This window comes from Serratia sp. 2880STDY5682894, from assembly GCF_001537385.1.
Classification (GTDB): domain Bacteria; phylum Pseudomonadota; class Gammaproteobacteria; order Enterobacterales; family Enterobacteriaceae; genus Serratia; species Serratia nevei.
Genome location: NZ_FCJA01000002.1, coordinates 313,318 through 370,988, shown reverse-complemented (window position 1 = coordinate 370,988; position 57,671 = coordinate 313,318). Strand labels below are relative to the sequence as shown.

At 59.2% G+C, this 57,671-nt stretch carries 51 protein-coding genes (1 of these 51 running past the window's edge); 27 read left to right on the top strand and 24 right to left on the bottom strand.

All coding sequences use genetic code 11. The features are described 5' to 3' along the window. Positions 1-609: 609 nt before the first annotated feature. Genes AWX27_RS06530 through AWX27_RS06515 form a run of 4 tightly spaced genes read left to right on the top strand, consistent with a single transcriptional unit; the run spans position 610 to position 4,711 of the window. Positions 610-2,349, top strand: a complete 1,740-nt coding sequence (locus AWX27_RS06530; protein WP_172906261.1) for a fatty acyl-AMP ligase — start codon at positions 610-612, stop codon at positions 2,347-2,349. Beyond that, a complete protein-coding gene (locus AWX27_RS06525) occupies positions 2,346-3,260 on the top strand; it encodes an NAD-dependent epimerase/dehydratase family protein (protein WP_060420304.1) in 915 nt (304 codons plus the stop codon). Before AWX27_RS06530 ends, AWX27_RS06525 begins: the two co-directional genes overlap by 4 nt. A 31-nt stretch (positions 3,261-3,291) precedes the next feature. Then, a complete protein-coding gene (locus AWX27_RS06520; RefSeq protein WP_019453571.1) occupies positions 3,292-3,552 on the top strand; it encodes an acyl carrier protein in 261 nt (86 codons plus the stop codon). Then, positions 3,539-4,711 (top strand): serine palmitoyltransferase, encoded by a 1,173-nt coding sequence (locus tag AWX27_RS06515; RefSeq protein WP_060420302.1) that lies wholly within the window; start codon positions 3,539-3,541, stop codon positions 4,709-4,711. Before AWX27_RS06520 ends, AWX27_RS06515 begins: the two co-directional genes overlap by 14 nt. A gap of 70 nt (positions 4,712-4,781) precedes the next feature. Here the strand turns inward: AWX27_RS06515 and AWX27_RS06510 are convergent, their stop codons facing one another. Continuing rightward, positions 4,782-5,513: a nucleoside/nucleotide kinase family protein gene (locus AWX27_RS06510; RefSeq protein ID WP_060420300.1), complete on the bottom strand. Its 732-nt coding sequence runs from the start codon at positions 5,511-5,513 to the stop codon at positions 4,782-4,784. A gap of 370 nt (positions 5,514-5,883) precedes the next feature. Here AWX27_RS06510 and AWX27_RS06505 point away from each other — a divergent pair, with 370 nt between their 5' ends. The 7 genes from AWX27_RS06505 to lptG all read left to right on the top strand — a co-directional run bounded on the left by AWX27_RS06505 (position 5,884) and on the right by lptG (position 12,472). Next, positions 5,884-6,609 carry a nucleoside/nucleotide kinase family protein gene (locus tag AWX27_RS06505; RefSeq protein WP_060420298.1) on the top strand — a complete coding sequence of 242 codons (726 nt, stop codon included), beginning with the start codon at positions 5,884-5,886 and terminating at the stop codon, positions 6,607-6,609. Positions 6,610-6,639: 30 nt separating this feature from the next. Further along, complete coding sequence (locus AWX27_RS06500) at positions 6,640-7,434, top strand: nucleoside/nucleotide kinase family protein (protein ID WP_060420296.1); 795 nt, start codon at positions 6,640-6,642, stop codon at positions 7,432-7,434. A 72-nt stretch (positions 7,435-7,506) separates the two neighbouring features. Further along, on the top strand, positions 7,507-8,841 hold the full coding sequence (locus tag AWX27_RS06495; protein WP_060420294.1) for a lipopolysaccharide biosynthesis protein: 1,335 nt from the start codon (positions 7,507-7,509) through the stop codon (positions 8,839-8,841). Beyond that, a complete protein-coding gene (locus AWX27_RS06490) occupies positions 8,841-9,710 on the top strand; it encodes a hypothetical protein (protein WP_060420292.1) in 870 nt (289 codons plus the stop codon). The genes AWX27_RS06495 and AWX27_RS06490 overlap by 1 nt, the downstream gene beginning before the upstream one ends. A 20-nt stretch (positions 9,711-9,730) precedes the next feature. Then, positions 9,731-10,297 (top strand): YtfJ family protein, encoded by a 567-nt coding sequence (locus AWX27_RS06485; RefSeq protein ID WP_060420291.1) that lies wholly within the window; start codon positions 9,731-9,733, stop codon positions 10,295-10,297. A gap of 28 nt (positions 10,298-10,325) precedes the next feature. Continuing rightward, positions 10,326-11,396: an LPS export ABC transporter permease LptF gene (gene lptF, locus AWX27_RS06480; protein ID WP_060420289.1), complete on the top strand. Its 1,071-nt coding sequence runs from the start codon at positions 10,326-10,328 to the stop codon at positions 11,394-11,396. Then, positions 11,393-12,472 carry an LPS export ABC transporter permease LptG gene (gene lptG / locus AWX27_RS06475; protein WP_060420287.1) on the top strand — a complete coding sequence of 360 codons (1,080 nt, stop codon included), beginning with the start codon at positions 11,393-11,395 and terminating at the stop codon, positions 12,470-12,472. The genes lptF and lptG overlap by 4 nt, the downstream gene beginning before the upstream one ends. A gap of 139 nt (positions 12,473-12,611) precedes the next feature. On the opposite strand, the gene AWX27_RS06470 is transcribed toward lptG, so the two are convergent. The 3 genes from AWX27_RS06470 to AWX27_RS06460 all read right to left on the bottom strand — a co-directional run bounded on the left by AWX27_RS06470 (position 12,612) and on the right by AWX27_RS06460 (position 15,728). Continuing rightward, complete coding sequence (locus AWX27_RS06470; RefSeq protein ID WP_060420285.1) at positions 12,612-13,598, bottom strand: PDDEXK family nuclease; 987 nt, start codon at positions 13,596-13,598, stop codon at positions 12,612-12,614. A gap of 405 nt (positions 13,599-14,003) precedes the next feature. After that, complete coding sequence (locus tag AWX27_RS06465) at positions 14,004-14,210, bottom strand: DUF6434 domain-containing protein (RefSeq protein ID WP_060420857.1); 207 nt, start codon at positions 14,208-14,210, stop codon at positions 14,004-14,006. A 210-nt stretch (positions 14,211-14,420) separates the two neighbouring features. Then, positions 14,421-15,728: a serine hydrolase domain-containing protein gene (locus AWX27_RS06460; protein ID WP_060420283.1), complete on the bottom strand. Its 1,308-nt coding sequence runs from the start codon at positions 15,726-15,728 to the stop codon at positions 14,421-14,423. Positions 15,729-15,835: 107 nt separating this feature from the next. On the opposite strand from AWX27_RS06460, the gene AWX27_RS06455 reads away from it, so the two are divergent. Further along, a complete protein-coding gene (locus AWX27_RS06455; RefSeq protein ID WP_060420281.1) occupies positions 15,836-16,747 on the top strand; it encodes a LysR family transcriptional regulator in 912 nt (303 codons plus the stop codon). Positions 16,748-17,266: 519 nt separating this feature from the next. Here the strand turns inward: AWX27_RS06455 and AWX27_RS06450 are convergent. After that, positions 17,267-20,350 carry a TrlF family AAA-like ATPase gene (locus AWX27_RS06450; RefSeq protein ID WP_060420279.1) on the bottom strand — a complete coding sequence of 1,028 codons (3,084 nt, stop codon included), beginning with the start codon at positions 20,348-20,350 and terminating at the stop codon, positions 17,267-17,269. 690 nt (positions 20,351-21,040) lie between these two features. Here AWX27_RS06450 and AWX27_RS06445 point away from each other — a divergent pair. Then, on the top strand, positions 21,041-22,045 hold the full coding sequence (locus AWX27_RS06445; RefSeq protein WP_060420277.1) for a LacI family DNA-binding transcriptional regulator: 1,005 nt from the start codon (positions 21,041-21,043) through the stop codon (positions 22,043-22,045). Between the two features lie 6 nt (positions 22,046-22,051). Here the strand turns inward: AWX27_RS06445 and araD are convergent, their stop codons facing one another. From araD to AWX27_RS06405, 8 genes are all read right to left on the bottom strand, one after another. After that, positions 22,052-22,744 (bottom strand): L-ribulose-5-phosphate 4-epimerase, encoded by a 693-nt coding sequence (gene araD / locus AWX27_RS06440; RefSeq protein WP_049213219.1) that lies wholly within the window; start codon positions 22,742-22,744, stop codon positions 22,052-22,054. Further along, the gene (locus tag AWX27_RS06435; RefSeq protein ID WP_060420275.1) at positions 22,738-23,607 is read right to left on the bottom strand and encodes an L-ribulose-5-phosphate 3-epimerase; all 870 of its coding nucleotides are present in this window, start codon (positions 23,605-23,607) and stop codon (positions 22,738-22,740) included. The genes araD and AWX27_RS06435 overlap by 7 nt, the downstream gene beginning before the upstream one ends. Continuing rightward, positions 23,594-25,081, bottom strand: coding sequence for an FGGY-family carbohydrate kinase (locus tag AWX27_RS06430; protein WP_060420273.1), 1,488 nt, complete (start codon positions 25,079-25,081; stop codon positions 23,594-23,596). Before AWX27_RS06430 ends, AWX27_RS06435 begins: the two co-directional genes overlap by 14 nt. 8 nt (positions 25,082-25,089) lie before the next feature. Beyond that, on the bottom strand, positions 25,090-26,079 hold the full coding sequence (locus tag AWX27_RS06425; RefSeq protein ID WP_038877882.1) for an ABC transporter permease: 990 nt from the start codon (positions 26,077-26,079) through the stop codon (positions 25,090-25,092). Next, positions 26,076-27,566, bottom strand: coding sequence for a sugar ABC transporter ATP-binding protein (locus AWX27_RS06420; protein ID WP_060420271.1), 1,491 nt, complete (start codon positions 27,564-27,566; stop codon positions 26,076-26,078). The genes AWX27_RS06425 and AWX27_RS06420 overlap by 4 nt, the downstream gene beginning before the upstream one ends. A gap of 54 nt (positions 27,567-27,620) precedes the next feature. Further along, the gene (locus tag AWX27_RS06415; RefSeq protein WP_060420268.1) at positions 27,621-28,538 is read right to left on the bottom strand and encodes an ABC transporter substrate-binding protein; all 918 of its coding nucleotides are present in this window, start codon (positions 28,536-28,538) and stop codon (positions 27,621-27,623) included. A 135-nt stretch (positions 28,539-28,673) separates the two neighbouring features. Further along, positions 28,674-29,741 carry a zinc-binding dehydrogenase gene (locus AWX27_RS06410; protein ID WP_060420265.1) on the bottom strand — a complete coding sequence of 356 codons (1,068 nt, stop codon included), beginning with the start codon at positions 29,739-29,741 and terminating at the stop codon, positions 28,674-28,676. Between the two features lie 285 nt (positions 29,742-30,026). Next, positions 30,027-30,980, bottom strand: coding sequence for a LysR family transcriptional regulator (locus AWX27_RS06405; protein ID WP_060420262.1), 954 nt, complete (start codon positions 30,978-30,980; stop codon positions 30,027-30,029). 139 nt (positions 30,981-31,119) lie between these two features. Between AWX27_RS06405 and AWX27_RS06400 the strand changes: the two genes are divergently transcribed. Next, positions 31,120-32,301 (top strand): M20 aminoacylase family protein, encoded by a 1,182-nt coding sequence (locus AWX27_RS06400; RefSeq protein ID WP_060420259.1) that lies wholly within the window; start codon positions 31,120-31,122, stop codon positions 32,299-32,301. A gap of 22 nt (positions 32,302-32,323) precedes the next feature. After that, positions 32,324-33,112 carry an ABC transporter substrate-binding protein gene (locus tag AWX27_RS06395; RefSeq protein ID WP_038877877.1) on the top strand — a complete coding sequence of 263 codons (789 nt, stop codon included), beginning with the start codon at positions 32,324-32,326 and terminating at the stop codon, positions 33,110-33,112. Positions 33,113-33,270: 158 nt separating this feature from the next. On the opposite strand, the gene tmaR is transcribed toward AWX27_RS06395, so the two are convergent. From tmaR to AWX27_RS06380, 3 genes are all read right to left on the bottom strand, one after another. Next, the gene (gene tmaR, locus AWX27_RS06390; RefSeq protein ID WP_004935612.1) at positions 33,271-33,588 is read right to left on the bottom strand and encodes a PTS system regulator TmaR; all 318 of its coding nucleotides are present in this window, start codon (positions 33,586-33,588) and stop codon (positions 33,271-33,273) included. 160 nt (positions 33,589-33,748) lie between these two features. Beyond that, a complete protein-coding gene (locus AWX27_RS06385; RefSeq protein WP_060420256.1) occupies positions 33,749-34,816 on the bottom strand; it encodes an FUSC family protein in 1,068 nt (355 codons plus the stop codon). Between the two features lie 94 nt (positions 34,817-34,910). After that, positions 34,911-35,678 carry an N-acetylmuramoyl-L-alanine amidase gene (locus AWX27_RS06380; protein ID WP_060420253.1) on the bottom strand — a complete coding sequence of 256 codons (768 nt, stop codon included), beginning with the start codon at positions 35,676-35,678 and terminating at the stop codon, positions 34,911-34,913. A 175-nt stretch (positions 35,679-35,853) separates the two neighbouring features. On the opposite strand from AWX27_RS06380, the gene AWX27_RS06375 reads away from it, so the two are divergent. Continuing rightward, on the top strand, positions 35,854-36,600 hold the full coding sequence (locus tag AWX27_RS06375; RefSeq protein ID WP_019453597.1) for a S24 family peptidase: 747 nt from the start codon (positions 35,854-35,856) through the stop codon (positions 36,598-36,600). Between the two features lie 25 nt (positions 36,601-36,625). Here the strand turns inward: AWX27_RS06375 and AWX27_RS06370 are convergent, their stop codons facing one another. Continuing rightward, positions 36,626-37,735, bottom strand: coding sequence for an SDR family oxidoreductase (locus tag AWX27_RS06370; protein WP_049200545.1), 1,110 nt, complete (start codon positions 37,733-37,735; stop codon positions 36,626-36,628). Positions 37,736-37,993: 258 nt separating this feature from the next. On the opposite strand from AWX27_RS06370, the gene AWX27_RS06365 reads away from it, so the two are divergent. The 3 genes from AWX27_RS06365 (at position 37,994) to sbcB (ending at position 39,961) form a co-directional block, all read left to right on the top strand. Then, entirely contained in the window at positions 37,994-38,200 is a 207-nt protein-coding gene (locus AWX27_RS06365; RefSeq protein WP_060420250.1) for a hypothetical protein, read from the top strand. A 54-nt stretch (positions 38,201-38,254) separates the two neighbouring features. After that, entirely contained in the window at positions 38,255-38,443 is a 189-nt protein-coding gene (locus AWX27_RS06360) for a DNA polymerase III subunit theta (RefSeq protein WP_049200522.1), read from the top strand. Positions 38,444-38,533: 90 nt separating this feature from the next. Next, the gene (gene sbcB, locus AWX27_RS06355) at positions 38,534-39,961 is read left to right on the top strand and encodes an exodeoxyribonuclease I (protein ID WP_033635248.1); all 1,428 of its coding nucleotides are present in this window, start codon (positions 38,534-38,536) and stop codon (positions 39,959-39,961) included. A gap of 71 nt (positions 39,962-40,032) precedes the next feature. Here the strand turns inward: sbcB and AWX27_RS06350 are convergent, their stop codons facing one another. Continuing rightward, entirely contained in the window at positions 40,033-41,400 is a 1,368-nt protein-coding gene (locus AWX27_RS06350) for an APC family permease (protein WP_038877871.1), read from the bottom strand. A gap of 534 nt (positions 41,401-41,934) precedes the next feature. Further along, entirely contained in the window at positions 41,935-43,353 is a 1,419-nt protein-coding gene (locus AWX27_RS06345) for a glutamine synthetase family protein (RefSeq protein WP_060420247.1), read from the bottom strand. On the opposite strand from AWX27_RS06345, the gene AWX27_RS25275 reads away from it, so the two are divergent. The 6 genes from AWX27_RS25275 to AWX27_RS06320 all read left to right on the top strand — a co-directional run bounded on the left by AWX27_RS25275 (position 43,267) and on the right by AWX27_RS06320 (position 50,203). Continuing rightward, positions 43,267-43,551 (top strand): hypothetical protein, encoded by a 285-nt coding sequence (locus tag AWX27_RS25275; RefSeq protein ID WP_162215439.1) that lies wholly within the window; start codon positions 43,267-43,269, stop codon positions 43,549-43,551. The genes AWX27_RS06345 and AWX27_RS25275 overlap by 87 nt on opposite strands. A 197-nt stretch (positions 43,552-43,748) precedes the next feature. After that, positions 43,749-44,306 (top strand): HTH-type transcriptional regulator PuuR, encoded by a 558-nt coding sequence (gene puuR, locus AWX27_RS06340; RefSeq protein WP_038877865.1) that lies wholly within the window; start codon positions 43,749-43,751, stop codon positions 44,304-44,306. A gap of 157 nt (positions 44,307-44,463) precedes the next feature. Continuing rightward, on the top strand, positions 44,464-45,975 hold the full coding sequence (locus tag AWX27_RS06335) for a sugar ABC transporter ATP-binding protein (RefSeq protein WP_060420244.1): 1,512 nt from the start codon (positions 44,464-44,466) through the stop codon (positions 45,973-45,975). Further along, complete coding sequence (locus tag AWX27_RS06330; protein WP_060420241.1) at positions 45,972-46,967, top strand: ABC transporter permease; 996 nt, start codon at positions 45,972-45,974, stop codon at positions 46,965-46,967. Before AWX27_RS06335 ends, AWX27_RS06330 begins: the two co-directional genes overlap by 4 nt. Before the next feature lie 244 nt (positions 46,968-47,211). Beyond that, the gene (locus tag AWX27_RS06325) at positions 47,212-49,200 is read left to right on the top strand and encodes a ligand-gated channel protein (protein WP_060420232.1); all 1,989 of its coding nucleotides are present in this window, start codon (positions 47,212-47,214) and stop codon (positions 49,198-49,200) included. A 55-nt stretch (positions 49,201-49,255) separates the two neighbouring features. Then, positions 49,256-50,203: a siderophore ABC transporter substrate-binding protein gene (locus AWX27_RS06320; RefSeq protein WP_060420230.1), complete on the top strand. Its 948-nt coding sequence runs from the start codon at positions 49,256-49,258 to the stop codon at positions 50,201-50,203. A 33-nt stretch (positions 50,204-50,236) separates the two neighbouring features. Here the strand turns inward: AWX27_RS06320 and AWX27_RS06315 are convergent, their stop codons facing one another. Together AWX27_RS06315 and AWX27_RS06310 are read right to left on the bottom strand one after the other, a co-directional pair. Continuing rightward, the gene (locus AWX27_RS06315) at positions 50,237-51,025 is read right to left on the bottom strand and encodes an ABC transporter ATP-binding protein (RefSeq protein ID WP_038877856.1); all 789 of its coding nucleotides are present in this window, start codon (positions 51,023-51,025) and stop codon (positions 50,237-50,239) included. Further along, complete coding sequence (locus AWX27_RS06310) at positions 51,022-52,104, bottom strand: FecCD family ABC transporter permease (protein WP_060420227.1); 1,083 nt, start codon at positions 52,102-52,104, stop codon at positions 51,022-51,024. The genes AWX27_RS06315 and AWX27_RS06310 overlap by 4 nt, the downstream gene beginning before the upstream one ends. Positions 52,105-52,468: 364 nt before the next feature. Between AWX27_RS06310 and AWX27_RS06305 the strand changes: the two genes are divergently transcribed. After that, positions 52,469-53,569 (top strand): GGDEF domain-containing protein, encoded by a 1,101-nt coding sequence (locus AWX27_RS06305; protein ID WP_060420225.1) that lies wholly within the window; start codon positions 52,469-52,471, stop codon positions 53,567-53,569. Positions 53,570-53,614: 45 nt separating this feature from the next. Here AWX27_RS06305 and AWX27_RS06300 read toward each other — a convergent pair whose 3' ends face one another. The 3 genes from AWX27_RS06300 to AWX27_RS06290 all read right to left on the bottom strand — a co-directional run bounded on the left by AWX27_RS06300 (position 53,615) and on the right by AWX27_RS06290 (position 56,481). Further along, the gene (locus tag AWX27_RS06300; RefSeq protein WP_025160186.1) at positions 53,615-55,093 is read right to left on the bottom strand and encodes an amino acid permease; all 1,479 of its coding nucleotides are present in this window, start codon (positions 55,091-55,093) and stop codon (positions 53,615-53,617) included. Between the two features lie 217 nt (positions 55,094-55,310). Beyond that, positions 55,311-56,177, bottom strand: a complete 867-nt coding sequence (gene yieE, locus AWX27_RS06295) for a DNA-binding transcriptional regulator YeiE (RefSeq protein ID WP_025303536.1) — start codon at positions 56,175-56,177, stop codon at positions 55,311-55,313. Positions 56,178-56,283: 106 nt separating this feature from the next. After that, complete coding sequence (locus AWX27_RS06290; RefSeq protein ID WP_038877849.1) at positions 56,284-56,481, bottom strand: hypothetical protein; 198 nt, start codon at positions 56,479-56,481, stop codon at positions 56,284-56,286. A 193-nt stretch (positions 56,482-56,674) separates the two neighbouring features. Here AWX27_RS06290 and AWX27_RS06285 point away from each other — a divergent pair, with 193 nt between their 5' ends. Next, positions 56,675-57,671 carry the 5' portion of a YeiH family protein gene (locus AWX27_RS06285; RefSeq protein ID WP_060420222.1) on the top strand. The gene runs 77 nt beyond the window's last position, so 997 of the gene's 1,074 nt are visible here — the first part of the coding sequence; its start codon is at positions 56,675-56,677; its stop codon lies off the right edge, out of view.

Sequence of the window (57,671 nt, the reverse complement as noted above, 5' to 3'; positions counted from 1 at the left end):
CCCGGTGAATCAGCGTGCTCATTGCCCGATATTCGCCCTGAGGTTTCCGTGATTGTTCGAAAAAAGGGAAACAAAAAGCGGCGCTGACATGCTACGCTAATGATGCTCTTTTATTATTTCGTGCTGTTTGGGCAAAAGAAATCTGCCGCATTTAGTGTACCGACTTTAATCAGGAGCGGGATCGCCATTTTTACCACTTAATGCTCTTTTTAAGATTCAACTTAAATGAGCCATTCACTTTTTGATTTCTTGCGGCATACTGTTTAGGAAGTGTTTAAGTTCTAAGATAGCCATGCACGAGGTCAAAACCTATGAGTCGACAGTTATTTCCTGCCCGACACATTCAGGCTAAAGAACGGCGAAACCCGGAGCTTACAATAGCCCCCTGTATATCGCCAGGGTGCCGTACAAGGCTGATAAAACGGGCAATTCACACTCTGCCCGGGTAATAACCGGCGTACCGTTCAAGCACGGTAATATACGCTGTTCGTGGAATGAAGATGGTTGAATAACAAACTTATTCAAAACCTATTCATAGTAAAATATCAATTACCTCGCCAAGAGTCTTTTATCTCTTTTGGTGATTTTTAATCTATGGCTAGTTTGTCTATGTCTGAAACAAGTTCCGTTCATTCTCTTCCCATGCGCTATGCGGACTTCCCCACTTTAGTGGACGCGTTGGATTACGCGGCGCTGGGCAATACGGGAATGAATTTTTACGATCGGCGCAATCAACTTGTGACCGTGCTCGAATACCGCACGCTGCAGCAAAAAGCGATCTCGGGCGCGCGGCGTTTATTGTCGCTGAAACTCAAGAAAGGCGATCGCGTGGCGCTGATCGCCGAAACCAGCGCGGGATTCGTCGAAGCCTTTTTCGCCTGCCAATATGCCGGCCTGGTGGCGGTGCCGCTGGCGATCCCGATGGGCGTCGGCCAACGCGACTCCTACACCGCCAAGCTGAAGGGGCTGATCGCCAGCTGTAACCCCGCGGCAATCATCAGCAGCGAAGAGTGGACGCCGCTGATCGCCTCGGCCACGGAAAAGGCGCCGTCGCTGCACATCCTCAGCGACGAGGATTTTAACGCCTTGCCGGAGCCGGAAATCGCGTTGCCGGCGCCCTCGCCCGACGACATCGCCTATCTCCAATACACCTCGGGCAGCACCCGCTTTCCGCGCGGCGTGATCATTACCCAGCGGGCGGCCATGGCGAACCTGAACGCGATCAGCCGCGACGGGATCAAGCTGCGCGCGGGCGACCGCTGCGTCTCCTGGCTGCCCTTCTATCACGATATGGGCCTGGTCGGTTTCCTGCTGACCCCGGTGGCGACCCAGCTGTCCGTCGATTACCTGCGCACGCAAGATTTCGCCATGCGCCCGATGCAGTGGCTGAAACTGATCGCCAAGAATCGCGGCACGGTGTCCGTCGCCCCGCCGTTCGGCTACGACCTGTGCCTGCGCCGCAGCAACGCCAAAGAGCTGGCCGATCTGGATCTCTCCAGCTGGCGAGTCGCGGGCGTGGGCGCCGAGCCGATCCCGGCCGAGCTGCTCGGCCAGTTCGGCGAACACTTCAGCAGCATCAACTTCGACAGCAAAGCCTTCATGCCGTGCTACGGCCTGGCCGAGAACACCCTGGCGGTAAGCTTTTCCGACCCTTGCTCCGGCCCGCAAACCAACGCGGTCGACCGCGATATTTTGGAGTACGAGGGTAAGGCGGTCGCGCCCGGCAAGAAGACCCGCGCCGTCTCGACCTTCGTCAACTGCGGCCGAGCGTTGCCCGGCCACCGCATCGAGATCCGCAGCGAAACCGGGCAGCCGCTGCCGGAACGCCAGGTCGGCCACATCACGATTTCCGGCCCCAGCCTGATGAACGGCTATTTCTGCGACGACGAATCCCAGCAACAGATCCAGGTGACCGGCTGGATGGACACCGGCGATCTGGGCTATCTGCTGGACGGCTATCTGTACGTCACCGGCCGCAAGAAAGATCTGATCATCATTCGCGGCCGCAATATCTGGCCGCAGGATATCGAGTACGTCGCGGAATCTGAACCAGAAATCCGTTCCGGCGATGCGATTGCCTTCGTGACCGAAGAACACGACGAGGCGGCCAGGATCATTTTGCAAATCCAGTGCCGAGTCAGCTCGGAAGAACGCCGGGAGCAAATCGTGCATTCGCTGAGCGCGCGCATTCAAAGCGAGTTCGGCATCGCGGTGGACATCGAACTGCTGCCGCCGCACAGCATTCCCCGCACGTCGTCGGGCAAACCCGCCCGCGCCGAGGCCAAAAAACGCTGGCTGAGCGCCTCGCTCTACCCGCAAATGCCGCAGCTGGCCGGTTTCGCGCAATGAGCGGCACCGTGGCGGTGACGGGCGCGACCGGCTTTATCGGCCGGCACATCGTCCAGGAACTGCTGGCGCAAGGGTTTAGCGTGCGCGCCCTGACGCGGCAAGCCGGAAAAGCCGCCATCGACAACCTGCAGTGGATCCCCGGCGCGCTGGAAGATCGGCCTTCGCTCACCGAGCTGGTGCGCGGCGCAGAGTGCGTGGTGCACTGTGCGGGCCAGGTGCGCGGGCATGCGGAAGCGGTGTTCACCCGCTGCAACGTGACCGGCAGCCTGAATTTGATGCAGGCCGCCAGGCAGAACGGCCGCTGTCATCGCTTCCTGTTCATGTCGTCGCTGGCGGCCCGCCATCCGACGCTGTCCTGGTACGCTCATTCAAAACAGGCCGCCGAACAGCAACTCATCGCCGCCAGCGGCGATGTCGCGCTGGGGATTTTCCGCCCGACGGCGGTTTACGGGCCCGGCGATAAAGAGCTGAAGCCGCTGTTCAACGGCCTGCTACGCGGCGTGTTGCCCCGGCTGGGCGCGCCTGACGCCAGGCTCTCTTTTCTGCACGTGAGCGATTTGGCCAAGGCGGTCAGCCAATGGGTGCAGGCCGAACCCGCGCAGCCAAATATTTACGAACTGTGCGACGGCGTGGCCGAAGGCTATAACTGGCTGCGCCTGCGGGACATCGGCGCCGCCGTGCGGCACGGGCCGGTGCGTCTGGTAGGCATTCCGCTGCCGCTGCTGAAAGCCCTGGCGGATATCAGCGTGGTGTGGAACCGCCTGGTCAAACAGGAACCGATGCTGACGCGCAGCAAAATACGCGAATTAACCCATCATGACTGGTCCGCCAGCAATCACGCGCTGTCGCAACAGATTAATTGGTTTCCACAGGTAAGTTTGGAGCGCGCGCTGCGTGAAGGGCTGTTTTAATTATTCCAAATAGAGGTGTGTCAACGTTCTTATGCTAAATCGCGATGCTGTAATGGATTATATCCTGACGTGTTTGCAAGGTATCGTCGAAGGCGGAGTGGAAATAAAACCTGATAGCGATCTCGTCAATGATCTTGGCCTGGAATCCATCAGAGTCCTGGATCTGCTGATGATGCTGGAAGATGAATTAGATATCTCCATTCCTATCAATATATTGCTTGATGTCAGAACGCCTGAGCAACTGCTTGACGCGCTGCGCCCTTATCTGGAGAAAAGCCATGGGACTGTATGATAAGTTTGCGCGGCTCGCCAATGACCGTGAACAATTTCAAACGTCCGGTCTGAACCCGTTCGGCACCTGTATCGACGAAGTGTATTCCGCCACCCAGGGCCGCATCGGCGATCAAAAGATTGTCCTCGCCGGCACCAATAATTATCTCGGCCTGACGTTTGATGCGCAGGCGATCGCCGCCGGCCAATCGGCCCTGGCCGCACTCGGCACCGGCACCACCGGCTCGCGCATGGCGAACGGCAGCTACGGATCGCACCTGACGCTGGAACGGGAGCTGGCGGAATTCTTCGATCGCCCGAGCGCCATCGTGTTCTCCACCGGCTATACCGCCAACCTGGGCGTCATCAGCACCCTGGCGGGGCCGGGCTCCGTGGTGTTGATCGACGCGGACAGCCACGCGAGCATTTACGACGCCTGCGCCCTCGGCGGCGCGGAGATTATTCGCTTCCGCCACAACGACGCCGCCGATCTGGAGCGCCGCATGGTGCGCCTGGGCGAACGGGCCCGCGAGGCGATCATTATCGTGGAAGGCATCTACAGCATGCTGGGCGACGTCGCCCCGCTGGTGGAAATCGTCGACATCAAGCGGCGGCTCGGCGGCTATCTGCTGGTGGACGAAGCACACTCCTTCGGCGTGATGGGCGAGCACGGCCGCGGCCTGGCCGAAGCGCTGGGCGTCGAGCAAGACGTGGATATCATCCTGGGCACCTTCAGCAAAAGCCTGGCTTCGATCGGCGGTTTCGCCGTCGGCGGCAAGGGGATGGACGTGCTGCGCTACAGCAGCCGGCCGTATATCTTTACCGCGTCGCCGTCGCCTTCCAGCATCGCGTCGGTGCGCACGGCGCTGCAAAAAATCGCGCGCCATCCCGAGCTGCGGGAAAAACTGTGGAGCAATGCGCGCCGCCTGTACCACGGCCTCGCCGAGCTAGGGTATACCCTGGGGCCGCGCATCAGCCCGGTGGTGCCGGTGATGATCGGTTCGAAGGAAGAAGGGCTGCGTTTCTGGCGCGAGCTGATCGCCCACGGCGTGTATGTGAATCTGGTGCTGCCACCGGCCGCGCCGGCGGGCGTTACCCTGCTGCGCTGCAGCGTCAATGCTGCGCACAGCGATGAAGAGATCGACACCATCGTGCGCGCCTTTGCGGCGCTGAAAAAATAAAGCCTTTTCCTCTCGGCCGCGGCGGCGGTGCCGAAAATGGCATCGCCGCCCTGCCGAACCGATGCGCACCTCAGTGCGCAGCCGTTGATACCTCATCAGTCGAATAGCGATACCCCTGCGCCGCCATAAATTCCGCGATGGCTTTTTCCGCCGCAGAAAGCACCTCCTCGATCGGCCGATCGGCATCAAGATCCACGATGTCTGCGCCTTCAAACGTCAATAACGGCGTGGCGGCGATCTTCTTCTCCAGCGCCGCTTTGCGGTGATCGGGTTTGCGCGCGCAGGCCACCGCCAGACTGACATTCAGCTTGAGCACCAGATCCGGTTTTTGCCCCGCCATCCATTGGAACGCCGCCCGTTCGCGCGCCGCCAGCCAACGGACGAAACGGCTCCCTTCAACGTCGACGGGAAATACCGTGCCGTCGTAAGCGCCGGGGATTTGCGCCTGCGGAAAACGGTCGGTCAACACGATGAACCCTTGCCGACGAAACGCCAACATGCGGCGAAAACGCAGCAGCCGCCGCCCCACGAACGCGATGATCACCGCCGACGGCAACAGACCAATCCGGGATTTTTTCGTTTTGACTTTTTTGGTATTGCTCTCGATAGCCTTGCCCACCGAGCGGCCGAGCAACGGTAATTTCGCCGCCGCGCGCCCGACGTTGCCCGCCTGTTTGCCCAGATGCACCTGTACCGCCGGGCCATAATGTTTCACATATTCGATCAGATGTTCACAAACGGTGGACTTACCCGATCCGTCGCTGCCAATAACCGCAATCAACGGCGGAAATTTTGCACTCATAATAAGACTCTCTTTCAATACACCAGAAACGGCGTGCCATGTTTGAAGCGAAATCACGCTTAACCTTGCTCGGCAGCCGCGCAAAATAAATTGCCTCAGCGCAGTGCCAAACAGCACAAAAGATTAAGCGAAAATTAAAAACCCCTGCTCTTTTTCCTCTGCGGGTCAGGCCGGAAATTAACATAAAAAGCGAAACTGACCTGCGCGCGAACAATTAGCACAAAATAACAAGAACGAACGCCATGAATATCAATTCAAATAACGAACCAAAATACCCATCTCATTATTTTATCGTGGCAAAGCACAATAAATATCTTGAACCCAAGGCGTATTGGAATACAATAGTTTTTTTCGCATTGGATCAATTATTGTGAGTCAGCAGATAAGACCTTCATCTGATCGCTCGCCCGTGCGCGTAATAGCGATAACCGGCTGTGACGGCTCGGGAAAATCCACCTTGGCCGCCAGTCTGGTCAACGCCTTATCGGCAAAAGAACCTGCCGAACTGCTTTATCTCGGCCAGTCTTCCGGGCGTATCGGCGAATGGATCAGTTCACTGCCGATTATTGGCGCGCCCTTCGGGCGTTATTTGCTGAAGAAGTCGCAGCGCGTGCACGATCGCCCTTCCGCACCGCCGGATAATGCCACGGCGCTGGTGATTTTTTTACTTTCCTATTGGCGCGTCTATAAATTCCGCCGCATGCTGAAGAAAAGTCGCCGCGGCGCATTGCTGATTACCGATCGTTATCCGCAGGCCGAAGTGGCAGGGTTTCGTTTCGATGGCCCGCAGCTGGCAAAAACCGCCGGCGGCAATCGCTGGGTACGCTGGCTGAGAAAGCGCGAACAACACCTGTACCAATGGATGGCGTCTTATCAGCCCCTATTATTAATTCGGCTGGATATTGACGAACAAACGGCCTATTCACGTAAACCCGATCACTCGCTGGCGGCGTTGCGTGAAAAGATCGCCGTCATCCCGCACCTGACGTTTAACGGCGCTAACATACTGGATTTAGACGGCCGCGAACCGGCCAGCCATATTTTCGATGAATCTCTGCGCGCCGTTAAAATATCGCTGAGGGCCGCCAATGCCTAGCCGACAAATAACCTTTTCGTACCGAAACAGATGAAAAAAAATAAACTCACTGCCGAACAGCACTCCTCTTCCACCTGCATTAGCGGGCTGATTGCCGTGGTGGGCAGCGACGGCACTGGCAAGTCCACGCTGACCGCCGATCTGGTGAAAAACCTGCAGCAGCATCGCCCCACGCAGCGGCGCTATTTAGGGCTGATCTCCGGCGAAGACGGCGACAAAATCAAGAAATTGCCCTTCATCGGCGTGTGGCTGGAACGGCGCCTGGCGGCCAAATCCGATAAAACCCAACGCATGAGCAACAGGCCGCCGGCACTGTGGGCGGCGCTGATCATGTACGGCTTTTCGCTGTGGCGCGCCTCCAACCTGCGCAAGGTGCGGCGGCTGGCGCAGAGCGGCGTGCTGGTGATCAGCGATCGCTACCCGCAGGCGGAAATTTCTGGTTTTTACTACGACGGGCCCGGTATCGGCGTGGAGCGCGCAAAAGGCTGGCTATTGAGCCGCCTGGCGGCGCGCGAACGCCGTTTATATCAACGCATGGCCGTCTATCGGCCGGCGCTGATCATTCGCCTCGATATCGACGTCGATACGGCGTTTTCCCGTAAGCCCGATCACAGCTATGAAGAACTGAAAGACAAGATTTCCGCCATGGTGCGCCTGCAGTACAACGGCGCACGCATCATCGAGCTGGACGCCAGAGCCCCTTACGACGAGGTGCTGAGCAACGCGCTCAACGCCATTTCGGCCGTGGTGCCCCCCGTGAAGCGCCCACAGAGCGACATCGGGCAACCCGGCGAAAACGCCGGCGAAGAAACTCAGGTTTATTAAACGCATACAGGGCAAGCGCATGACAGCGGAACACAAGATGCAGCAAAACAACGATAACGGCTGGTTTGGGTTATGAAACGGTGGTTTTCCGATGGCGCGTTTCGCTCCATTTTACGTAATGCCGCCTACTTAGGCTCCGGCAGCGTGGCCAGCGCGCTGCTCGGCCTGCTGGCGCTCTCCTGCGCCGGGAAAGGCATGTCGCCTGAAATGTTCGGCGTGCTGGTGGTGATCCAGGCCTATACCAAAGCGGTCAGCGATTTCATCAAATTCCAGACCTGGCAGTTTGTGGTGCAATTCGGTACCCCGGCGCTGGAGCACCAAAACACCGGGCGCTTCCGCGACGTCGTCGCCTTCTCCTTCGGGCTGGATATCGCCAGCGGCGTCATCGCCGTACTGGGCGGCATGATCATGCTGCCGTTCTTGTCCCACGCCCTGGGGCTGGACAGCGAAAGTTTCTGGCTCGCCATGCTGTACTGCACCCTGATCCCGTCGATGACCTCGTCCACGCCGACCGGCGTGCTGCGCGCCTTCAACCGCTTCGATCTCATCGCCATCCAGCAGGCCATCAAGCCGTTCCTGCAGGCGGTGGGCAGCGTCATCTCCTATTATTTCGATCTGGGATTCCCTGGCTTTATCGTCACCTGGTACGCCTCTAACCTGATCGGCGGCACGCTGTTTTGGTGGTTCACCGCACGCGAGCTGCGCCGCCGCGATATCCACGGCGCGCTGAGGCCGCGGCTGTTCGACGTCGCGCGCCGCATCGAGGGCGCCTGGAACTTCGTCTGGACCACCAACATCGCCCATACCATCTGGGCCGCACGCAACTCCTGCACCACCGTGCTGGTGGGCGTGGTGCTCGGGCCGGCCGCCGCCGGGCTGTTCAAGATCGCCATGACCTTCTTCGATGCGACGGGCACCCCGGCCAAGCTGCTGGAGAAAAGCTTCTATCCCGAGATCATGCGCCTGGATCCGCGCACCAAGACCCCGTGGCTGCTGGGCCTGCGCTCCTCGCTGCTGGCCGGCGGCATCGGCCTGGCCGTCGCGGTGTTGATGCTGCTGGTGGGCAAGCCACTCATTTCCGCCGTCTTCGGGCAGCAATACCTGGAAGCCTATGACCTGATTCAAATCATGCTGGGCGCGATCATCGTTTCCATGATGGGCTTCCCGCAGGAATCCTTACTGTTTATGGCAGGCAAGCAGCGCGCCTTCCTGATCGCGCAGGCGACGGCCTCGGCGGCTTACATTGCGCTGCTGGTGTCGATGGCATATGCCTTCGGCGTGCAGGGCGCCGCCTTCGCTTATTTACTGGGGCAATGTTTAGACGTTCTGTTATCCCTGATACCGACGATCGGCGCCTACCGCAATCGCTTTATGTTGGGGCTGAATGTGCCCAAAGAGAGTAATTAATGACCGCTAACGATAATTGGAAGAAGTTCTCCGCCGAAACCACCCAGGCGCTGTTTGTCGCGGTGGAAGAGGATGACCTGGTTGAGGCGAATATCAGCCTGCCGCAGCAGATTGATTTGCAGTGTTCCCCCGAGAGCATTCGGGACAACTACGCGCTGTGCCTGCAGTTTTGGGAAGACGACTTTTCCCGCCGCGAGCTGCTGCAATTGGTGAACGGTTTCCTGCAAGACCCGCAGTTGGCGGCGGCTACCCGCATGCGCTACAAATATATCCGCGCCCGCTACAAGCACCTGCGCTTCGCCCAGCAGCTGTACGGCGCGCCCCACCGCGCCAACCGCCTGTTCCACACCACCACCGTGGTGCTCGGCCATTTTCAGGACGCGTTTCGCAACGGCAACCAGAAGAACCTGACGCTGTACGGCAACCTGCTGCGGCTGCTGCTCAGCAAGCCGGTGTGGTCGTACGTGCGCTATGCGCTGCGCCACACCCGCCTGGAAAGCGCACAGGGCTTTATCACCTACCGCCAGGAACAGATGCGCCAGCTGCAGACGCTGATCGCCAGCCCGGCGCTGACCGGGCACCAGTTCCACGACGTGCGCAAAATCGTCAGCCGCCAGGTGTCGTTTTACGACACGCTGAGATCGATCGATCCCGACAACCGCGAAGCCCGGCAGATCTCGCGCTTCCTGGCAGCGATTAACGGCCTGATGGGCGACCGGCATGACGTGATGGTGGCGGACAAGCTGGCCGGCGGCGATATCTATGATCGGCCGGCGATCCTGGATATCGACATCCGCCAGCGCCTGGAGCTGCTGCTGGCGCGCTTTCCGCTGTCGTTTTCCCAGCCGGCCATCGCGGCGGGCAGATAAGCGGGTTGCACGGAGCCATGATGACGTTACGCCGCTTGCTAACCCTCGCGCTGCTGCTGTCGCCGCTGGCGGCGTCAGCGCATAACTTCGTGCATGGCCGGCCGGTGGCGCCGATCGCCATCACCGATCGCGGCGAGCTGCTGCTGCGCAACGGCGATTTCTACTACCGGCCGTGGAACAGCGCAAAGCTGGCGGGCAAGGTGCGGGTGATCCAGTACATCGCCGGGCGCACCTCCGCCAAAAAGAAGAACTCGCTGCTGATCAACGCCGTCAAAGACGCGAACCTGCCGGGCGATCGCTTCCAGCCCACCACCATCGTCAACACCGACGACGCGATACCGGGCTCCGGCTTCTTCGTGCGCGGCAAGATCGAGAAAAACAAGCGGCATTACCCCTGGGCGCAGTTCATCGTCGACAGCGACGGGCTGGGGCGCATGGCCTGGCGGCTGCCGGAAGAGAGCTCCACCATCGTGGTGCTGGACAAGGCCGGGCGCGTGCAGTGGGCGAAGGACGGCGCACTCACCCCGCAGGAGGTTGACCAGGTGATCGCCCTGCTGCGCACCCTGATCGACCGGGAGACGCCATGAAGCGCACGCCGCCGGGAGCCGATAACGCATGTCTTTGATTGAACGCTATATCACGGTTGAGATCCGCCGCCTGGTGATGATGATCGCCGGGTTTCTGATCTTCATGTTCGCCAGCTACTCCGCCCAGCGCTACCTGACCGACGCCGCCAACGGCACGCTGGCGCTGCGGGTGGTGGCCGAGGTGGTTTTCTATAAATCGCTGATCGCGCTGGAGATGATCTTGCCCGTCGCGCTGTATGTCTCGGTGGCGGTGGCGCTGAGCCAGCTGTACAGCGATGCGGAGATCACCGCCATGCTGGCCGCCGGCGCCAGCCCGCTGCGGCTGTATAAGGCGGTGCTGATACTGGCCGTGCCGCTGGCGATCGCGGTCACGCTGCTGTCGCTGTATGGCAGGCCCTGGGCGTACGCCAATATCTATCAGCTGCAGCAACAGTCGCAGTCGGTGCTGGACGTGAGCCACCTGCAGGCCGACAAATTCAACGTCAGCGGCAACGGCCGCATGATCCTCGCCAGTCACGTCGACAAAACGGCCAACCACCTGACGGACGCCCTGATTTATGTGCGCGGCGGCCATCACACCAACCTGTACCGCGCGCAGTCGGTGGAGGTACTCGACGCCTCCCCCGCCAGCCCCGCCGTGCGGCTGAAAACCGGCACCGCCTATGTGCTGGATAGCCAGGGCACCGACGACAACGGGCAAAACTACGACAACTTCGACATCGCGCTCAAGCCGTTCGTGCCCAGCGCCGAGAGCCGGCACAAGTCGGCCTCGCTGGCGGAGCTGGCGCGCTCCGCCGATCCGGGTGACGCCGCCGAACTGCAATGGCGCGAAAGCCGCGGGCTGACCACCGTGCTGATGGTGCTGCTGGCGATCCCCTTTAGCCGCATCAAGCCGCGGCAGGGCCGCTACGCCGCGCTGCTGCCCCTGACGGTGCTGTTTACCGTGATTTTCTATGGCGGTAACATTTGCCGCACGCTGGTGGCCAACGGCTCTCTGCCGACGATCCCCGGCGTTTGGCTGGTGCCGCTGGCGATGGCTGTCGGCATCGCCCTGCTGCTGGCACGCGACTTATCCCTGCTGCGGACACCCTCCCGATGACTATTTTTAGCCGTTACCTGATCCGCAACGTGTTCATCGGCTTCGCCGCCGCGGCCGGGCTGCTCATCCCGCTGTTCACCACCTTCACGCTGATCAACGAGCTGGAGGACGTGACCCCGGGCGGCTACCGCTGGCAGCAGGCGCTGCTGGTGACCGTGCTGACCCTGCCGCGCAGCCTGGTCGATCTGGGGCCGTTTATCGCGCTGCTCGGCGGCATCGTCGGGCTGGGGCAGCTGTCGAAAACCCTGGAACTGACCGCGATCCGCTCCGCCGGGATGTCGATATTCCGCATTGCGCTGGTAATGCTCGCCGCCGGGCTGCTGATGAACCTCTCGCTCGGTGCCTTCGATGAGTGGGCGGCCTCGCCGCTGCAGCAGCGCGCGCTGCAGATGAAGAACAACGCCCTGGCGCAGTCTAACGATAACGACGTCACCGTTAACCCACTGTGGGCACGGCGCGGCAACGAGTTTGTGACGGTCAAAACCGTCGATGAGAACGACCAGCCCCACGGCATTGAGATCTTCCGTTATCAGGCCAACCGCGCGCTGGAATCTTACCTTTACGCCGACAGCGCCAGCACCGCCGCCGACGGCAGCTGGCTGCTGCACAACGTGATGCAAAAAAGCTGGCAAGGCGGAAAGGAGACGATTGAGCGGCAAAGCAGCCTGCCGTGGCGCTCGCTGTTCGCCGTGCCGAGCCTGAAAGAGCTGACCCTGCCGGCGGGCAGCTTCTCGCTCCAACAGCTGGAACGCTATATCGATTACCTGCAAGGATCGGGGCAGCCCAGCACCGAATACCGCCTGGCGCTGTGGAAAAAACTCGGCCAGCCCCTGCTGGTGCTGGCGATGATTTTGCTGGCCATCCCGTTTACCTTCACCGCCCCGCGCGCCCCCGGCATGGGCAGCCGATTAGCGCTCGGCGTGATCGTCGGGCTGCTGACCTACATCGCTTACCAGATCGTCCTCAACCTGGGGTTGTTGTTCGCCCTCAACGCGCCCCTCACCGCCCTCGCCCCGCCGCTTTTGATCCTGGCGCTGGCGTTGGCGCTGGTTTATCGGTTTGATCGGCGGGGTTAGTGAAAGCGCGGGTGTAGAGGCGATCTTGGCAAGGTTTGCGAGCAAGGGAGAGTACCAAGCGGAACAATGCCATCACATACAGAGGTAAAGTTCCGCTTTGCGTGCTGAACCCCATCTGATTGGCCGTCTGAGATCAATCTTACTGGTGCATCTCAATGTTATAGCCAAGGCTGGCAAACTTATTTATCAGTTTTTGAATAGAGCCAATACTCCATTGATTAGTAATTAGTACTATCTCACCGGAGGCAAGCTCAATGGTTTCATCATGAAATCGCTTGCGCCTTGACGCAATCACATCCTGTTCAACCTTAATAAGGCTGCGATGGATATCATCGCCAAACACAGACGCTATCGCCTGCATACCATCAGGGTTAGTATCCATAATCCATTCGCTCATCAGCTCATAGGCTAGATTTCTTTTGTTATAAATCACACCCTTATAGATAAATTTCGAGTAATCCCTTTCTCCTTTTTCTTTGGCATCCCTGGCCTCCGTTTCTTTTCGTTTCTGTCTAACCAAGAAATCTTTTGCTTCGGGCAGTGGTATTATCTGTTCAAAATTGACCAGTACCTTATCAAGGTGCAAATAAGGGCTTAACTTGAAACAGCTGACATTTAGCCCGTTATTGTTCAGCCAAAGTACCGTATTTGTTACTTCCGTAGAGAAATCAGCTGAGATCAGTACAATCCTTACCTGAGTATTGAAGTCAGCAATCTCGCCTTCGTCTCGCTCACAAAACTTGAGTATCTCCTGCTCAGCACTCTTAGCAACGCCTTCTTTATCAATATGTTTTTGGTAGCACTCCGCAGCATCATTAAACGTCATTTGTGAAACCATAGCGGCATACCTTACCGCCTGAAGTTCCATATGCGCACCTTGTTCATCACGTTTCAGCTCAACGACAACCAGATTAAACGCCTTGTCGATACAGAGTAAATCAATTCTACGTTGACTGTTTTCCCAATTATTAAACTCCTCCTGGATTACCAGGCAATCGGGCAAAAAATCGCTCATGTTCTTGGCTATTGCTGACTGAATATCCCTGCGTTCAAGGATCGACTCGCGCATAAACGTAGTTTTAGCAACCTTTTTGAATTCTTGGTCTTCCAAAGTGAATAAACCCATGACTCCCTCATCATTAGATCTGAAATAGTTTAAATTTGGAAAAAAATTTCATGAATTTAATCTATCACGACGGAAGGGATTTTTCTCTTGGAAAAACAGTTGATAGGCCCTCTGGTATTGATGCGAACGGGAGAAATTTTATTATTGGCTAAATAATCAACACCAGCTCATGCGGTCGCCGCTGGTCAATATCTGGTTCTGGATTAATGGCCAATCACTTACTTATTCCGCCCTCTGGATTTTACCGCTATGCCTCATTCCAATAAGACACCCTGAAATTTCACACCTTGCCGAACTTTATGATAGAGAAACATTTGAAGACTTGAGCAAAATGAACGACCGTTCCAGTACCTAACGATAAGGCGCTGCCCGAACCGCACCCTAACCGGCTAGGATTACGAACGACTATGAGTGCCTACGCTGCCACTCATCAACCACATCACCTAGCGTCTTTGGCACGTCATTGCGTATCCATGCCATGAATTCACGATCGAAGCGAAAATCCTCTCCGCACGCCTCAACCATGAAACGACGGACGTTTTGCGTATTTTTGTAGCTTTTATCCACGATCGTGGCGCGTGTTAACAATGCGCTATGCCAATCGATTTTCAATTTAGCCACTCCTGTGAAGAGCCGTTCGATAAAGAGCTTCAACCTGGCCTGACATGTCGCACTTTTGTCACGCCCGTTTCGGCGCAAAGTGGATGTGGTGAAAAGCATAGCCCAGATCGCCATTTCCGCGTTTTTATATGTACGGGCGCATTTATGCCATCGCCTTCGAACAGGGGCTAAATGGCAACCGCCCCTGCTCGCTACTGAGGGTTAACGCAATTCCTTCGCTATCGCACTAAACATCAGCGACGCCTCCAGCGGTTGCGCGCTGAAGGACGGCTCCGCCTGCGGCCAGGTGGACCACTGGACGATCACCAGATTCTCCGCCTGATTGACCATGATCATCTGACCGAAGATCCCCAGCGCCCACAGGGAATGTTTCAGGGATGCCTGCGGGGCGGGTTCCACGTTGGCCGCATTGGCCGGCACTTCGTTGTTCCACCACTGGAAGCCATAGATGCCGTTGGGATGGGCCGCCGACACCGAGCCTGCCGCCCGCGTCCAGTTGGACGACTGGGCTACCCAATCTTCCGGCAAGATCTGTTTGCCGTTCGGCAGCTTCCCGTTATGCAGAATGAATTCGCCGAAGCGCCCCCAGTCTTCCAGCGTGGCGTTGAAGCCGTGCGCGCCCACGTCGTGCTGGCCTTTGGCGTAGGCATGCCACACACCGTCGCTCGCCATGCCGTAGGGCTGCCAGATGCTTTGTTCCAGATAAGCCGCCAGCGGCATGCCGGTGGCACGCTCCAGCACGTCGCCCAGCAGCCACGCGCCGCCGGAGGAGTAAGACCAGTTCTGCCCGGCCGGATGCGCACGCTGCAAACCGGCTACCAGCTTGCGCACGCAGGCGTAGGTGCCGGGCCTGGCTTCACACTCGGTCAGCTGCGCGAAGTCTGATTTCGGGTTGGTGTAATCCTCATTCCACGCCACGCCGGAGGTGTGGGTGATCAGCTGCCTGAGGGTCACGCCGTCCCACGCGGTGCCTTTCAGATCGGGTTCGTATTGCGTGATGAGATCGTCGAGCGAGCGGATCTTGCCCTGTTTAATCGCCACGCCCACCAGCGTGGCGACCACCGATTTGCCCACCGAACGCGACGTCCACAGGGTAGCGTCGGTATTACCCTCTCCCAGATATTTCCAGGCGATTTTGCCGTCTTTCAATACCAGCATGCCGCTGACGTTCTGGCGCTGCAGGTAATTCTGCAGGCTGTAGGTTTTGCCATTCACCCGATAGCTGGCATCGGTTAGCTGTTTAGCGGCAGCCACCAGCGGTGTGGCATTACCGTGATGAAATACATCCCCCGCATAGTTGCGGTAGTCGTTACGAAAACCGATCACCCGGTCGCTCTGGCTCCAGGTGAGCATCTTGTGCGTGTCCGGCAATTGCGCATCGAAAGGCGCGGGACAGGCGCTGAGTTCGGTGCCCGCACAGGCGGCCAGCGCAACGGGCGCCAACAGGCCGCTGCAGAGACTGATGACAACGCCCGCCAGCAGGCTGCGGTTAAACACTTTGCTTTTCATATTTTTTCTCACTTAGCTCAGGAAGGCGTTCAGCTTAAAAAAACGCGGCCTATAATAAAAAACGCCTGATGGGGGAAAATCCCCCGCAAAATCGACGGGAGCATCGCGTGCCGAGCCTGATTTATTCCTTTGCCCAACTGGAAGCCTTCACCGCCGTGGCCGAGCACGGCAGCCTGGCGAAGGCCGCGCTCAAGCTGGGTAAAGACCGCACGACGCTGCGCGATTTGATTGATTTTCTCGAGGATGGCTTGGGCTATGCGCTGTTCCTGCGCGAGGGGCGCAGCCTGCACCTGACGCCGGAAGGCGAACAGCTGCAACGCCAGGCGCACCTGCTGATGCGCCAGGTGAAGGCGTTTGAGGCATTTGCCAAAGACGTGCCTAAGAGCGCGGCGCAGGAAATCTCGCTGGTCTACGATCCTTTCACGCCCCGCACATTACTGCAGGCGTTGATTGCCGCTATGGCCCAGCGCAACACGCGGCTGAGCCTGATTAATGCCTCGCGAGATGAGGCGGAAAGCCTGCTGGCAAGCGGCCAGGCCGATCTGGGCATCTGCCAGGCGCGCCATCGCAGCGTGGGCGACGCCATGGAGTGGCGCGCCTTAGGGGCGATAGAGATGGATTTTTACGCCGCCAAAACGCTTTTCCCCGGTGCGGAACAGCCGCTTTCGCTGCTGGAACTTTCGCTCACGCCGCAGGTGATCATGCACCCGGACTCTGACGAACCCGTGGCTCGCCGCCTGCAAATTTCCGGGCATACCATTTTCACCAACGAACTGGAGATGCTGCGCGCCCTGCTCGAACAAGGCTGCGGCTGGGGATTCCTGCCGACGCATATGCATGCGGAACAGTGGAAAAACGTCAACACGCTGCGCACCGAAGTGGGCAGCCAGGGGATCAGCCAAACCATGGTGACCATCTGGAAGCCAGGCAATGACCGACGGGCGCTGATTGATGAGACGCTGGCGCTGTTGCCGGGGTTGTGGCGAGGAGCTGAGGGGGAAGGATCGCTGTTAGATTAGCGGTGTTTTTACTGGTAATCGAGAGTAGAGCTCATCAGCTGCGTTGTTTATCCGAACGTTCTTAAGCGGGTATTGTTGTTTTCCCCAGTGAGTCCCTCACCACCGTCGCTCCAGCGCTGCTGGCGCTGGTTTATTGCTTTGAATAGTAGCATTAGAGGGCGGCTTTGAGTCAACAGCAGGCGTTCGCGATTGAATCGCCATAGATATCGCTAGCAATGCCGTGTTGTCGTGAGCCAATCAACTGGGGTAAGCCACGGGGTTTGAAAGTTGCACAGCTAGTACAAAAAATCGCGACAATACTCGATATCAGTCAGTGCCTTCATGTGATGGCACTTCACATCGAAATCAATGTACTAAATCTCAGGGCTCGCTATGTAGCGATAACAGGTTGTAAGAATTAGTAAATACTACAATCACAGTCAGATGAAATTTTTAGTAAAACATAAAAAATTAGTTATTAACTGGGTATAAAGGTGGCCAGTTTACCGGCCACCTTATATATAAAAAATATTAATAAAATTAATGATATTTTAGCCTGCGGTTATTAAATGCCGGCATTGTTCCTTCAAGAACATCAACAATTTTTCTATTTACTTCATTACACTCAATAGAACCAGATGTATAAGATATCTTGTGTCCATTTCGCCTATCAAAACCACAATGAATGATTTGCTCAGCATCACATACAACAGCCAAGTTCGGGTTGTGAGTTACCATTATTATTTGCCTTTTATGTTTAGCCTCAGTGAGTACTGGAACTAAAAGACTAACAATTGTTTCATTGTCAAGATTTTCCTCAGGTTGATCGAGAATGATTGGCATATCTCCTTTATCAACTAACAGATAGAATATTAGCAGCAAGGCACCTCTTTGACCGGGAGACAGTTGCTCTATTTGCGCATCTTGAAACTTCAATGTATATCTCGGCTCAAGATATTCTAGACCAAAGATAAAATCATAAACTTCATGTGAGTCACGATCTTTTCGCAGCACAGATCTTATGCCAACTTGGTTTTTTGATGCCAATTCAATTTTACCCAATAGTTCTTTAAGAAATGAGAGTACTGAATCCTTATGGCTAAAATCATGTGAATCAATCAAGTCCTTAATAGCAGAAATGCTTTCGGATTCGCCTCGAAAATCACCAGATGCTTGCTTGATCATTGAGAATAACTTAGAAGAAACTAATTCAGTTGTGGTTTTTAACTCCGCACTAAATTGCAGTTTATAGTCATCACGTATCAATGCATTACTTTGAATAAGGTCTTGAACCGGATTAAATAAGCCTTCTCGCTTTTTCCTTTTATCTTCTAAAATATCAAAAATCTCACCAGAAAAAACTTCTCTTTTCACGATTAATTCGTCTCTTCGAGAGGGAAGATTATCTAATTGTTCCTTTCTATATTTCAACCCCATTAGAGTATCCGGTGATTCTTTATTACCCTCAATCTCTATTCTTTTCTCTTCCCAAGTTCTCAGCTGCTCTAAAAAATCTTGATACGCCTGCTGTGGTTCATTGAGCTTAGAATTTAAAGGTTCTTTCCTTAAACTAAAGGATTCCCTACTTTTAGAAATCTCATCATTTTTTATTTTCACCTCATCACTTCGTAAATTAATAGCATCCTCGATGTCAATAATTGCCTTATGATTAATGTCAACTTTAATGATGTCACTAAAAACCAGACCTAATAAAGAGGCATCATCGGCGAAGTCTTTTTCAAATTGCTGTAGTGTTCGCCTGATAACATCCAATCCTTCAATAATGTTCTTGCAAGCCTTTGTCTTGGCTGAAATATTTATAATCTCTTGTTGGTTATCATCATAATTTTTTTTCAACACATCCAAATCATCTGAAATTTTAGAAAGTTCTTCAGCTGCTTTTTGTTGTTCAGGTGACAATACACCGGTAGGTTTTTGTCTCTCAATCGGTTTTATTTTTAAGTGTTCATCAAGTAATCTTTGTTTCTGATTAATTTGTTCATCTACCGATTTTCGCACCTCATCATTCATTTGATTTTCTACAGACTCTATTTCCCAGTTTACTTTATGCAACTCACCCCTAACATTTTCTAGGTTCCCTCTCAAAGAACGTTCTTGCTGTTCAATAAGTTGATTGAAATCATGAGCTCCAAGACGGATTGATTCATTTGCATGTGAGAAAATAACAGTTCTTAATTCATTTTCAAAAGCATCGGACTGTCCCGTAACATGGGCATTGCATAATTCTTCAAAATGACCTTGCGGTATGTATTTTACAAGCTCAACGCTCTCGATTGCTGGATTTTCATTTAGATTATTTATGATAAACGCGTCATCAGACCAAGTAAGTTTTGCGGTGAAGTGTTTAGCAGGCTCACCTGTCTTCCCCCTAAAACGGTTGGCTTTTAAGAAAGAAAAATGATGATTTAACTTAGAATTACCTAACAATGCTGTTATATCAGCAAGAGCACTCTTGCCACTACCTTTGTTTCCAATAATTGCAACCAGATCGTAGTTTAAATCAATAGATGTACCATCGAGCCAGTTATCAGAAAATGAAGAACCTTCAACTTTATTAATGTGAATACTATCTATGAAAAGGCTTTTATTTTCTTTCACTACTTTACATTTAGGTGGCATAGTTCCTATAAATGAGCGTTTAGAAGGTTCTTTAATTGCTTGTTTTAACCCTGCATATGTAGGATCAGCTTTAATCCAAGTCGCCTTTCCCGATGGGTAATCACCATAACCGCGTCGGTCATTATTACCTTCCTGCCCAACAAAGCAATGCGCATCACTTCCTGATATAGCTAGGCGAGGGATATTGTTAAGCGCATATTGAAAATCGTGAAACCAATCGCCATTACGCACTGTTTTATTTCCAGAAAAAGCCTCTGCCAAAGCAATATTTCTAGTTTCGAAAATAGGAGACGTCTTGAATAAACCTAGAACGTAAGAAAAATGTTCATTTCTATCAATTTCAGTTAATCCGTCGTTAGTATCAAATGGCATAAATCCGATCGCATTCCCATTTTTAACTTTAGCGACAGCTTTTTTATAACTATCACAATTAAGCTCAGCCATTATTGAACCAGCTTTCAAAGCATAAGCACTGTCTTTTTGCACTTTATCATACTCTAAAGAGTGATGACGAAGTTTATCTTTAGGAACAAATCTTGCAAATTCAATAAGAGCGGCGTTGGATAAATTCCTTGATTCCTGCCCAGGAAACTCCACTTTTAAATTGGATTTAAAGTCTACAAGCTCCTGTTCCTCAATCAAGTCTGAAAATAACACGTGAGCATTAAGACGACCTTTCATCGGAGCCATCAGACGTAGTTCAATACCCGGGAAAACGGTTTTTTCCAGCTGAGGGGCATCAGGTTGTGATAGCCGATGTTTCAAAGCGAACCATCCATCGAAAGTCCAATAATCCATAATTGCAAATACAGCGGGCTCTGCGGCATTGAGCGCATGGATCATTTCATCTATAAGTGGTGTATTCTTACTGGAGCGGTAATCAGGGTCAAACTTTTCACCACTCCAATGGAAAGATGCAGGAGTATGAATATGAAGATCCCATTTTCGCCACTCAGAACCTCTTTGGTATTTTATATTCGGCATATATTTTTTATCCTTTTGGGTATCAATACTGAAAATAAATTCAAAACACGTCTACTAAGAACATATCCTCTGAGTAGCTTCCTGAGCCACTTTCTGAATCATTGAACTTAGCATGAAACGCACAGCGGTCGCAGATTTTTTCTGAAACGAATAAAGATTAAGCATTTGATAATTATCGCATATTAATCATCAGACCCGATTGAGAAGATAATCTGGCTTTGTATCCTTGATTAAAACCAAGCACATCGTCGATTTCATCACTGCTTAGCAACATTATCAACGGCTAAACATAGCGGACATTTTTGAACATTCCGCCCAGCTGCTACTGCGCTCACAGGCTTTTATCGATCTAGTAGCAACAAACACCTTACTAAGGTCAAAACAGATAACCACATATGATCTACCCCCAATAGATTAGTACATTCAAATATTAAAAACTTACGCTTTTGGCACAAAGCAACCATTAACACCTAATCTCGACCATGCGATACACCTTACCAAACTCTCCTTCAACAAAATATAGCCACATAAAATGATTCAATTCATAATTAATAAACCGACGACATTATTACATCTATTTTTATTCCATTATTTTCCCTCCCCCCACTCCATCCCCAACTCCCCCCTAGCACCGCCCCCGCCCTTTCCCTACAATAAGGGATCTGTTGAGGCATAACGCAAGGAAAGACGGTGTCGAAAGCCAATCCCAATGCCACTATCGTGGATATCGCCCGCCGCGCCAGGGTGACCAATATCACCGTTTCCCGCGCCTTCAATAAGCCCGAGCTGGTCAAGCCGGAAACCCGCGAGCGCATTCACGCCATCGCCAAAGAGCTGAACTATGTGCCCAACGCGTTCGCGCAGGGGCTGAAAAGCAGCAGCAGCCAGATTATCGGCATCGTCACCAGCAGCATGTACAACCCGTTCTATTCCGGCCTGATCAAGACCGTGTCGCGCATTGCGCGCCAGCAGGGCTACCAGATCATGCTGTTCGACACCGACGGCAGCGAAGAGGCGGAAATGCGCGCCATTCAGGCGCTGTTCGGCTACAAGGCGCGCGGCATCCTGCTGTCGGCGGTGCGCGACGACAAGCGCTACCGCCCCGCCTATCTCGAGCTGGCCGAGGTGTACGGCGTGCCGCTGATCCTGATCGACCGTGACCTTTACGATCAGCAGCTGAGCGGCGTGTTCCTCGATAACCGCGAGATCGGCGTGCTGGCAGGGCGCTATCTGGCGGAGCAGCCGGAGAAGAAACTTTTGATCATCGGCGGCCCGGCGGATTCGGAAATTACCTTAACGCGCACCGCAGGCATCGTCGCGGCGCTGCAGGGCAGCGGCCGTGAGATTCACATCATCAACGGCGACTACGATTTCACCTCGCAAGAGAGCGAGGTGCGCGCCTATCTGGCGCAGCCGGAGAACCGCCCGGATTACATCATCGGCCTGAATGGCATCATCACGCTGGGCGCCATCGCCATCTGCCACGAGATGGGGCTTTATGAGCAGGTGAAGTTCTTCTCGATAGACGAACCGCCGCGCGCCGGCGCTTACGGCCTGCACATTCCGGGGGTGTATCACGATACGCAGAAACTGGGGGAGATCGCCGCGGAGCTGCTGTTCAGCGCCATTCACAGCCCGCGCGGCGAGCTGCCGGTGCGCAGAGAGTTCTTCACCGGCTCGCTGTTGAATCGCTGACGGGCGCTATTGCCCGTAGTAGGCGTGTTTGCCGTGCTTGCGCAGGAAATGTTTGTCCAATAGCTCCGGCTGCATCGGGGCGATGGCCGGCGCCAGCTGGCGTGTCGCCATCGCCATGATCGCCACCTCTTCCAGCACCACCGCGTTGTGCACCGCATCCGCCGCGCTCTTGCCCCAGGCAAACGGGCCATGGGAATAAACCAATACTCCCGGCACCTGCTGCGGATCGCGCCCCGCCTGATTGAAGGTCTCGATGATCACCTTGCCGGTTTCCCCTTCGTAATCGCCGGCGATCTCCGCCTCGCTCATCGGCCGGGTGCAGGGAATGTCGCCGTAAAAGTAGTCGGCGTGGGTGGTGCCCAGCGCCGGGATCGGCTGCCCGGCCTGCGCCCAGATGGTGGCGTTGCGGCTGTGGGTGTGCACCACGCCGCCGATATCGGCGAAGGCGCGGTACAGCGCCAGGTGGGTGGCGGTGTCGGACGAGGGTTTGCGATGCCCTTCGCGCACCTTGCCCTCCAGATCCACCACCACCAGATCCTCCAGCGTCATCGCCTCGTAGGCGATGCCCGAAGGCTTGATCACCACCAGCCCGCTTTGGCGGTCGATCGCCGAGACGTTGCCCCAGGTAAAGGTCACCAGCCCGTATGCCGGCAGGCTGAGGTTGGCGGCCAACACCTGCCGCTTGAGTTCGTTCAGCATGCGATGCCTCCCTCGATCATCTGTTGTTCGATCCAGGCCTTGGCCTGGGCGATGCGTTGCTTATCCTGCCCGTCTTCGCGCGCCCACATCTCCAGCAGGTAGGGGCCGCGATAGCCGAGCGCATTGAGCACGGAAAAGGCGTGGGCGAAATCCACGCAGCCCTCGCCGAACGGCACGTCGCGGAACTGCCCGGCGCTGCCCGGCCCCACCGCCACGGTGTCTTTGAGGTGCACGGCGGTGATGCTGCCGATACCCAGCGCCAGCTCGGCGGCGACGTCGTTGCCCCAGGCGCTGAGGTTGCCGAGATCGGGATACACCGTGAACCACGGGCTGTTGACGTGGCGGGCGATGTCACGCCATTTGCTGATGCTGTTGATGAACGGCGTGTCCATCACCTCCACCGACAGCATCACCTGCGCCCTGGCGGCCTGCGCCGCCGCCCACTGCATGCCCTCGATAAAGCGTTCGCGGCTGTGGCGATCGGCAGGTTCGTAATAGACGTCGTAGCCCGCCAGCTGGATGTTGCGGATGCCGAGATCCGTCGCCAGTTCCAGCGCCTTGCTCATCAGCATCCGCGCCCGCTCGCGGGTGGCGGCGTCGGCGCTGCCGAACGGATCGCGCCGGTGCGCCGACAGGCACAGGCTCGGCACCGTCACCCCGCTGTCGAGCCGCGCCTGGATAAACGCCAGCCGCTGGCGGCGATCCCAGTCCAGCCGCTGCTGGCGCGCCGGCTGCTCGTCGATCGACATCTCCACGAACTCAAAGCCCAGCTCGGCGGCGGTGGCCAGCCGCTGCGGCCAGCTCAGATCGGCGGGCAGCGCCTTTTCATACAGCCCCAGACAGGCGGCGTTAGTCGTTTGCATCAGTCACCTCACTCAAAGCCTGAGCGACCGCCAGATAGCGTGCCTGCTGGGCGCGCAGGCGCCGGTGGGCGGCGGTCGCGGGATAATAACAGCGCAGCTTGGGCGGCGCGGCGGCGATCGCCTCGGCGAACCCGGCGTACTCCCCGGCGCCGACGGCGGCGCACAGGGCGGCGGCGCGGCAGCCGCTCTGGCGGGTTTCCACCACCTCGAGCGGGAGGTTGCCGGCGTCGGCGTACATCTGCATCCAGACCTCGGACTGCGTCGGCCCGCCGGTCATGCGCACCCGTTCGATGCGCGGGTTCAGCTGCACCATGCGTTCCTGATGGATCAGGTGCGAGAACACGATGCCCTGGTAGATCGCCTGCACTACGTCCGCCATCTCGTGGTGGGCGCTCAGGCCGATCAGCCCGCCTGGCGTGTTGCCACCGAGGTTGGAACCGTACAGATAAGGCAGGAACAGCAGCCCGCTGGGCTGCTCGCGGCGCTCGGCCACCCAGGCGTTGAACTGGGCATAGCGTTGCCGGTCGTCGGCGCAGAACTGGCGCAGGAACCAGGCCAGGTTACCGGCCGAGGTCGGGCTGCCTTCGTGCACGAAATAGCGGCCGTCGATGCAGTAGCGCCCCCAGGCGTAGGGGTAATCGGCGGGAATGATGCGCTCGGTCACGCAGGTGGCGATCGACCAGGTGCCCGCCACCGCGCTGAGCGTGCGATCGTCGGCCACGCCGGAGCTGAGCGCCGCGCCCACCACGTCGAACAGGCCGCCGTACACCGCGGTGCCAACGCGCAGGCCGCATTGCGCCGCCGCCGCGGCCGTCACCCGCCCGGCCAGCTGCGCCGAGCCGATCACCGGCGCGGTTTTCTCCTGCGCCTCTTCGATGCCGAAGGCCGCCAGCAGCGCCGGATCGTAAGCGCCGCTGTGCTGGTTAAACAGGTTGCTGCCGGAGATGTTGGTCACCTCGGCCGCCGCCTCGCCGGTGAGGCGAAAGCGCAGGTAGTCGTGCGCCATCAGGATGCGATCGACGGCGGCGTACTGCGCCGGTTGCTGCTGCTTCAGCCAGCGCAGCAGCAGCGCCGGGTGGCTGGGCCACAGCGGCTGCAGGCTGCGCGGGTAGGTCTGCGCATCCACCCCGGCGCGACGCAGCTCAGCCGCCGTGGCCGCCGCGCGGTTGTCCGAAGACAGAATGCCGTTGCCGACCGGCTTGCCCCGACGATCGATGGCGTACAGCCCTTTGCCGTGCGCCGAAAAGCTGACGCCGCGCACCTGCCCGGCTTCCAACCCCGCCGCATGCAGCGTCTGGCGGATCGCCGCGCAAACGTCATCCCACAGCGCGTCCATATTGCGTTCGCTGAAGCCCGGCTGGGCGGCAATCGCCGCGCCGTCGCGCTCGGCGACTGCCAGCTCTTCGCCGCTTGCCCGATACAGCCCGGCCTTGATCACCGTGCCGCCGACGTCTATGCCAAGAAAGACTGACATCGCGCCTCCTATTTGCGCCGCACGGAGCTGAGGTAGATGGCGGCCAGGATGATGCCGCCCTTCACCACGTTCTGGATATACGGCGATACGTTCATCAGATTGAGGCCGTTGTTGAGCACCCCGAGCATCATCGCCCCCACCAGCGTGCCGACGATGGCGCCGCGCCCGCCGGAGATCGCCGCCCCGCCCAGCACTACGGCGGCGATGGCGTCCAGCTCGAAGCCTTCGCCGGCGTTGGGCTGCCCGCTCATCAGGCGCGAGGTCAGCACCAGCCCGGCCAACGCGGCGGTCAGGCCGCTAATCACGTACACCAGCATCTTGTAGCGCGGCACGCGGATGCCGCTCAGGCGCGCCGCCTCTTCGTTGCCGCCCATCGCATAGACGTAGCGGCCGAACGGCAGCTGATTGAGCATCAGCCAGGCCAGCACATACACGCCGAGCATGATCAGGATCGGCACCTGGATGCCCAGCACCGTGCCGCGGCCGAAGAACGAGAAGACGTCGGGCAGGCCGGAGATTGGGTAGCCGCCGGTATAGAGCAGCGCCAGGCCGCGGGCGATGCCCATCGACGCCAGGGTGACGATGATCGGCGGCATGCGCAGATAGGCGATGCAGGCGCCGTTGGCCAGGCCGAACAGCGCGCCGACCGCCAGCGCCGCTACCATCGCCAGCGGAATGGGCACCGCCGCCAGCATCAGCCCGGCGGCGACCGAACCGGCCAGCGCCATCACCGGCCCCACCGAGAGATCGATGCCGCCGGTCAGGATGGCGCAGGTCATGCCCACCGCGATGATGGCGTTGATCGACACCTGGCGCGCCACGTTGGTCAGGTTGTTGACGCTGAGGAAGCTGTCGTTCAGCAGGCTCATCAATACGAACAGGACAGCGAAGCCGATAAACGGCAAGACCGCCGGATGATGCAGCAGTTTTTCCCAGCGCTTGCCGAGGCTGGGGCCGGCGGCGCGGCGCGCCACGGCGGGTTGTTCAATTCCGATCATAAGGCACTCCCGGTCGCGTGAAGCATGATGTGGTTGGATTCGATGTCGTCGCCGGTCAGCTCAGCGACGATGTGGCCGCCGCGAAACACCAGCACGCGGTCGCACACGCCGATGATCTCCGGCAGTTCGGAGGAAATCATGATGATGGAGATGCCCTGCAGGGTCAGTTGCTGCATCAGTTGGTAGATCTCAGCCTTGGCGCCCACGTCGATGCCGCGCGTCGGCTCGTCGAAGATCAGGATGTTGCAGTCGTTGTTGAGCCAGCGGGCGATCACCACCTTCTGCTGGTTGCCGCCGCTCAGGGTGCTGACGGAGGTATCGGCGTCCGGGGTTTTCACCCCCACGGCGCGGATCAGCCGCTGCACCACGTCGCGATCCTTACGGGCGCTGACGAAAATCTTGCCGCGCCGGTGGTGCCGGTTGAGGGTGATGTTCTGCGCCACCGAAAACGGCAGCACCAGGCCCTCGGTTTTGCGGCTCTCCGGCAGCAGGCCGATACCCTGCGCCAGCGCCTGCGCCGGGGAGCGCAGCGCCGCCGGTTGGCCGCCGAGGCTGACGCGTTTGCGGTGGCAGCGGCTGGCGCCGATCAGCGCCGAGACGGTCTCGGTGCGCCCGGAGCCCACCAGCCCGGCGAAGCCGAGGATCTCGCCCTTGTGCAGGTGGAAGCGGTCGGTCGCGCCGTGCTTCTCACGCTGGATCTCCGCCTCCAGCAGCACCGTCGCGGTATCGACCGGGTGCTGTTTCACCGGGAAGGCGTTCTCGATTTTGCGCCCGACCATCAGCCGCACCAGCTCTTCCACGTTGGTGTCGCCGGTGGCCAGCGTTTCGATGTAGGCGCCGTCGCGCAGCACGGTGATGCGATCGCAGATAGTGAAGATCTCGTCCAGGTGGTGCGAGATAAACACCATGCCGACGCCCAGCAACCGCAGATCGTTCATCACGCTGAACAGGTGCTCGGCCTCGCCCGGCGTCAGCGTGGCGGTCGGCTCATCCAGCACCAGCACCCGCGCCTCCAGCGACAGCGCCTTGGCGATCTCAACGAACTGCTGCTGCGCCACGCTCAGCTGCTCCACCGGGCAATCGAGATCGATAGCCACCGTCAGCCGCTTGAAAATGGCTTCGGCCTTGCGCCGCATCGCCCGCCGATCCAGCAGGCCCCAGCGGTTGCGGATCTCCCGGTTAAGGAAGATGTTGTCGATGGCGCTCATGTAGGGAATCAACGAGAATTCCTGAAAAATAATGCCGACCCCGGCCTCGCTCGCCTGGCGATAGTTGTTAAAGCGGCGCTGCTCGCCGTCGATAAAAATATCGCCCTCGTCCGGCTGATAGATGCCGCACATGATTTTCACCAGCGTCGATTTGCCGGCGCCGTTTTCGCCCAGCAGGGCGTGCACTTCGCCGCGTTGAATGGCCAGATCGATGCCGTCCAGCGCCTTTACGCCGGGAAAGCTCTTTTTTATTCGCTTCAGTTCCAGTAAAGGTGTCACCGCATTGCCCTCCGCGCCGAACGCCCCGCCGCAGCGGGGCGAACCTGGCCACTGTTACCAGCTAAAGCCGGCCGCATTGCTGCGGTCGATCAGCTTCACTTTGACCGGCACGGTTTTCGGCACCGTGGCGCCCCAGTAGCGGGCCAGCGCAATGCCGAGCGCGATGCGCAGTTGGTCGCGCGGGAACTGCGCCGAGGTGGCGATAAACGGCGAGTTCGGCTTGAGGATCTCTTTGATGGCTTCCGGCTGGCCATCGACGCTGACCAGCTTGACCTTGGCGCCGTTGCTTTCGATCGCCGCCAGGGCGCCGAGCGCGCCGACGTCGTTGACGCTGAAGATGCCCGCCAGATCCGGCGCCGACTGCAGCATGTTTTCGGTCACGGTCAGCGCGGTGTCGCGCTCCTGCTTGCCGTTTTGCTTGGTGACGATCTTGATGTCGGGGTATTTCTTCATCGCCGCTTCAAAGCCGCGCACGCGCTCCAGGATCGGCACCACCGGGATGCCGTCGAGGATCGCCACCTTGCCTTTGCCGCCCAGCGCTTTCGCCAGGTACTCGCCCGCCTGGAAGCCGGCGTCGTAGTTTTCCGAGCCGACGAACGAATCCAGCGGCCCTTCCGCCTGGGCGTCGATCGCCACCACCACCGCGCCGGCCTTATGGGCGGAGATCACCGCCGACTGCACCCCCACCGAATCGGTCGGGTTGATCAGCAGGATATTCACCTTCTTCTGCAGCATGTCTTCCACGTCGCCGATCTGTTTGGCGACGTCATGGCGCGCATCGGCCACGTACACCTTGGCGCCGATATCCGCCGCCGCCTGATCCAGCGCCTGCTTCATGGTGACGAAGTAGTCGTTGTTCATTTCCTGGAACGACATACCGATAGTGATTTGCTTGGCCAGCGCCCCATGGCTGGCCGCCAACATTCCACCGGCGACGATAAAAGGCAGGGTCTTTTTGAATAATGAAAACATAGCCAATTCTCCTGTAGGGAAGCTTCTTGTTGTGGTTATCAGAGCAACAGCATGTCTTTACGTTTGGCCGACCGGCCGGCCTCCCATTGCGAGCGGGCCGGCGGTCGTGACTGCAACAGCGGTACAGCGGGAGGGTCAGGGAACCAGGATCACCTTGATGGAGTCGGTCGAGTCCGCCAGGGCGAAGGCTTCGTCCCAGTCGTTCAATGAATAGCTGTGGGTAATCACGCCATTGGAAGTCACCAGCCCGCGCTCGAACAGATCGATGGCGATTTCGTAGCTGTAGGGCGCCAGGTGCGCGCCGCGGATGTCCAGCTCTTTGCGATCGCCGATGATGGACCAATCGACGGTGGTTTCCTTGCCGAACACGCTGAACTCCACGAAGCGGCCCAGTTTGCGGATCATCTGCAGCCCCTGGGTGACGCCGATCGGTGCGCCGGTGGCCTCGATGTACACGTCGCAGCCGTAGCCGCCGGTCAGCGATTTGACGATCTGGTCGGCGTCTTCCTTCAGCGGGTTGATCACCACGTCGGCGCCAAATTCCTTCGCCAGCGCCAGCCGCTCGTCGATAGCGTCGATCACGATCAGTTTCTTCGGCGTTTTCAGGCGCGCCACCTGCACCATGCACAGCCCGAGCGGCCCGGCGCCGGCCAGCACCACCACATCGTCCAGCTGGATGTCGCCGCGCGCCACGGTGTGAATGGCGCAGGCCATCGGCTCAATCAATACCGCGTCTTCATGGCTCAGGCTTTCCGGGATCTTGTGCACGATGGCGTTCTCGGAAAAGCGCATGTACTCCGCCATGCCGCCCTCCGCCACGTCTTTTTGAAAGCCGTAAATGTTATGCGTCTCACACATCCAGTAACTGCCGGATTTGCAGTAGCGGCACTCCCAGCACGGCACGATCTGCTCGGCGATCACCCGCTCGCCGAGCCGGTATTTGCCTTCCGCGCCCTCGCCCAGCGCGGCGATGCGGCCGTAGAACTCGTGGCCCGGCACCACCGGCGGTTTAACCCACGGGTTCTCCCCCCAAAACATCTGTGCGCCATTCTTGCACTTGCAGTCGCCGGCGCAGATGCCGCAGCCTTCCACCTTGATCACCAGCTCGCGCGCCTTCGGCAGCGGCGTGGGCACCTGTTCGAAACGATAGTCCTGCGGGCCGTGGCAAACGACCGCACGCATTTTTTCCGGCAACTGGCTCATCTCTTCCTCCAATACACTCGTTAAACGCTTGAATTTTCTTAATGTTGACGTTGTCATTTTTATCCAACAAAAAACAACAAACGTTATAAAGTGATAAATTTCAATTGATTAATCATCAAACACCCAGGAAAACTCAAAATGACAACGTGAACATAGAGCGACATATAACCAAAGCTGCAAAAATAATTATTTGAGCGAAATCACATATCGTTAACATTGCGGCTAAAAATGCTACAAATGCGGATCGCGATCCCATTTACGGGATCGGCGATCCGGGGGGATCCGCTAAATCAGCAGGCGCACGCGATCGTAGATCTGGCGATCTTCCGGCCGCGACGATCGCGCCTGCTGGCGCAGGGTGCGCACCAGCGTGTCGATAAACGCATGGGCGGCGGCGCTCAGAATGCTGTTGCGCCGGGTGACGATATTCAGCTGCGCCGGCTGGCAGCTCTCCCGCAGCGCCAGCGGCTGCACGCGGGAGGCGAACTGCGGCAGCGCGACGATCGGCCGCGGGCACCAGGTGCACATCTCGGCGGACTCCACCAGCGCCTGCAGCATGCCGAACGAATGCGCCTGGATAATGCGCTGGCGCGGCAGGCGCGCGCCGTGGCGGTGAAACACCTCGTCGAGCAGCGCATCGAAACTTTCCGGGGTATAGCTCATCACCCAATCCTGCTCCAGCAGCTGATGCAGCGAGGTACTGTGCGCCAGCGGGTGGCCGCGCCGCACCATGTACGCCGTTTCATACTCCAGCAGCGGCTCGCAGTGGAACTCCTGCGGCGCCGACGACGCCGGCAGCGGCGTAATGGCAAAGTCCATCGTGCCCTCGCGCAGCTGCGACTGGGCGTTGGCCATCAGGCTTTCCGACAGTTCCAGCCGCACCGCCGGCACCTTGCTGCGAAACGCCATCACCGCCGGCGGCAGCACCGTCAGCATCAACCAGGGGGTGATCGCCGCCTTGACCAGATCCGCCGCCCGCCCGCGCAGCGCCGCCATTTCTCCCTGAGCCTGCTCCAGCTGATTCAACACCAGCCGGGCGTGCGCCAGCAGGGTTTTGCCGTAGGGGGTAAAGCCCAGCCCGGTCGGGGTGCGGATCAGCAGCGGCAGCGCCTGTTCCTGCTCCAGTTCGCGCAGCGCGCGGGTCACCGCCGCCTGCGACAGCCCCAGATGCCGCGCCGCCGCGCGAATGCTGCCGCTGTCGGCGCTGGCCACCAGCGCCTGCAGTTGGTGCAGTTTCATGTTCACCTCCTGACAGTCATTGGTTGTCAGCATAACCGAACGGCGGCTACCCGGCAAAAACGGAGTTTGCTAGTCTCGATGCCTATCCCTCTGCCCCGTTCCGTGCCCGTTGGTCGGGACTCTTTTGCCGGAGACCGTGATGAACCCTTCACTCGTACTGCCTGAGATCGCCGCCGTTCATGATGAGATGGTCGCGCTTCGCCGCCACATTCACGCCCACCCGGAGCTGGGCTTCCAGGAGTTCGCGACGTCGGCTCTGGTGGCGCAGCGGCTGGAGGAATGGGGTTACCGCGTCACGCGCAGCGTAGGACAAACCGGCGTTGTCGCCACACTGCAGCGCGGGCCGGGAAGATCGCTCGGCATCCGCGCCGACATGGACGCCCTGCCGATTGCCGAAACGACCGGCTTGCCGCACGCCAGTACCCATTCCGGGGTGATGCACGCCTGCGGCCACGACGGGCACACCGCCATGCTGCTGGCGGCGGCGCGCTATCTGGCGCAGCAGCCGAACTTCAGCGGCACGCTGCACCTGATCTTTCAGCCAGCGGAAGAAGGCGGCGGCGGCGCCAGAGTGATGATTGAAGACGGCCTGTTTGAGCGCTTCCCCTGCGACGCGGTGTTCGCCATGCACAACGTGCCCGGCTTCCCCACCGGCCACCTGGGCTTCGCCAGCGGCCCCTTCATGTGCTCGGCCGATACGGTACACATCACCCTGCATGGCCACGGCGGCCACGGCGCGGTGCCGCAGAGCACCGTCGATCCGGTGGTGGCCTGCGCGGCCATCGTCATGAGCCTGCAAACCATCGTGGCGCGCAATATCGATCCGCAGGAAACGGCGATCGTCACCGTGGGGGCGATGCAGGCCGGCCAGGCCGCCAACGTGATCCCGGCGACCGCCACCCTGACGCTCAGCGTGCGCGCGCTGACGGCGGCGGTGCGTGAGCGGCTGGAGCAGCGCATCACCGAGCTGGTCACGGCGCAGGCCGCCAGCTTCGGCGCCCGCGCGGAGATCGACTATCAGCACGGCTACCCGGTGCTGGTGAACCACCCGGCAGAAACCGAGCTGGCGCGCGCGGTGGCGCTGGAATGGGCCGGAGAGAGCCGGGTTATCCCCACGCTGCGGCCGTTCACCGCCAGCGAAGATTTCGCCTTTATGCTGGAGAAGTGCCCGGGCAGCTACATCTCGATCGGCAACGGCCCCGCCACGCCGGGCAATTCTCTGCACAACCCCGGTTATGACTTCAACGACGACAGTCTGTCGCTGGGCGCCACCTACTGGGTCAAATTGGTCGAGCGCTTTTTAGCTCGCCCTGCGGTTTAATCGCCAACGCTGAGGAAATGACATGAAAACCATCAAAGGGCTGTTGTTGTTGCTGCCGCTGGCCGCGAGCTTTCCCGCGCTGAGCGGTGAATTCAGCGGCAAAGTGATCAAACTGGGCATCGATCCCACCTTTCCACCGCTGGAATATAAAACCCCGCAGGGCAAGCTGACCGGCTTCGGCGTCGATATCGCCCAGGCGCTGTGCGACCAGATGCAGGCCAAATGCGTGTGGGTAGAAAGCAGCTGGGACGGCATGATCCCCGGCCTGCAGGCGAAGAAATTCGACGCCATCGCCTCGTCGATGACCATCACGCCGCAGCGCCGGCAGCAGATCGCCTTCTCCAGCAAGGTCTCGAACGCCCCGGCGCGGCTGGTGGCGCATAAGGGCAGCAACCTGCAGCCTACCGTCGCCTCGCTGAAGGGCAAATCGGTCGGCGTGCAGCAAGGCTCCAGCCAGGAGGCCTACGCCAACGCGCTGTGGCGCCCGGCCGGCGTCAACGTGGTGGCCTACCAAAGCCAACAGGAAGTGAACGAAGATTTGGCCAACGGCCGGCTGGATGCGTCGCTGCTGGCCAGCGTCAGCGCCAGCGAGTTCTTCAAAACGCCCGGCGGCAAAGATTTCGCCTTTATCGGCGCCGAGCTGACCGACAGCAAATACTTCGGCGTCGGCGACGGCATCGGGGTGCGCAAAGACGATACCGCGCTGCTGAACGCCTTCAACGCCGCGCTGCAGGCGATCCGCGCCAACGGCACTTACAAGAAAATCAACGACAGGTATTTCGACTTCGACATGTACGGCGCGGAGCAGTAACAAGCGTTCCCCGGCGGTCACCTGCAGATCCTGCAGGATGGGGAGGCGCCTTCGGCCGCCGGGGAACGCCCCAACGGAAACGGCAGTGTCGGCAAGAACGGAAAATCAGGCGGGATAAGGATGCGGGCCAGGCAGGACGCCCGGCCCGCTAACGCGGGTTACTTCACTTCGCCCATCGCTTTCAGCTTTTTGGACAGCTCGCGGCGTTCTTTGGACAGATCGGCATTTTTGATGATGTAGTCATCAACGCGATCTTCGTAGTCGCTGCGCATGTTGGCGATGATGCCCTGAATGTCTTCAATGCTCATGCCGGGCTTGATGTACTCACTCAGGTTGTCGAGCAGCAGCACGCGCTTCTGGTTATCACGAATTTTCTTTTCGTTGTCGACGATCTCGCGTTGCAGTTTGTTTTTGCGGCGGAACATACGCACAAACTCCAGCACGTCCTGAAAACTCGGCTTATTTGCATTATCCATCTTTATACCCTTGCTTTAGTAATACACAGATTCATTTGCTTACGGCCACATGGCACCAAGATACAGGTTTGTGGCGGTCCGGCACAACAGTGATTGCCTTATCTTACCCACTTTGCCCCGGCGGCCAAAACCCAAAGCGCCGCCTTCATGATCTGACCCCTTATTCGCGCCCGGCGGCGGTGCAGACCTGGAGCAGATCCCCCAGCTCTTCCAGCTGCTGCGCCAGCTCCATGCTGAGCCAGACATAGCCGTAAATCGGCGCTTCGCCGTGCTGGCCGAGGCTGACCTCTTGCATCAGCGTTTTCAGCTCGCCGGCGATCTCCGCCAGCTGCCCCGCCGCCGCCTGCCGCTGCGCCTGGGGCCCTTCACGCATCAGCACCGCCAGCGATTCCAGCGAGCTCAGCGTCAGCAGCTGGGTGCTGCGCAGCGTGTGGGCGTTCAACATGATGAAGTGCGTTTCACGCGAGGCCCAGTAGGCGTCGGCCATCAGCTCCAGCGTGCACACCAGATTGCGGCTGAGGGTTTGCACCGCCTCGAACACCGCTTTGGGGATGCGGGTTTCCTTGCTGGCGGGCACGATCAGGCTGCGCAGCTTCACCACCTGATTCAGCAGGTCCTTGAGCTGCGGCTCCAGCCGCGGCCGCTCAATGACGTTCGGCGAAAAATACGCGCCGTAGAGGCGGGCGGCGGTTTGCAGACAGTCCGCCATCTGCATGCGCCACAGAATATAGGCGCGCTGTGGGTAGATGCTGGTGAACAGCAGCGCCAGCAGCGAGCCGAAGATCACGTCGCCGCTGCGCCACAGCGCGGTATGCATGTCGCCGGCGCCCGCGCCGCACACCACCGCCAGCGTGATCCCTACCAGCAGCGCCATATACGGCCGTTTGCCGAGCGTCAGGTAACCGCAGACGAACATCACCACGCCGCACCAAACCAGCATCAGCGGCAGCGAATAGAGTTCCAGATACAGGGCGATCAGGCCGGACGCGGCGCCGAACACCGTGCCGGCAATGCGTTGCAGCGCCCGCTGCAGCACGTTGCCCCAAAACGAGATCGGCCCCATCACCACCACCAGGGTGATCAGCGGCCAGGTGCCTTCGGGCACCGCCAGCAAGCGGATCAGCAGAAAGGTCAGGATAAACGCCAGCCCGATGCGCACGCCGTGGACGATGCGATAGTGGCGGTAGGTCAGCAATTCAAGGGAAGAGATTTTTCGATCGAGGCGCACGATGCCTCCGATAAAGACCAGCCAGGCCGCTATTTTAGCGGAGGAAGCCCGGCAAGGAAAAGGCGAATGAGGCGTCCCCCATTCGCGGTCAGGCTCAGGCGGCGTACTTGTCGACCAGCGCGCGCAGAACGGCGGCGGTTTCGACATCCATCACGCCGTCATACTTCTGCTGGCGGAAGTGCAGCTGGAACGCGCGCACCAGCTGGCGATAGCCTTCTGCGGTATTGGCCGCCGAGGTGTCGTAGCCGTATTGGGCGAACAGCTTCAGCAGCTCGGCCTGCGCCGGCAGCCCCTGGTGGCAGTATTCCTGCTGGCGCTGCTGCTTGGTCGCCTCGTCATACCAGGCGCCGACGCCGGCCTGATACAGCTGCTGCCACGGGAACTGCGGGCCCGGATCGCTCTTGCGGCCCGGCGCGATGTCGGAGTGCGCCACCACGTTCACCGGCGAGATGTCCGGGTAACGCTGCAGGATATTCTGCGCCAGCTGGGTGACCGCCTCGATCTGCTGCGGGTTAAACGGCGGGAAGGTGATGTTTTCACCGTCGCCGCTCGCCAGGTTGACGATCTCGATGCCGATCGAGGTGTCGTTGATATTGCTGCGGGTGCCCCACTGGCTGGTGCCGGCATGCCAGGCGCGCTCGTTCTCGTCCACCAGGTTGAAAATGCGCACGCCGCTAAAGCCGGCGGCCTGATAGGTGGCCTCGGTCGGATCCGGCACCAGATAGTGCGCGCTGACCGATTTTCCGGTCAACGACTTCACCGAGTCGGCAAAGTTTTGCGCCGTGTAGTGCAGCACCAGAAAACGCACGCGGTGGCCGAAGCTGGCGACCGATCGGTAGCTATTGTAATCAATCTTGTACATCGTAAAGTCCCTCTCTCGTTTGATTTCACTGAGCGGCCTCTCATCATGACAGGCCGCTCCGCACAGGTGAACCTTTGGCTCACCCTTTTGTTTTAGCTAATTGCTAAATTATGCGCAAGCGTTTTTTAGCAAAACCGTTATTTACCTTTTTGCTAAAGAGTGCGATCATCGAACAATGGAAACTAAAGAAATCAGGCGCAACAATCTGCGCGAATTGATGGCCCGCTACGCCCGGCAAGGCGTCAACCAGAATGAGTTCGCCACGCTGGTTGAGTCTTCCGCGCCGACGCTGAGCCAAATCATCGGGGAAAAATCCTCCCGCAATCTTGGCGACAATCTGGCCAGGCGGATCGAGGCCAGGCTGAATTTGCCCAAGGGCTGGTTCGACGTGTTTCACGAAAAGCAGCTGGTGCGCCCGTTTGACAACGTGGCGGCGGAGTCGGACTTCCAGCCCGCCCGTTTGAAACCGGTGGTATGGGAAGATACCGAACAGGACAAGGAAGAGTTTGTGGAGATCCCGCTGCTGGATATTGATTTTTCCGCCGGCGACGGCTGCTACGAAATCGTCGATCGCGAGGAGTTTTCGCTGATCTTCCGCCGTTACTACCTGCACAAGATGGGGGTGGCGGTCAACGCCGCGCGTATTATTCGCATCTCCGGCTCCAGCATGGAGCCGCGCCTGCAGGACGGCGACGTGGTCGGCATCAACACCGACGACACGCGCATCCGGGAAGGCAAGACCTACGCCATCCGCCACGGCAATTTGCTGCGGGTGAAGGTGCTGATCGAGCAGCCGGACGGCGGCGTCATCATCCGCTCCCTCAACCGGGAAGAGTACCAGGACGAGCACCTCAGCTATCAGCAGCGCAAAGAGCAACTGGTGGTGCTCGGCCGCGTCTTCTGGTCCTCTTCGTCCTGGTAGCGGAACAACCTCGGGCGCCCGGCGGTTATTTGAAGTCCACCACCATCTGCTGCTGGATAGACAGCCCGCGGGTCGACTGCACGCAGCCGGCGATGTAGTCGGTGAAGCGCGGCGGCTTCGGCATGCCCAGCTTGAGGATCTTCTCGTTGCTGAAACGCACGTTGAGCATGGCGAAAGATCCGTACAGGCGCATCGCTTTCAGCATCAGCCGCTCGTTGCACGGGCCGAAAATGTCTTTCAGCTGGCGGCGCATTTTCACCAGCGCGTCATACGTCACCTGCGCATACTCATCGCCCACCGGCGCTTTTTCCAGCGCGGCCGCCATGGCGTTGTCGATTTCGGCAAAGCTGACGCTGCTCTCCACGCCGGCGGAGATGTGATACACGTCGTTCTCCAGCGTTTCGCTGTTCATCAGCATCACCAGCGCATCCGCGCAGTAGTCCGCCGGGATCACGTCGATATTGTCCTGCAGCGAGCACATGAATTTGCGCAGCATCAGCGCCATGCCGAACACCCAGAAAATGCTGCTGGAAGGCTGGCAGCCCAGGCGGGTGTGCCCCACCACGATCGACGGACGAGCGATGGTCAGCGGCATTTGCGGGCAGCGTTGCCGCATCAGCTGTTCGATGGTGGATTTGGAACGCGTATATTCCACCAGGTGCTCGGCGTCTTCCTCAAACTCGCCGCTCTCCGCCACCAGCGAACCCGGCTCCGGCGAACAAGACATGGCGGTACCGACGTGCAGGAAACGTTTTAATCCCGGCACCTGCGCCATTCTTTCGGCAAAGGCCAGAGTGCCTTCTACGTTTACCTTCCAAATGAGCGGGTTATTACCAAATGAAGCAACGGCCGCACAGTTAATAACGTGCGTGACATTGTTAATACGTGCGTCAGTTAAAAAGTCGGCCGGCTCGGAAAGGTCGCCCAACAATATATTTTCTATCGTAATTTTAGACAGCAGGTTCGCATCGATATTAAACTTTTCCATATTCGCGCGAATACGGGCCAGCCCTTGCTGCGCATCATCGGCGCGCACCAGTAAAAGATAATTAATAGACTGATTTTCAATCAATAATTTTTCGAGAACTGCACCACCGAGAAAGCCGGTAGCGCCGGTTAACAGTAGCGTTTTCATAATTGTCACCCACATTGGCATTGAATGTGGAAGATTGTATCTGCGGATAATTAAACAAATATTAAATAGAATTACGGCGCCCCTACTCAATTTTCTTAATATTATCTTAAGGAATCTTTTGAAACATCCATCATGGATTTCGTAACAAAAGAGTCGGGCACGCATTGCGATTAATCCCTACTGTTTAAATACCATTGATGTAGCCCCTGATTTAATTTAACGGTCAATGTTATTTCTCTTCTCGTCCGTGGAGGACTTATGACCTATAACCAAAAAGCCTGGTTGGGGGTTTTGCTGCTGTGCACCCTGTTTTGGGTGGCGGTCATCGGCGGCGCCTGTTCGCTGTATAACCGGGCTGATCGCCTCAATGCACACCAGCCGCAGAGCGAGTTCGCCGCCCGCCACAGCCTGGTCCCCTGCTCGCAGCAAGGCGCTCAGGCGTCCACCGCCCCCCGGAATGGGTAGGGACAAGACCCGCTAACGATCCTATTATGCCCTAAGGTTAACAGGGAGATAACGATGGCTCGAAAGCTGGATAGCTTACCGCAGGCACAACGCGAAAAAATAGAAACCGATTTGCTGGCCATCAGCGTGATCTACAACGAGCGCTACGGCATCGCCTCGACCCAGGCGGAAACGGAACAACAGATCCCCGACCACCTGCTCCCCTACTTTCATCAACGGCTGGATTATTATCGCCGTGCGTAATTGCGCGCATTTCGCTAACCGCCGCTTGGCATCGCTCCCCACGCCGTTACAATAGGGGCATCTTGTATCCGCCACTGAAGAGACGCGATTTTGAGCAGCAAGGCAACGGCCACATTTTATATTCACGATTACGAAACCTTCGGCAAAAGCCCGTCGCTGGATCGCCCGGCGCAGTTCGCCGGCGTGCGCACCGATATGGATTTCAACATTATCGAAGAGCCGCTGGTCATCTACTGCGCCCCGGCCGACGACTACCTGCCGGAACCCGAGGCGGTGATGATCACCGGCATCACGCCGCAGGTGGCGCGCGCCAAAGGCGTTAACGAGGCCGAGTTCACCCGCCAAATCCATCAGGCCTTCAGCGTGGCCGGCACCTGCATTCTCGGTTACAACAACATCCGCTTCGATGACGAAGTGAGCCGCAATATCTTCTATCGCAATTTCTACGATCCCTATGCCTACAGCTGGCAAAACGGCAACTCGCGCTGGGATCTGCTGGATGTGATGCGCGCCTGCTATGCCCTGCGCCCCGACGGCATCGTCTGGCCGGAAAACGAAGACGGCTTCCCCAGCTTCCGCCTCGAACACCTGACGCGCGCCAACGGCGTCGAGCACACGCAGGCTCACGACGCGATGTCGGACGTTTACGCCACCATCGCGATGGCCAAACTGGTCAAGCAGGCGCAGCCCCGGCTGTTCGATTTCCTGCTGCAGCACCGCAACAAACACAAGCTGAACGCCCTGATCGACGTCGCCGAAATGACGCCGCTGGTGCATGTCTCCGGCATGTTTGGCGCAGCGCGCGGCAATACCAGTTGGGTGTCGCCGTTGGCCTGGCACCCGGACAACAAGAACGCGGTGATCATGTGCGATCTCGCCGGCGATATGACGCCGCTGCTGACGCTGAGCGCCGAGCAGCTGCGTGAACGCCTGTATACCCGCCGCGACGACCTGGCGCCGGATCAGGCGCCGGTGCCGATCAAGCTGGTACACATCAATAAATGCCCGGTGCTGGCGCCGGCCAAAACCCTGCTGCCGGAGAACGCCGAGCGGCTGGGCATCGATCGCCAGGCCTGCCTGCAGAACCTGCAGCTGCTGAAACAGCACCCGGAAGTGCGCGAGAAAGTGGTGGCGCTGTTCGCCGAAGCCGAGCCGTTCAAAGGCTCCGACGACGTCGACGCCCGGTTGTACGACGGTTTCTTCAGCGACGCCGACAAGGCGGCAATGAGGATTATTCAGCAGACCAAGCCGCAGAACCTGCCGGCGCTGGATCTGGCCTTCAGCGACGGCCGCATGAAAGAGCTGCTGTTCCGCTTCCGCGCGCGCAACTACCCGAATACGCTGGACGATGCCGAGCAGCGCCGCTGGCTGCAGCACCGCCAGGAAGCGTTGAGCGCGGAGCGCGTGCAGAGTTACCTGCTGCAGCTCGAATCGCTGTATAACCTGCACGAAGGCGACAAAGAGAAAACCGCCCTGCTGAAAGCGCTGTTCGATTACGGCAAAGAGTTGGTAGGGTAAAACCCGCTGCAAGCAGAAAAGGAAAAGGCCGCAAATGCGGCCTTTTTGGTGGCAGAGGAGACGGCTCGCGCTTAGGCGGCGTCTTCGCTCGCTTGCGGCACCGGCAAACGGAAGCTGCGGGTGACGAAGGCCAGGTAGATCAGGCCGATAGCCGCCCAGACCAGACCCAGCGTCATCGAGCTGGCTTCCAGGTTGACCCACAGCGCGCCGACGGTCAGTGCGCCCATCACCGGCAGGATCAGGTAGTTGAACGTGTCCTTCACGGTGCGGTTCATCTTGTCGCGGATATAGAACTGCGAGATCACCGACAGGTTGACGAAGGTGAAGGCCACCAGCGCACCGAAGTTGATCAGCGCGGTCGCGGTCACCAGGTCAAACGATACCGCGGACAGCGCGATGGCGCCCACCAGCAGCACGTTCAGCGCCGGGGTACGCCACTTCGGATGCACATAGCCGAAGAAGCGAGTCGGGAACACGCCGTCGCGGCCCATCACGTACATCAGACGCGAAACGCCCGCATGTGCCGCCATGCCAGACGCCAATACCGTCACGCAGGAGAACACCAGGATCACCGACTGGAAGAACTTGCCCGCCACGTACAGCATGATTTCAGGCTGCGACGCGTCAGGATCCTTGAAGCGCGAGATGTCCGGGAAGTACAGCTGCACGAAGTAAGACACCACGATAAAGATGATGCCGCCGATCAGCGCCGTCAGGAAGATGGCTTTCGGGATCACTTTCTCTGCGTCTTTGGTCTCTTCAGACAGCGAGCTGATGCCGTCGAAGCCCAGGAACGAGAAGCACAGGATGGTCGCGCCGGTAATCATCGGCACCACGTGGGCGTTATCGGACCAGAACGGACGGCTGCTGACCAGCGTACCGGCGCCTTCGCCGTGGTAAATGCCGTTGATCACCAGGCCGAGGAACACGATCATGATCGCCACCTGCACCACCACGATGATGGAGTTCAGGTTAGCCACCAGCTTGATGCCGCGCAGGTTGAAAATCGTCATCAAGCCGACCAGCACCGCCACGAAGATCCAGGACGGGACGCCCGGGAAAATCGCTTCCAGGTAAATCTTGGCCAGCAAGATGTTAATCATCGGCATGAACAGGTAGTCCAGCAGCGATGACCAGCCCACCATAAAGCCGACGTGCGGGCTGATGGCTTTCTGGGCGTAAGTGTAGGCAGAACCGGCGGAAGGGAACTTCTTCACCAGCTTGCCGTAGCTCAGGGCGGTAAACAGGATCGCCAGCAGAGCGAAGGCGTACGCAGTCGCGACGTGACCATCGGTCAGGCCGGATACGATGCCGAAGGTATCGAAGATGGTCATTGGCTGCAGATAAGCCAGGCCCATCATCACTACCGGAACCAAAGTCAGGGTTTTGCGCAGCTGGGTGCGCTGAGCCGGAGCGGCGTTGAGGGTATTATCGGACATTGTTCAGCCCCCCCTTACCTTGAGCCTTGCGGATGGCGGACACGCCAAGACTTAAGGTTGCGGGGAAACTTCGCAACGAGCGACTTAATTCTAAAAGAAGGGGATTGTAAGCTGGATAACGGGTCGAGGAAACCTCGGCTGCTCCATAGTCGCTGCGGCCACAGCGGAAACCGGCGGGCACCGGTGCTAAAGTGAAAAATTGCCCCATCTTTCTAATCCTCATGAGTCACGACCATAAAGTTTTGTTTGATCGTGCACGAAACTATTTATCTATCCGGATCGGTGTCCGGCCTCGCTTGGTGTATGAAACGCTACGTTGGTAAAACTTAATGCAAAAAAAATAACCGACGCGTTAAAACGTCGGCTATCTGCATTTGAGATATTTTGCACCAGAATGCCTCCGGATGACAAGATCCGGAAGCCCTCAAATACAAATTCTTTTTGTCGATCGAACGGAAAACCAGCCCGGCAGGCGAATTAATCCGCTACCAGCAGGCCGGTCGCCCGCACATACCTCTTACTTTATACGCCCATTCAGGCATTTTTCAACATCCAGTCGATCTCGGTTTCCGTCACCCGCCGTTCAAACTGCAGCAGTTCGTCCGTCTTGCAGGCGTGATAAACCTGGGTAAAACGCTCGCCCAGATAATGGGTCAGCGCGTGCTGGTGTTCGAACTCGTACAATGCGTCGCTCTGGCGGATCGGCAACGGCAGCCCCTCCTGCTCCAGGCCGTTGCCGGTCACCGGCTCTGGCAGCGGCAGCGCGTTGTCCAGCCCGTACAGCATGCCGGCCAGGATCGCCGCCATCACCAGATAGGGATTGGCGTCGGCACCGGCCACGCGGTACTCCACCCGGTGGTTCTCCGGTTCGCCGCAGGGAATGCGCAGCGCCACGGTGCGGTTGTTGTGGCCCCAGGCGGCCTGGATCGGCACATACATCCCCGGCTGGAAGCGCCGGTAGGCGTTGACGTTCGGCGCCAGCAGCGCCATCGATGCCGGCATCAGGGTGATCATCCCGGCCAGCGCCTGTTTCAATAGCGGTGAATCCTCGCCTTCCGCATCGGCGAACAGGTTGTTGCCCGCCCCGTCCTGCATGCTGACATGCACGTGCATGCCGCTGCCGGCGTAATCCTCATAGGGTTTGGCCATAAAGGTGGCGTGCATGTCGTGGTTCTCGGCCACCAGCCGCACCAGCCGCTTCAACGCCAGCGCGTGGTCGCAGGCCAGCAAGATATCGTCGGTATGACGCAGGTTGACCTCGAACTGCCCCGGCGACGCCTCCGCCACCGCGCCGTCCGCCGGTAGCCCCTGCAGCTTCGCCAGCGCGTCGATGTCGTTCAGCACCTCGGCGAAATGGTTCAGGTTATCGACGGAATACACCTGGCTTTGGGTGTTGCGCTCCTGGGTGCCGGGCGCGCATGGCGGCTGCAGATCGCCCTCCGCGTCGCGCTGCCGATCGATGAGATAAAACTCCAGCTCTACCGCTGCCACCGGGAACAAGCCGCGCTGTCGCAGCGCCTGCCACACGCGGTTCAGCACATTGCGGGGTTCAACGTCAAAGGGAGTGCCATCTTCATCCAGCATGGTCAGCAGCACCTGGCCGATATGCTCCGGATCGGCGGCCGACGGCGTCAGCGAGCCGGGCACCGGCAGGCATACGCGGTCCGGTTCGCCGAGCTCCTGCCCAAGACCGGTTTCCTCCACCACGTTGCCGAGAATGTCCATGGCGAACACCGACGCGGGGAAATAGCTGCCTTTTTCCAGTTTTTTCAGCCCTGAGACGGGTATGCGTTTGCCGCGGAAGGAACCATTGAGATCGGTGAGAAGGATATCGACATACTGCGTGGCGGGATGGCGTTCCAAATAATGAGCAACCTCATTTTGGAACGCGCTACTTCGCCTCTCTTCATGATGCTGTGCAAAATGTTCAACTGCTGCGCTATTGGTTTGCATACGTCACCCGCCATTATGCTCTTAAGGCGCGTTGGCGCCCGTCCGCCGTTCGATTCAACACATGATTGGATTTCTCGCCAGGCCGCGCCGCTGCTGGGCGCTCAAAATAACATCCACAATATGAAACATAGCCTTAACAGAATAGGTTTGCAAATGTTACAATCCTGTTTGATTATTCGCCACCGGCTGCTAAATTGATAAAATATTGACCGAAAAGGCCTTGCCGTTCTTTTTACGTCAATTATTTCGTCCAACGCACCGAGAGTGAACATGGGCAATATATTTTCCAAACCTGCCCTAACTACCGATATCATGCAGCATCGTTATCGCCCAGACAGGCGCCCGATAGCGATATTCATGTCTGCCTGTCGCCCCTACCAGAAGGAAGTACCGCTATGAGCGAAGCCAGCTTGGCACCGGGCAAACGCCTGTCGCAGATCCGTCAGCAATTGGGTTTGTCGCAGCGCCGGGTCGCCGAACTGTCCGGGTTAACCCACAGTGCGATCAGCACCATCGAACAGGACAAGGTCAGCCCGGCCATCAGCACGCTGCAAAAGCTGCTGAAGGTGTATGGCCTGTCGCTGTCTGAATTCTTTGCCGAACCGGAAGCCGCCGACGAACCGCGCGTGGTGATCGACGCCGAGGACCTGATTGAGATCGGCAGCCAGGGGGTGTCGATGAAGCTGGTGCACAACGGCAGCCCGACGCGCAACCTGGCGATGATGCTGGAAACCTACCAACCCGGCACCACCACCGGCGAAAAGATCAAACACCAGGGCGAAGAGATCGGCACCCTGCTGGAAGGCGAGATCGTGCTGACCATCAACGGCCAGAGCTACTGCCTGACCGCCGGTCAGAGCTACGCCATTAATACCGGCATCCCGCACAGCTTCAGCAATACCTCGGCGCGCATCTGCCGCATCGTCAGCGCACACACCCCCACCACCTTCTGACCGCTTCTCGCACCGGCGCAGCCTGACGCGGGTTGCGCCCCTGCCCGCCAACGCGTTTTTCACCGCCGTTATGCCATTTTGTTGGTTGCCAACGGCGCAATCTGTGTTACAACAGAGCAGAACAGCCATCTAAACATCTAAACGGCCTTACTACGCAATGTCAACCGCAACGCCTTCGCGCCTCGAGATGCGCAATATCTCGATCGCCTTCGCCGGCTTCAACGCGCTGCAGGACGTGGACTTCACGCTGCACGGCGGTTCAATCCACGCGCTGGTCGGCGCCAACGGCGCGGGCAAGTCGACGCTGATGGCGATCCTCTCCGGCGCCCACGATCATTATCGCGGCGAGATCCTGATCGACGGCCAGGCGGTGGCGATCCACTCCCCGCTGCAGGCGCGCCGCCACGGTATTCACGTGGTGCAGCAAGAGGTCGACGTCGCGCTGATCCCCACGCTGTCGGTGGCGGAAAACATCATGCTGGACTGGCTGAACGAGCCGGGCCACTGGCTGAACTGGGCGGAGCTGCACCGCCGCGCCGCGCAGTTGCTGCAGCAATGGGCGCTGCCGCTCAACCCGCGCAGGCGGCTGGCGGACTGCACGCTGGCGGAAAAACAGCAGGTACTGCTGGCGCGTGCGCTGTCGCACCGCTGCCGTTTTCTGGTGCTCGACGAACCGACCGCGCCGCTCGATCGCGCCGAGAGCGAGCGCCTGTTTAACGTGGTGCGCCGCCTGCAATCCGAAGGCATCGGCATCGTGTTTATTTCCCACCGCATCCACGAATTGAGCGACATTTGCGATCGGCTGACGGTGCTGCGCGACGGCCGGCGCGTCAGTGAAGATCCCATGCGCGGGCTGAGCGGCGAGCAGATCGTCGAGAAGATGCTCGGCCATCGGCTGGACGACATTTTCCCACCGCCGCGCCCGCCGCACGCCGAGCGAACGCTGCTGCAGGTGCAAGGCTTGCGCGATCACCACAAGCTGCGCGACGTTTCGCTGCGGCTGCATGAGGGCGAAATTCTCGGCATCGCCGGGCTGGCTGGAGCCGGCAAAACCGAGCTGTGCAAAGCGCTGTTCGGCGCCAGCGCCGTGCAGCTCGAGCGCGGCGAACTGCGCGGGCAACCCTGGGCACCGCGCGCGCCGCACCTCTCGGTCGAACAAGGATTGGCGCTGGTGCCGGAAGAGCGCCGCAAAGAGGGCATCTTCATCGATGAGGCGATCCCGATGAACCTGAGCGTCAGCGCCGACGACAGCTTCTCGCGCTGGAGCCTGTTCAGCCGGCGGCAAGAGCTGCGCTGGGCGCGCGAGATCATGCAGCGCCTGAACATTCGCGCCTCGGGCCCGCAACAGCGGCTGGCGCGCCTGTCCGGCGGCAATCAACAAAAAGTGGCGATCGGCAAATGGCTGCGCGGCGACGCCGAGGTGCTGATCTTCGATGAACCGACCAAGGGCGTGGACATCAAGGCCAAGCAGGAGCTGTTTGGCCTGATCGACGGCCTGGCGCGCGCCGGCAAAGGCGTGATTTACGCCTCCGGCGAGTTCGCCGAGCTGGTTGGCCTGTGCGATCGCATCTGCGTGCTGTGGGACGGCCGCATCGTGGCGGAGTTGAACGCCGCCGACATCGACGAAGAAACCTTATTGCTCTATTCCACCGGAGGAACCCCTGCGTGAGTAAAGAATTAGCCCTGCGGCCTGCGCTGCCCTGGCGCCAACAGCTGTACGATTTCCTCTACAAATGGGGCATGTTGCTGACCGTGGCGGCGCTGATCGCCCTGTTCGGCCTGGCGTCGGACAACTTTCTCGATGCCAACAACATCATCAATATCCTGCGCTCGATCGCCATCGTGACGGTGATCGCCATCGGCGTCTCTATCTCGCTGTCGGTCGGCGGTTTCGATCTGTCGGTCGGCTCAACCGCCTCGTTGGCCAACGCGCTGGTGATTTCGCTGTTCGTCTGGCACGGGTTCGGCACCACCGGCGCCATCGTGGTAACGCTGCTGCTGTGCACGCTGGTCGGCCTGTTCAACGCCCTGCTGATCGTGGTGTTCAGAATTCCCGATATGCTGGCGACGCTGGCCAGCCTGTTCGTGATCCAGGGCGTGGCGATGACCTACAGCTACGGCGGATCCATCACCCAAAACATGGTGCTGCCGAATGGTGACATGGCGGAAGGCCTGATCCCGGAGGTGTTTTCCGCCCTCGGCCAGGTGCCGGTGATCGTGCTGATCATGCTGGCGGTCACCGTCGCGGTGCAGCTGTTCCTGTCGTTGACCAAGCATGGCCGCCGCATGTATGCCATCGGCGGCAACCCCGAAGCCGCACGTCTGTCGGGCATCCGCACCGTGCGTTACAGGGTTGCCGCTTACGTCATTTCCTCTTGGCTGGCGGCGCTTGGCGGCATCTTGCTGGCGTCACGTATCGGCTCTTCGCAGGTCAACGCCGGCGGCGGTTATCTGATGGACGCGGTGGCGGCGGCCTATATCGGCTTCTCGCTGGCCGGGGCCGGTAAACCCAATGCGCTCGGCACCCTGATCGGCGCGGTGATCCTCGGCGTGCTGCAAAACGGCCTGGTGATGCTGTCGGTGCCCTACTACGCCATGGACATTATCAAAGGCCTGGTGCTGGCGTTGGCGCTGGCCATCACCTACATCCAGAAGCGCTGATCCTCCCCGGCGCACGCCCGCTGCGCCGCTTTTCCCTTTAATTCATCCGGTTACCCTTTCCCGTCAGCAGAACAAGCATACAAATGATATGAATTATCATTAGCGTTTACATTCAGTAAAAAATCCTTACAATATCCTCACGCAACGCTGACGAAGCGAAGTATTTCTCAGCGAACGATGAATAATTTCATTAGAAATTCAATTGGTTAATTACTTTCACTTCAATCCAGGAAAGGTTTACCTCATGGAAACGCCACGTTACAGCAAGCTCGCCGCTCTGGTCGTCGCCTCACTCAGCGCCACCGCCGCGCTGGCCGCGCCGCAGGATGACACCCAGGACACCATGGTCGTCACCGCCTCCGGCTTCCAGCAAAAAATTCAGGACTCCGCCGCTTCCATCTCGGTGATCCCACGCCAGCAAATTGAAGACAAGGCCTATCGCGACGTGACCGACGCGCTGAAAGACGTGCCGGGCGTGGTGGTCACCGGCGGCGCCAGCAGCAGTGACATCAGCATCCGCGGCATGTCCTCCAAGTACACGCTGATCCTGGTGGACGGCAAGCGCGTTGACACCCGCGGTACCCGTCCGAACAGTGACAACGCCGGCATCGAACAGGGCTGGCTGCCGCCGATGGAAGCCATCGAGCGTATCGAAGTGGTGCGCGGGCCGATGTCTTCGCTGTACGGTTCCGACGCCATGGGCGGCGTGATCAACGTCATCACCCGCAAGACCTCCCGCACCGAGTGGAAAGGCTCGCTGCACGGCGACGCCACCCTTCAGGAAAACCGCGATTCCGGCGATCTGTTCCAGACCAACGCCTACGCCTCCGGCCCGCTGATTGAAGGCCTGCTCGGCGTGCGGGTCAACGGCTTGCTGTCGCGCCGCGCCGAAGATAAAATCGCCAACGGTTACAACGAACAGCGCATGCGCAGCGGCACCGCGGTGTTCACCCTGACGCCGGACGAGAAAAACGAATTCGACTTCGAAATCGGCCGCTCGCTGCAGGATCGCAACAGCACACCGGGCAAATCGGTGGTGGCAGAGCGTTGCAGCAAAGGCAAGTGCAAACCTACCTCTCGCAGCGAAGATCTCTACACGCGCACCAACTACTCGCTGACCCACAACGGTTATTACGACTTCGGCAACTCCACCAGCTACGTTCAGCGGGAAGAGACCAATAACCCGGGTCGCAAGATGAAGATGTATAACACCATCTTCAACACCCAGAACCAGTTCGAGCTGGGTTCCCATATGCTGAACCTCGGCGGCCAATACCGCTATGAGAAATTGGGCGACAGCGGCAACCAGCTGAGCTCGGCGAAAGACGTCAACCAGCTGACGCGCTGGAGCTGGGCGCTGTTCGCCGAAGACGAATGGGCGCTGACCAACGACTTCAGCCTGACCAGCGGCATCCGTATGGACCGCGATCAGAACTTCGGCAGCCACTGGTCGCCGCGCATGTACGGCGTCTGGCACCTGACCGAGCAGTGGACGATGAAAGGCGGCGTCTCCGCCGGCTACCGTTCGCCGGATCTGCGCCAATCCTCCGCCAGCTGGGGCCAGGTCACCGGCGGCGGCGTGCGTAACGGCATCATCGTCGGCAACCCGGATCTGCAGCCGGAGAAGAGCCTGAGCGAAGAGATCGGCCTGATGTGGGATAGCCTGAAAGGCGTCAACGCCGGCGTGACGGTCTTCAACACCGACTTCAAGAACAAGATCACCGAAGTACGCCGCTGCGAAGACACGCCGGACTGCAAGATCGGCAACGATGTCTATGACTTTATCAGCGATCGCGTCAACGTCGACAAAGCCAATATGCGCGGCGTAGAGGCCACCTTCGGCTGGCAGATCAACAAAGACTGGAAGTGGAACACCAACTACACCTACACCGCTTCCGAACAGAAGAGCGGCGACTTCCAGGGTAAGGCGCTCAACCAGATGCCGAAGCACATGCTCAACACCGTGCTGGACTGGCAGGCCACGCAGGACCTCAGCCTGTGGTCGCGCGTCAACTTCCGCAGCCGCACCTCTGACTACCTGAGCCGCACGTCGATGGAGACCAGCACCCCATCCTACACCTTTGTCGATGCGGGCCTGAGTTATCAGGCGGCGAAGAACCTGCAGCTGACCGGCGGGGTTTACAACATCCTCGACAAAACCGTGGATTACGACCACTACCGCACCACGCTGGACGGCCGCCGTTACACCGTCGGCATGACCTACAACTTCTGATGCCCCTGGGCGCGCGCTGCGCGCCCTTTTCATTCCATCACCGTGAGGAAGCCCCATGAGATTACGCCGCTCCCCCCTGATGATCGCCCTGCTGGCCGCGATGGCGCTGGCGGGTTGCCACAGCAAAACCGACGCGCCGGTGGCGCCGGCCACCGTCAACGTCCAGCACCTGAACGGCAGCACCGAGGTGAAAAAGCACCCGCAGCGCATCGTGGTGCTGGATTACGCCTCGCTTGAAACGCTGCAGCTGTTGGGCGTCGAGCCGCTGGCGCTGCCCGGCAACCGCAAGAACTTGCCGGATAATCTGAAGCGTTATCAGGATGACAAATACCTCAATGCCGGCACCCTGTTCGAGCCGGATATGGCCGTGCTGCGCGCCGCCAAGCCGGATCTGATCCTGATCGCCGGCCGGGCGTCCAAAGCCTATGACGAGCTGAACGCGCTGGCGCCGACGCTGAACATGTCCGTCGATCCGCAGGATCAGCTGGGCAGCCTGAAACAGCGCACGCTGCAGCTGGGCGAGCTGTTCGATAAGCGGCAGCAGGCGCAGGCGGCGGTCGATAAGCTGGATGCGCAGATCGCGGCGGTCAAACCACAGGCCGCTCAGGCCGGGCGCGGGCTGGTGGTGCTGTTCTCCGGCGGCAAGATCAGCGCCTACGCCCCCAAGAGCCGTTTCAGCTTCGTCTATGACGCCCTCGGCTTCTCGTCTGCGCTGCAGTCCGACGAAAAAGACGTGCGCGGCAACAAGCTGACGCCTGAGCAGGTGGCCAAACTGAATCCGGACTGGCTGTTCGTTATCGACAGAGACGCCGCGACCGGACGGCCGAACGCGGTGGCACCGCAGAAAATCCTTACCGGTACCGCGCTGAAGAAAACCACGGCGGTGAAAAAAGGCCAGGTGGTTTACCTGCCGGCGGCCGAGGTGTATCTGTCCGGCGGCATCGTCACCGCCCAGCACGTCGTCGAACGCGTGAGCGAGGCGCTGAACCACACTGCGCGATAAAGAAAGCCCGGCGATGCCGGGCTTTTTCTTGGGTTAAATCGTCGGCTGGTTTACCAGGCCGTCTATCAGCACCTGCGGCGTGCCCTGCGAGCAGCGTTCGATGCGCCCGCGCACGCCGTAGACCCGCGCCAGGCTCTGCGGCGTAATCACCTGCTCCGGCGCACCGTCGGCGATCAGATCGCCATCCTGCAGCATCAGCACGTGGTCGCCGTGGCGCAGCGCGATGTTGATGTCATGCACTACCACCACCGTCACGATATTGCGCTTGCGGGTTTCGCGGCGCACCAAATCCATCACGTGGAACTGATAGTTGAGATCGAGCGCGCTCAGCGGCTCATCCAGCAGCAGCAGCGAGGGCTGACGGATCAGCGACTGCGCCAATCCCACCAGCTGTTTCTGGCCGCCGGACAGTTGATCGAGGTAGCTCAGCGCCAGGTGCGCGATGCCCAACTGCTCCAGCAGGGCCATCACTTCCGCTTCGCTGCCGGCGTTGCTGCGGCCGCCCGAGGCGCGCTGCGCCACGATGATCGACTCCAGCACGTGCAGATGCACCCCGGCGGGCAGCGACTGCGGCAGATAGACCACTTTCTCCGCCCGACGGGCGAACGGCATCTGCATCAGATCGCCGTCGTCCAGCCACAGCTTGCCCTGCGCCGGGTTCAGCCCGGCCAGCGAGCGCAGCAGCGTCGATTTGCCGCTGCCGTTCGGCCCCAGCAGCACGGTGATTTGCCCCCGTGGCAGCATCGGCACCGAGAGATCGTCGATCACCGGGCGCTTCGGGTAGCCCGCCGAGAAGTTTTCTATTCGTAAGCCCTGGATCATACGTTCCCCCGGTGGCGCAGAATAATGCTCAGGAAGAACGGCACCCCGACCAGCGACGTGACGATGCCCACCGGAATGATCACCCCGGGCACCAGATTTTTCGACGCCACCGAGGCCATCGACAGCACCAGCGCGCCAATCAGCGCGCTGGCCGGCAGATAGAAGCGGTGATCTTCGCCGAAGATCATGCGGGCGATGTGCGGCGCCACCAGGCCGATAAAGCCGATCGGCCCGACGAAGGCCACCGCCAGCGCCGAGAGAATGCTGATGCGCAGCAGCGTGGCCAGCCGCAGACGGCGCACATCGATACCGAAGCTCACCGCCCGATCTTCACCCAGACGCAGCGCGGTCAGTTTCCACGAGCTCATCATCGACAGCGGCAGCAGCACGGCGAATACGCCGAACAGGATGCCCAGCTTGTCCCACGAGGCGCGCGCCAGGCTGCCCATGGTCCAGAATACCAGCCCCTGCAGCGTGTCCTCGCTGGCGATGAACTGCATCATCGATACCAGCGCGTTGAAGGTAAACACCAGCGCGATGCCGAACAGCACCACGCCGGAGGTGGCGACCCGCGTCCAGCGCGTGATGCCGTCGAGCATCAGCGCGGCGAACAGCGCAAAGATAAAGGCGTTGGCGGAGATGAACCACTGATCGGGAATACCCGGAATGCCGATGCCGAGCACGATCGCCAGCGCGGCGCCAAAGGCCGCGGCGGAAGACACGCCGAGGGTAAAGGGGCTGGCCAGCGGGTTATTCAGGATGGTCTGCATTTCCGCCCCGGCCAGGCCGAGCGCAAAGCCCACCACCACCGCCATCAGCGCGTAAGGCAAGCGGATGTCCCAGACGATGACCCGCGTGCCGGCATCGGCCGCGGCGGGATCGAGCAACGTTTGCCATAAGGACGACAGCGACAGCCCGGACGGCCCCATGGTGAAATCCAGCAGCAGCGAGCCCAGGATTGCCAGTGCCAACGCGCCCATCATCAACAGGCGATGGCGAAGAATATGCTGATAACGCCCCATCACGCCGGCGTCGGGTTGCCCCTTGGCTTCAGTCATGGGATCGGTGGATACGCTCATTAGTTAGGATACCTGTTACAACCATCATGACAGCGGCGCGAAAGCGTCCGCCGTAAACCGGAAAGCGCGCGGCGACAGCCTGCGCGCAGCCGTTAACAATAAAGCAAACGATAATACTTATCAATCATATCAATAGGTGAAAACGGCGTTATGAAAATGTAATAAATTGTTTTCTATCGCCATTTTTCATCCCCTCGCCTTTACCCCGCCAACGGCCATTAGGTTCATTATTCTGAAAGTTATTCCTGATCCGACCAGACTCTGACAAATAACGAAAAAACCACTTAGAATCCAAAAGCACAGCACCGCGCGTGCAAAAAACCTTCAGGCCGCCGCAAGAGCGGCCTTTATTAACGAGGCTGTAATGAGAAGTCCATCTCCGGCGGTAACGCCCAAACGCCCGGCGCTGCTGAACTGGCTGTTGTACAGCCCGCTGCACGCCGACGACGAGCCGTTTCAACGCCAGCTGCGGCTCACGCTGACGCCCTCTCCCCTCACCCCCTGGCTGAATGCCGTGGGGCCGGCGGCGCTGTTGGTGGGGTACGCCTGGCTGAACCAGCGGCTGGTCGGCATCGGCTTGCTGCTGCTGCTGTTGCTGTTAACCGCCGGACGCGCCGGGTTGGCGCGGCGGCGCCAACCCGCCTGGCCGGACGCCATGCTGGTGACGGTGTTGCTGTGGATGCTGCTGGTCGGCGCCAGCGCCGCGCTGGCGATGCTGTCAGGCCGCTTCGTTTTAATCCTGTTCGCCGGGCTGACGATTACCGCCCTGGCCTGCTGGCTGATGCAGCGCCACGCCGCCGCGCCGCGCTTCGCACTGCTTGAGGTGATCGCGCTGACGCTGCCCTACCTGCTGGCGGCGCCGTTGTCGCGCGTGCAAAACCTGTTTGTCCTGGCGGACCTCGCGCCGCTGTGGCTGGTGCTGGCCCATGGCATGATCGCTCGCTACCACCGCCAACGGGTACAGCACGTCACGCTGGCTTGGGAGAAGCAGCAGGCGTCGCACCGCGATCGCCTGACCGGCTTCCTCAACCGAGCGGGCGGCGAGGTGGTGATGCGCAGCATCTGCCGCCCCGCAGCGGCGCAGACGATCTCCCACCTGTTCATTCTTGAGTTCGGTCCGCTGGCTGCGCTCTACCAAAGCCACGGCGTCCAGATTGGCGATGACGTGCTGCGCACCGTCGGCGAGCGCCTCAAGACGCTGATCCGCCCCAGCGACTACGTCTGCCGCTATACCGGCGGCCTGTTTTTGATACTGGTGCACGATCTGCCCTACGGCGCGGAAAGCGAGTTCCTCGCGCGTATCGTGCCGCCGCTGGAGGCGCCCTACGATTTTGGCGCGTTCGGCGAGGTGAACATGCAGCTCAACGCCGGCATTTTGGCGCTGACGCAGGATTATGCGACGGTGGAAGATTTGATGAGCTCGGCGCAGCAGGCGCTGGCGGAAGCCAAAGGCGGGAAAAAGTAAAACCACACGCGGCGGGAACCCCCGCCGCGTCTCACTCTCCGAAAATTACTTCACGTCCATCTTCGGGAATTCCATTTCGCTGTACTTCACGACGCGGGTGCCGCGCGACAGCTTGTAACCAAACCAGATCAGCAGGAACAGCGGAATGCCGATGTAGGTCGCGGTCACGCCGTACCAGTCGATCTTGTCTTGCAGGAAGGCCTGGTAGTTCTGGCCCAGGGTAATGATCAGGCACAGCACGAAGGCGAAGATCGGCCCCAGCGGGAAGAACCCGGAACGGTACGGCAAGTCGTTCAGATCGCGCCCCTGCAGCATGTAACCGCGACGGAAGCGATAGTGGCTGATAGCGATGCCCAACCAGGCGATGAAACCGGTCATACCCGAGGTATTCAGCAGCCACAGGTAAACCGACTGGTTGCCGAACATCGACGTCAGGAAGCACAGCCCGGCCACCACGCAGGTCGCGTACAGCGCGTTGCGCGGCACGCCGCCTTTCGACAGCTTGGCGAAGATGCGCGGCGCCTTGCCTTCCGACGCCAGGGTGAACAGCATGCGGGTAGAGGCGTACATGCCCGAGTTACCGGCCGACAGCACCGCCGTCAGGATCACCGCGTTCATCACCGCCGCCGCCGACAGCAGGCCGGCATGCTGGAACACCAGGGTGAACGGGCTGACGCTGATGTCCTTCACGTCGTTGCGCAGCAGGCTCGGATCGGTATACGGAATAATCAGGCTGATGATCAGAATGGCGAAGATATAGAACAGCAGGATACGCCAGAACACCTGACGCACCGCGCGCGGGATGTTTTTACCCGGGTTTTCCGATTCACCGGCCGCGATACCGATGAGCTCGGTGCCCTGGAACGAGAAGCCGACGATCATGGCCACGCCGATCATCGCCGAGAAGCCACCGGCGAACGGCGCGTCCCCTATCGTCCAGTTCTGCCAGCCGGCGTGCTCGCCGCCCTTCAGAATGCCGACGATCATCAGCACGCCGACGGCGATGAAGATAATCACGGTGCTGACCTTGATCAGCGCGAACCAGTATTCCGCCTCGCCGAACCCTTTCACCGAAATGTAGTTCAGCAGGAACATCAGGCCGAGGAACAGCGCGCTCCAGATCCAGCCGGGGGTGTCCGGGAACCAGTAGCTCATCACCAACTGCGAGGCCACCAGGTCAACGGCGATGGTCACCGCCCAGTTGTACCAGTAGTTCCAGCCCAGCGCGAAGCCGAAGCCTTCTTCCACGTATTTGGCGCCGTAAGTGGAGAATGAACCGGAGACCGGCATAAAGGCCGCCAGCTCGCCCAGGCTGGTCATCAGGAAGTACACCATCAAACCGATCAGCGCGTAAGACAACAGCGCCCCGCCGGGGCCTGCCTGAGAAACCGTGGCCCCCGAGGCGACGAACAGGCCGGTGCCGATGGAGCCGCCGATGGCGATCATGGTCAAATGCCGGGCTTTCAGCTCGCGGCGCAATCCGGGTGCTTGCTGCCCCGATGTTTTTATATCCTGCTGAGCCATTCGTACCCTATCTGCTCTTTGAAAAATGAGGGCGGATTGTAACAAATACCCGCCGGTGAACTAGCAACATTGCACTGATATAAGATAGCTTCATAATTCAGAGGCAATTATTAGCCGCGGCCCTTATGGCCTTACTTACTCTCATTAATGTGAGCGCGCGCAGGTTTTTATGCTTTTTCCGGCCTGCGCGGCAGCAGAGGGCGTGACGCGCTGCCGATTACAGCGCGCAATAGCTGAGAAAACGCTGTAATGCGTTGGAAATGTGCTTTTGCCGATGGCGGATCAGGTACAGGGTGCGCCGCAGCGGCGGCAGCGGTACCGGCAGTTCTACCAGCGCGCCGCTGGCCAGCTGTTCCGCCACCACCCGCCGCGACAGGCAGCTGATGCCGATGCCGTGCCGCACCGCGTGCTTGATAGCCTCCGAGTTGCCGAGCTCCATCACCAGCTGGAAGTGCGGCAGGTGCGCCAACAGCAGATGATCCAGCACCTCGCGGGTGCCCGAACCGCGCTCGCGCAAGATCCACGGCGCATTGGCCAACGCCTCCAGCGTCGGCGGTTGATGGGTCAGCGGGTTGTCCGGCGCGGCGAACACCACCAGCTCGTCCTCCAGCCACGGCTGCGTCACCAGCTCCGGCATATGGCAAGGCCCTTCGATCAGCCCCAGATCGACGCGGAAATCCGCCACCGCCACGATCACGTCCTGGCTGTTGCCGACGTTCAGCTCCAGCGGCGTGGCCGGAAAGTCCCGGCGGTAACGGGCGATCATCTCCGGCAGCATGTAGTTGCCGATGGTGCTGCTGGCGGCGATGCGCAGCGCCCCGCCGTCATGGCGAAACAGCTGCTCGATTTCCCCCGCCTGCTCCAGCAGCGCCAGCGCCTTGGGATACAGCAACCGGCCGTGCTCGTTGATCACCAGCCGTTTGCCGACGCGATCGAACAGCTGCACGCCCAGTTGCCCCTCCAGATCCGCCAGCGCCGCGCTGACCGCCGACTGCGACAGCGCCAGCACCACCGAGGCCTGAGTGGTCGAACCGCTTTTCAGCACTTCGGTGAAGACTTCCAGTTGACGCAACGTGATATGCATAGCCGTCCCGGTAGTGAAAAAGGGTTCTGCCAGAGAACCACAAAATGATGTCAACATGATGTGGGTAGCCCGGCGAGGCTACCCGGTTTACGGCCAATTCGGCGCGTTACTTGCCCAAGGCGACCAGCTGCGCCGCCGCGGCCAGCACCGCCTCGCGCGGCGTGCCGGCTTCGTCCCGCTGTATTAATTGCAGCATCGCCACCAGGCGATCGCGATCGACCACCTTGTTTTCTTCAATCAACCGCCGCACCGCGCGCCCCACTTCCTGGTCTATCTGCTCTCTGCGTTGATCGTCGGTATCCATCGCCTGCTCCTGTTCAGTTGGAAAGTTGACGGCGGCTCGCCGCTCCTCCTCACCCTAGCCGCAATGCGGCTTTATGCCAATGCCTGACGCCATACCACTTATTCAGATAGGTTATAAATATATAATCAATTTCTCTTTTATTCAGCCCAAACGTACTCTTAGCAGCAAGAAACAGACTGAAGGACTGACTTTTATGGCGACTGATACCACTCACACTTATCCCGAGCGACGCTTTCCGCTGTTCGGCCTGCCGCGCCTGGTGCCGGGGCTGGCGCTCACCGGCGCGCTCACCGCGCTGGCCGTCTGGGCCGGCGACATTCCCTGGGTGGCGGAGCTGGGCCTGGGGGCGCTGACGCTGGCGATCCTGTTCGGCATTCTGGTGGGCAACACGCTGTATCCCCGCTGGCAAACCGTTTGTCACGGCGGCGTACAGCTGGCCAAACAACGCCTGCTGCGTCTGGGCATTATCCTTTACGGCTTCCGCCTGACCTTTCAGCAAATCGCCGACGTGGGCGCCAGCGGCATCATCATCGATGCGCTGACCCTGACCACCACCTTCCTGCTGGCCTGCTGGCTCGGCAAGAAAGTGTTTGGCATCGACAGCCAGACCGCGATGCTGATCGGCGCCGGCAGCAGCATTTGCGGCGCGGCGGCGGTGATGGCCACCGAGCCGGTGCTGAAGGCCGACTCCAGCAAAGTGGCGGTGGCGGTCTCGACCGTGGTGGTGTTCGGCACCCTGGCGATCTTCGCCTACCCATGGCTGTATCAGCTGAATGAACACTTCCAGTGGCTGCCGTTCAGCCAGGAAACCTTCGGCATCTACGCCGGCTCCACCATCCACGAAGTGGCTCAGGTGGTTGCGGCCGGGCACGCCATCGGGCCGGACGCCGAAAATGCGGCGGTGATCGCCAAGATGATCCGCGTGATGATGCTGGCGCCGTTCCTGCTGCTGCTGTCGGGCTACATCAGCCGCGGCAGCGCAGGCAAGGCGGAAAAATCCGCCATCACCATTCCGTGGTTTGCCGTGCTGTTTATCGCCGTCGCCGGGCTGAACTCCTTCAACCTGCTGCCGGCCACGCTGGTGCACCATCTGATCACCGCCGACACTTGGATGCTGGCGATGGCGATGGCGGCGTTGGGGCTGACCACCCACATCAGCGCCGTGCGCCAGGCCGGGATGAAACCGATTC

Excerpts from the sequence above, each read along its gene's own strand:
- AWX27_RS06530 (WP_172906261.1), top strand. The coding sequence starts at position 610 with ATGTCTGAAACAAGTTCCGTTCATTCTCTTCCCATGCGCTATGCGGAC.
- AWX27_RS06525 (WP_060420304.1), top strand. The coding sequence starts at position 2,346 with ATGAGCGGCACCGTGGCGGTGACGGGCGCGACCGGCTTTATCGGCCGG.
- AWX27_RS06520 (WP_019453571.1), top strand. The coding sequence starts at position 3,292 with ATGCTAAATCGCGATGCTGTAATGGATTATATCCTGACGTGTTTGCAA.
- AWX27_RS06515 (WP_060420302.1), top strand. The coding sequence starts at position 3,539 with ATGGGACTGTATGATAAGTTTGCGCGGCTCGCCAATGACCGTGAACAA.
- AWX27_RS06510 (WP_060420300.1), bottom strand. The coding sequence starts at position 5,513 with ATGAGTGCAAAATTTCCGCCGTTGATTGCGGTTATTGGCAGCGACGGA.
- AWX27_RS06500 (WP_060420296.1), top strand. The coding sequence starts at position 6,640 with ATGAAAAAAAATAAACTCACTGCCGAACAGCACTCCTCTTCCACCTGC.
- AWX27_RS06495 (WP_060420294.1), top strand. The coding sequence starts at position 7,507 with ATGAAACGGTGGTTTTCCGATGGCGCGTTTCGCTCCATTTTACGTAAT.
- AWX27_RS06490 (WP_060420292.1), top strand. The coding sequence starts at position 8,841 with ATGACCGCTAACGATAATTGGAAGAAGTTCTCCGCCGAAACCACCCAG.
- AWX27_RS06485 (WP_060420291.1), top strand. The coding sequence starts at position 9,731 with ATGACGTTACGCCGCTTGCTAACCCTCGCGCTGCTGCTGTCGCCGCTG.
- lptF (WP_060420289.1), top strand. The coding sequence starts at position 10,326 with ATGTCTTTGATTGAACGCTATATCACGGTTGAGATCCGCCGCCTGGTG.
- lptG (WP_060420287.1), top strand. The coding sequence starts at position 11,393 with ATGACTATTTTTAGCCGTTACCTGATCCGCAACGTGTTCATCGGCTTC.
- AWX27_RS06470 (WP_060420285.1), bottom strand. The coding sequence starts at position 13,598 with ATGGGTTTATTCACTTTGGAAGACCAAGAATTCAAAAAGGTTGCTAAA.
- AWX27_RS06460 (WP_060420283.1), bottom strand. The coding sequence starts at position 15,728 with ATGAAAAGCAAAGTGTTTAACCGCAGCCTGCTGGCGGGCGTTGTCATC.
- AWX27_RS06450 (WP_060420279.1), bottom strand. The coding sequence starts at position 20,350 with ATGCCGAATATAAAATACCAAAGAGGTTCTGAGTGGCGAAAATGGGAT.
- araD (WP_049213219.1), bottom strand. The coding sequence starts at position 22,744 with ATGCTGAACGAACTCAAGCGGCAGGTGTTGGCCGCCAACCTCAGCCTG.
- AWX27_RS06435 (WP_060420275.1), bottom strand. The coding sequence starts at position 23,607 with ATGCAAACGACTAACGCCGCCTGTCTGGGGCTGTATGAAAAGGCGCTG.
- AWX27_RS06430 (WP_060420273.1), bottom strand. The coding sequence starts at position 25,081 with ATGTCAGTCTTTCTTGGCATAGACGTCGGCGGCACGGTGATCAAGGCC.
- AWX27_RS06425 (WP_038877882.1), bottom strand. The coding sequence starts at position 26,079 with ATGATCGGAATTGAACAACCCGCCGTGGCGCGCCGCGCCGCCGGCCCC.
- AWX27_RS06415 (WP_060420268.1), bottom strand. The coding sequence starts at position 28,538 with ATGTTTTCATTATTCAAAAAGACCCTGCCTTTTATCGTCGCCGGTGGA.
- AWX27_RS06410 (WP_060420265.1), bottom strand. The coding sequence starts at position 29,741 with ATGAGCCAGTTGCCGGAAAAAATGCGTGCGGTCGTTTGCCACGGCCCG.
- AWX27_RS06405 (WP_060420262.1), bottom strand. The coding sequence starts at position 30,980 with ATGAAACTGCACCAACTGCAGGCGCTGGTGGCCAGCGCCGACAGCGGC.
- AWX27_RS06400 (WP_060420259.1), top strand. The coding sequence starts at position 31,120 with ATGAACCCTTCACTCGTACTGCCTGAGATCGCCGCCGTTCATGATGAG.
- AWX27_RS06395 (WP_038877877.1), top strand. The coding sequence starts at position 32,324 with ATGAAAACCATCAAAGGGCTGTTGTTGTTGCTGCCGCTGGCCGCGAGC.
- tmaR (WP_004935612.1), bottom strand. The coding sequence starts at position 33,588 with ATGGATAATGCAAATAAGCCGAGTTTTCAGGACGTGCTGGAGTTTGTG.
- AWX27_RS06380 (WP_060420253.1), bottom strand. The coding sequence starts at position 35,678 with ATGTACAAGATTGATTACAATAGCTACCGATCGGTCGCCAGCTTCGGC.
- AWX27_RS06375 (WP_019453597.1), top strand. The coding sequence starts at position 35,854 with ATGGAAACTAAAGAAATCAGGCGCAACAATCTGCGCGAATTGATGGCC.
- AWX27_RS06370 (WP_049200545.1), bottom strand. The coding sequence starts at position 37,735 with ATGAAAACGCTACTGTTAACCGGCGCTACCGGCTTTCTCGGTGGTGCA.
- AWX27_RS06365 (WP_060420250.1), top strand. The coding sequence starts at position 37,994 with ATGACCTATAACCAAAAAGCCTGGTTGGGGGTTTTGCTGCTGTGCACC.
- AWX27_RS06360 (WP_049200522.1), top strand. The coding sequence starts at position 38,255 with ATGGCTCGAAAGCTGGATAGCTTACCGCAGGCACAACGCGAAAAAATA.
- AWX27_RS06350 (WP_038877871.1), bottom strand. The coding sequence starts at position 41,400 with ATGTCCGATAATACCCTCAACGCCGCTCCGGCTCAGCGCACCCAGCTG.
- AWX27_RS25275 (WP_162215439.1), top strand. The coding sequence starts at position 43,267 with ATGAGCAACCTCATTTTGGAACGCGCTACTTCGCCTCTCTTCATGATG.
- AWX27_RS06345 (WP_060420247.1), bottom strand. The coding sequence starts at position 43,353 with ATGCAAACCAATAGCGCAGCAGTTGAACATTTTGCACAGCATCATGAA.
- puuR (WP_038877865.1), top strand. The coding sequence starts at position 43,749 with ATGAGCGAAGCCAGCTTGGCACCGGGCAAACGCCTGTCGCAGATCCGT.
- AWX27_RS06335 (WP_060420244.1), top strand. The coding sequence starts at position 44,464 with ATGTCAACCGCAACGCCTTCGCGCCTCGAGATGCGCAATATCTCGATC.
- AWX27_RS06325 (WP_060420232.1), top strand. The coding sequence starts at position 47,212 with ATGGAAACGCCACGTTACAGCAAGCTCGCCGCTCTGGTCGTCGCCTCA.
- AWX27_RS06320 (WP_060420230.1), top strand. The coding sequence starts at position 49,256 with ATGAGATTACGCCGCTCCCCCCTGATGATCGCCCTGCTGGCCGCGATG.
- AWX27_RS06315 (WP_038877856.1), bottom strand. The coding sequence starts at position 51,025 with ATGATCCAGGGCTTACGAATAGAAAACTTCTCGGCGGGCTACCCGAAG.
- AWX27_RS06310 (WP_060420227.1), bottom strand. The coding sequence starts at position 52,104 with ATGAGCGTATCCACCGATCCCATGACTGAAGCCAAGGGGCAACCCGAC.
- AWX27_RS06305 (WP_060420225.1), top strand. The coding sequence starts at position 52,469 with ATGAGAAGTCCATCTCCGGCGGTAACGCCCAAACGCCCGGCGCTGCTG.
- AWX27_RS06300 (WP_025160186.1), bottom strand. The coding sequence starts at position 55,093 with ATGGCTCAGCAGGATATAAAAACATCGGGGCAGCAAGCACCCGGATTG.
- yieE (WP_025303536.1), bottom strand. The coding sequence starts at position 56,177 with ATGCATATCACGTTGCGTCAACTGGAAGTCTTCACCGAAGTGCTGAAA.
- AWX27_RS06290 (WP_038877849.1), bottom strand. The coding sequence starts at position 56,481 with ATGGATACCGACGATCAACGCAGAGAGCAGATAGACCAGGAAGTGGGG.